General features: G+C 46.6%; 54 protein-coding genes (1 of these 54 running past the window's edge). 34 read left to right on the forward strand and 20 right to left on the reverse strand.

All coding sequences use genetic code 11. The annotated features are described in order from the left end of the window. Positions 1-43: 43 nt before the first annotated feature. Genes hemG through R7E38_RS19105 form a run of 3 tightly spaced genes read right to left on the reverse strand, consistent with a single transcriptional unit; the run spans position 44 to position 2,708 of the window. A complete protein-coding gene (gene hemG / locus R7E38_RS19095; RefSeq protein WP_170890914.1) occupies positions 44-571 on the reverse strand; it encodes a menaquinone-dependent protoporphyrinogen IX dehydrogenase in 528 nt (175 codons plus the stop codon). A 9-nt stretch (positions 572-580) separates the two neighbouring features. Beyond that, a complete protein-coding gene (locus R7E38_RS19100; RefSeq protein ID WP_005378893.1) occupies positions 581-2,038 on the reverse strand; it encodes a TrkH family potassium uptake protein in 1,458 nt (485 codons plus the stop codon). 46 nt (positions 2,039-2,084) lie between these two features. Beyond that, on the reverse strand, positions 2,085-2,708 hold the full coding sequence (locus R7E38_RS19105) for a YigZ family protein (protein ID WP_005378891.1): 624 nt from the start codon (positions 2,706-2,708) through the stop codon (positions 2,085-2,087). 261 nt (positions 2,709-2,969) lie between these two features. Between R7E38_RS19105 and fadB the strand changes: the two genes are divergently transcribed. The 3 genes from fadB (at position 2,970) to R7E38_RS19120 (ending at position 7,564) form a co-directional block, all read left to right on the forward strand. Then, complete coding sequence (gene fadB, locus R7E38_RS19110; RefSeq protein ID WP_318081982.1) at positions 2,970-5,141, forward strand: fatty acid oxidation complex subunit alpha FadB; 2,172 nt, start codon at positions 2,970-2,972, stop codon at positions 5,139-5,141. Positions 5,142-5,155: 14 nt separating this feature from the next. Then, the gene (gene fadA, locus R7E38_RS19115) at positions 5,156-6,331 is read left to right on the forward strand and encodes an acetyl-CoA C-acyltransferase FadA (protein WP_186584583.1); all 1,176 of its coding nucleotides are present in this window, start codon (positions 5,156-5,158) and stop codon (positions 6,329-6,331) included. Between the two features lie 252 nt (positions 6,332-6,583). Continuing rightward, positions 6,584-7,564, forward strand: a complete 981-nt coding sequence (locus R7E38_RS19120) for an MDR family oxidoreductase (protein WP_005378882.1) — start codon at positions 6,584-6,586, stop codon at positions 7,562-7,564. Between the two features lie 52 nt (positions 7,565-7,616). Here R7E38_RS19120 and R7E38_RS19125 read toward each other — a convergent pair whose 3' ends face one another. Together R7E38_RS19125 and R7E38_RS19130 are read right to left on the reverse strand one after the other, a co-directional pair. Further along, positions 7,617-8,561 (reverse strand): LysR family transcriptional regulator, encoded by a 945-nt coding sequence (locus tag R7E38_RS19125; RefSeq protein ID WP_005378881.1) that lies wholly within the window; start codon positions 8,559-8,561, stop codon positions 7,617-7,619. A 168-nt stretch (positions 8,562-8,729) separates the two neighbouring features. Then, complete coding sequence (locus tag R7E38_RS19130; protein WP_005378880.1) at positions 8,730-8,912, reverse strand: hypothetical protein; 183 nt, start codon at positions 8,910-8,912, stop codon at positions 8,730-8,732. Between the two features lie 133 nt (positions 8,913-9,045). On the opposite strand from R7E38_RS19130, the gene tusA reads away from it, so the two are divergent. Further along, entirely contained in the window at positions 9,046-9,294 is a 249-nt protein-coding gene (tusA, locus tag R7E38_RS19135; protein WP_226084088.1) for a sulfurtransferase TusA, read from the forward strand. A 44-nt stretch (positions 9,295-9,338) separates the two neighbouring features. Here the strand turns inward: tusA and R7E38_RS19140 are convergent, their stop codons facing one another. Continuing rightward, a complete protein-coding gene (locus R7E38_RS19140) occupies positions 9,339-9,599 on the reverse strand; it encodes a hypothetical protein (protein ID WP_005378878.1) in 261 nt (86 codons plus the stop codon). 160 nt (positions 9,600-9,759) lie between these two features. Further along, positions 9,760-10,314, reverse strand: coding sequence for a TMEM165/GDT1 family protein (locus R7E38_RS19145; protein WP_005378877.1), 555 nt, complete (start codon positions 10,312-10,314; stop codon positions 9,760-9,762). 484 nt (positions 10,315-10,798) lie between these two features. Between R7E38_RS19145 and glyQ the strand changes: the two genes are divergently transcribed. From glyQ to R7E38_RS19165, 4 genes are all read left to right on the forward strand, one after another. Further along, positions 10,799-11,716 carry a glycine--tRNA ligase subunit alpha gene (glyQ, locus tag R7E38_RS19150; RefSeq protein ID WP_005451074.1) on the forward strand — a complete coding sequence of 306 codons (918 nt, stop codon included), beginning with the start codon at positions 10,799-10,801 and terminating at the stop codon, positions 11,714-11,716. A 13-nt stretch (positions 11,717-11,729) separates the two neighbouring features. After that, positions 11,730-13,796, forward strand: coding sequence for a glycine--tRNA ligase subunit beta (glyS, locus tag R7E38_RS19155; protein WP_005378875.1), 2,067 nt, complete (start codon positions 11,730-11,732; stop codon positions 13,794-13,796). 217 nt (positions 13,797-14,013) lie between these two features. Continuing rightward, on the forward strand, positions 14,014-16,098 hold the full coding sequence (locus tag R7E38_RS19160) for an alpha-amylase (RefSeq protein ID WP_226084087.1): 2,085 nt from the start codon (positions 14,014-14,016) through the stop codon (positions 16,096-16,098). A 229-nt stretch (positions 16,099-16,327) separates the two neighbouring features. Further along, positions 16,328-17,581 carry a valine--pyruvate transaminase gene (locus R7E38_RS19165; RefSeq protein ID WP_017635592.1) on the forward strand — a complete coding sequence of 418 codons (1,254 nt, stop codon included), beginning with the start codon at positions 16,328-16,330 and terminating at the stop codon, positions 17,579-17,581. Positions 17,582-17,708: 127 nt separating this feature from the next. Here the strand turns inward: R7E38_RS19165 and R7E38_RS19170 are convergent, their stop codons facing one another. The 6 genes from R7E38_RS19170 to dnaA form a co-directional block, all read right to left on the reverse strand. Next, positions 17,709-18,146, reverse strand: coding sequence for an Hsp20 family protein (locus R7E38_RS19170; protein ID WP_005378857.1), 438 nt, complete (start codon positions 18,144-18,146; stop codon positions 17,709-17,711). A gap of 533 nt (positions 18,147-18,679) precedes the next feature. Beyond that, on the reverse strand, positions 18,680-19,096 hold the full coding sequence (locus tag R7E38_RS19175) for a GreA/GreB family elongation factor (RefSeq protein ID WP_017635594.1): 417 nt from the start codon (positions 19,094-19,096) through the stop codon (positions 18,680-18,682). A 343-nt stretch (positions 19,097-19,439) separates the two neighbouring features. After that, a complete protein-coding gene (gyrB, locus tag R7E38_RS19180) occupies positions 19,440-21,857 on the reverse strand; it encodes a DNA topoisomerase (ATP-hydrolyzing) subunit B (protein ID WP_042523897.1) in 2,418 nt (805 codons plus the stop codon). A gap of 13 nt (positions 21,858-21,870) precedes the next feature. Continuing rightward, positions 21,871-22,950 carry a DNA replication/repair protein RecF gene (gene recF / locus R7E38_RS19185; protein ID WP_005378839.1) on the reverse strand — a complete coding sequence of 360 codons (1,080 nt, stop codon included), beginning with the start codon at positions 22,948-22,950 and terminating at the stop codon, positions 21,871-21,873. 9 nt (positions 22,951-22,959) lie between these two features. Further along, positions 22,960-24,060, reverse strand: a complete 1,101-nt coding sequence (dnaN, locus tag R7E38_RS19190; protein ID WP_226084086.1) for a DNA polymerase III subunit beta — start codon at positions 24,058-24,060, stop codon at positions 22,960-22,962. Positions 24,061-24,123: 63 nt separating this feature from the next. Further along, the gene (gene dnaA / locus R7E38_RS19195; RefSeq protein ID WP_005378835.1) at positions 24,124-25,530 is read right to left on the reverse strand and encodes a chromosomal replication initiator protein DnaA; all 1,407 of its coding nucleotides are present in this window, start codon (positions 25,528-25,530) and stop codon (positions 24,124-24,126) included. 412 nt (positions 25,531-25,942) lie between these two features. Between dnaA and R7E38_RS19200 the strand changes: the two genes are divergently transcribed. The 23 genes from R7E38_RS19200 to glmU all read left to right on the forward strand — a co-directional run bounded on the left by R7E38_RS19200 (position 25,943) and on the right by glmU (position 46,192). Next, the gene (locus tag R7E38_RS19200; RefSeq protein ID WP_005378831.1) at positions 25,943-26,689 is read left to right on the forward strand and encodes an amino acid ABC transporter substrate-binding protein; all 747 of its coding nucleotides are present in this window, start codon (positions 25,943-25,945) and stop codon (positions 26,687-26,689) included. 114 nt (positions 26,690-26,803) lie between these two features. Next, positions 26,804-27,475 carry an amino acid ABC transporter permease gene (locus R7E38_RS19205; RefSeq protein WP_005378829.1) on the forward strand — a complete coding sequence of 224 codons (672 nt, stop codon included), beginning with the start codon at positions 26,804-26,806 and terminating at the stop codon, positions 27,473-27,475. Beyond that, complete coding sequence (locus R7E38_RS19210; RefSeq protein ID WP_005378827.1) at positions 27,472-28,209, forward strand: amino acid ABC transporter ATP-binding protein; 738 nt, start codon at positions 27,472-27,474, stop codon at positions 28,207-28,209. The genes R7E38_RS19205 and R7E38_RS19210 overlap by 4 nt, the downstream gene beginning before the upstream one ends. Before the next feature lie 242 nt (positions 28,210-28,451). Continuing rightward, the gene (gene rpmH, locus R7E38_RS19215; protein WP_005378825.1) at positions 28,452-28,586 is read left to right on the forward strand and encodes a 50S ribosomal protein L34; all 135 of its coding nucleotides are present in this window, start codon (positions 28,452-28,454) and stop codon (positions 28,584-28,586) included. A gap of 46 nt (positions 28,587-28,632) precedes the next feature. Further along, the gene (gene rnpA / locus R7E38_RS19220) at positions 28,633-28,956 is read left to right on the forward strand and encodes a ribonuclease P protein component (protein WP_005394102.1); all 324 of its coding nucleotides are present in this window, start codon (positions 28,633-28,635) and stop codon (positions 28,954-28,956) included. Beyond that, positions 28,923-29,180 (forward strand): membrane protein insertion efficiency factor YidD, encoded by a 258-nt coding sequence (gene yidD / locus R7E38_RS19225; protein ID WP_005378822.1) that lies wholly within the window; start codon positions 28,923-28,925, stop codon positions 29,178-29,180. The genes rnpA and yidD overlap by 34 nt, the downstream gene beginning before the upstream one ends. A 2-nt stretch (positions 29,181-29,182) precedes the next feature. Further along, complete coding sequence (gene yidC, locus R7E38_RS19230) at positions 29,183-30,805, forward strand: membrane protein insertase YidC (protein ID WP_005383834.1); 1,623 nt, start codon at positions 29,183-29,185, stop codon at positions 30,803-30,805. Positions 30,806-30,935: 130 nt separating this feature from the next. Further along, positions 30,936-32,297 (forward strand): tRNA uridine-5-carboxymethylaminomethyl(34) synthesis GTPase MnmE, encoded by a 1,362-nt coding sequence (mnmE, locus tag R7E38_RS19235; RefSeq protein ID WP_158173538.1) that lies wholly within the window; start codon positions 30,936-30,938, stop codon positions 32,295-32,297. A 100-nt stretch (positions 32,298-32,397) separates the two neighbouring features. Next, positions 32,398-32,832, forward strand: coding sequence for an FMN-binding protein MioC (mioC, locus tag R7E38_RS19240; protein ID WP_005378900.1), 435 nt, complete (start codon positions 32,398-32,400; stop codon positions 32,830-32,832). Between the two features lie 477 nt (positions 32,833-33,309). Then, the gene (gene mnmG, locus R7E38_RS19245; protein ID WP_005378901.1) at positions 33,310-35,205 is read left to right on the forward strand and encodes a tRNA uridine-5-carboxymethylaminomethyl(34) synthesis enzyme MnmG; all 1,896 of its coding nucleotides are present in this window, start codon (positions 33,310-33,312) and stop codon (positions 35,203-35,205) included. Beyond that, positions 35,205-35,840, forward strand: coding sequence for a 16S rRNA (guanine(527)-N(7))-methyltransferase RsmG (gene rsmG, locus R7E38_RS19250; RefSeq protein ID WP_005378902.1), 636 nt, complete (start codon positions 35,205-35,207; stop codon positions 35,838-35,840). Before mnmG ends, rsmG begins: the two co-directional genes overlap by 1 nt. 10 nt (positions 35,841-35,850) lie before the next feature. Further along, positions 35,851-36,624 (forward strand): ParA family protein, encoded by a 774-nt coding sequence (locus R7E38_RS19255; RefSeq protein WP_005383838.1) that lies wholly within the window; start codon positions 35,851-35,853, stop codon positions 36,622-36,624. Between the two features lie 24 nt (positions 36,625-36,648). Then, complete coding sequence (locus R7E38_RS19260; protein WP_017821562.1) at positions 36,649-37,530, forward strand: ParB/RepB/Spo0J family partition protein; 882 nt, start codon at positions 36,649-36,651, stop codon at positions 37,528-37,530. 189 nt (positions 37,531-37,719) lie between these two features. Next, positions 37,720-38,109: a F0F1 ATP synthase subunit I gene (locus tag R7E38_RS19265; RefSeq protein WP_005378921.1), complete on the forward strand. Its 390-nt coding sequence runs from the start codon at positions 37,720-37,722 to the stop codon at positions 38,107-38,109. An 8-nt stretch (positions 38,110-38,117) separates the two neighbouring features. Then, positions 38,118-38,930 (forward strand): F0F1 ATP synthase subunit A, encoded by an 813-nt coding sequence (atpB, locus tag R7E38_RS19270; protein WP_005378922.1) that lies wholly within the window; start codon positions 38,118-38,120, stop codon positions 38,928-38,930. A gap of 57 nt (positions 38,931-38,987) precedes the next feature. Next, positions 38,988-39,242, forward strand: coding sequence for a F0F1 ATP synthase subunit C (atpE, locus tag R7E38_RS19275; protein WP_002540812.1), 255 nt, complete (start codon positions 38,988-38,990; stop codon positions 39,240-39,242). 74 nt (positions 39,243-39,316) lie between these two features. Continuing rightward, a complete protein-coding gene (gene atpF, locus R7E38_RS19280) occupies positions 39,317-39,787 on the forward strand; it encodes a F0F1 ATP synthase subunit B (protein WP_005378929.1) in 471 nt (156 codons plus the stop codon). Positions 39,788-39,801: 14 nt separating this feature from the next. Continuing rightward, complete coding sequence (gene atpH, locus R7E38_RS19285) at positions 39,802-40,335, forward strand: F0F1 ATP synthase subunit delta (protein ID WP_005378930.1); 534 nt, start codon at positions 39,802-39,804, stop codon at positions 40,333-40,335. Between the two features lie 13 nt (positions 40,336-40,348). Further along, complete coding sequence (atpA, locus tag R7E38_RS19290) at positions 40,349-41,890, forward strand: F0F1 ATP synthase subunit alpha (protein ID WP_005378931.1); 1,542 nt, start codon at positions 40,349-40,351, stop codon at positions 41,888-41,890. A 44-nt stretch (positions 41,891-41,934) separates the two neighbouring features. Continuing rightward, entirely contained in the window at positions 41,935-42,801 is an 867-nt protein-coding gene (atpG, locus tag R7E38_RS19295; protein ID WP_005378932.1) for a F0F1 ATP synthase subunit gamma, read from the forward strand. 35 nt (positions 42,802-42,836) lie between these two features. Next, positions 42,837-44,240 carry a F0F1 ATP synthase subunit beta gene (gene atpD, locus R7E38_RS19300; protein WP_005383849.1) on the forward strand — a complete coding sequence of 468 codons (1,404 nt, stop codon included), beginning with the start codon at positions 42,837-42,839 and terminating at the stop codon, positions 44,238-44,240. 18 nt (positions 44,241-44,258) lie between these two features. Next, the gene (locus R7E38_RS19305) at positions 44,259-44,681 is read left to right on the forward strand and encodes a F0F1 ATP synthase subunit epsilon (RefSeq protein WP_005378937.1); all 423 of its coding nucleotides are present in this window, start codon (positions 44,259-44,261) and stop codon (positions 44,679-44,681) included. Between the two features lie 149 nt (positions 44,682-44,830). Beyond that, positions 44,831-46,192: a bifunctional UDP-N-acetylglucosamine diphosphorylase/glucosamine-1-phosphate N-acetyltransferase GlmU gene (glmU, locus tag R7E38_RS19310; protein ID WP_017821563.1), complete on the forward strand. Its 1,362-nt coding sequence runs from the start codon at positions 44,831-44,833 to the stop codon at positions 46,190-46,192. A gap of 80 nt (positions 46,193-46,272) precedes the next feature. On the opposite strand, the gene R7E38_RS19315 is transcribed toward glmU, so the two are convergent. Then, positions 46,273-47,013: an amino acid ABC transporter permease gene (locus tag R7E38_RS19315; protein WP_226084085.1), complete on the reverse strand. Its 741-nt coding sequence runs from the start codon at positions 47,011-47,013 to the stop codon at positions 46,273-46,275. A 115-nt stretch (positions 47,014-47,128) separates the two neighbouring features. On the opposite strand from R7E38_RS19315, the gene R7E38_RS19320 reads away from it, so the two are divergent. Then, positions 47,129-47,905, forward strand: coding sequence for a transporter substrate-binding domain-containing protein (locus R7E38_RS19320; RefSeq protein WP_005378944.1), 777 nt, complete (start codon positions 47,129-47,131; stop codon positions 47,903-47,905). Between the two features lie 44 nt (positions 47,906-47,949). On the opposite strand, the gene punC is transcribed toward R7E38_RS19320, so the two are convergent. Beyond that, positions 47,950-49,155: a purine nucleoside transporter PunC gene (punC, locus tag R7E38_RS19325; RefSeq protein ID WP_005378946.1), complete on the reverse strand. Its 1,206-nt coding sequence runs from the start codon at positions 49,153-49,155 to the stop codon at positions 47,950-47,952. 152 nt (positions 49,156-49,307) lie between these two features. On the opposite strand from punC, the gene punR reads away from it, so the two are divergent. Further along, on the forward strand, positions 49,308-50,210 hold the full coding sequence (gene punR / locus R7E38_RS19330; protein ID WP_005378948.1) for a DNA-binding transcriptional activator PunR: 903 nt from the start codon (positions 49,308-49,310) through the stop codon (positions 50,208-50,210). Positions 50,211-50,264: 54 nt separating this feature from the next. Here the strand turns inward: punR and ilvA are convergent, their stop codons facing one another. From ilvA to ilvG, 5 genes are read right to left on the reverse strand one after another with little or no spacing between them, the layout of a single operon-like run. Then, on the reverse strand, positions 50,265-51,812 hold the full coding sequence (ilvA, locus tag R7E38_RS19335) for a threonine ammonia-lyase, biosynthetic (RefSeq protein WP_226084084.1): 1,548 nt from the start codon (positions 51,810-51,812) through the stop codon (positions 50,265-50,267). Positions 51,813-51,814: 2 nt separating this feature from the next. Continuing rightward, positions 51,815-53,656 carry a dihydroxy-acid dehydratase gene (gene ilvD / locus R7E38_RS19340; protein ID WP_005383859.1) on the reverse strand — a complete coding sequence of 614 codons (1,842 nt, stop codon included), beginning with the start codon at positions 53,654-53,656 and terminating at the stop codon, positions 51,815-51,817. A 13-nt stretch (positions 53,657-53,669) separates the two neighbouring features. Further along, positions 53,670-54,608 carry a branched-chain-amino-acid transaminase gene (ilvE, locus tag R7E38_RS19345; protein ID WP_033906585.1) on the reverse strand — a complete coding sequence of 313 codons (939 nt, stop codon included), beginning with the start codon at positions 54,606-54,608 and terminating at the stop codon, positions 53,670-53,672. 12 nt (positions 54,609-54,620) lie between these two features. After that, positions 54,621-54,905: an acetolactate synthase 2 small subunit gene (ilvM, locus tag R7E38_RS19350; RefSeq protein WP_005378958.1), complete on the reverse strand. Its 285-nt coding sequence runs from the start codon at positions 54,903-54,905 to the stop codon at positions 54,621-54,623. An 11-nt stretch (positions 54,906-54,916) separates the two neighbouring features. Then, positions 54,917-56,563 (reverse strand): acetolactate synthase 2 catalytic subunit, encoded by a 1,647-nt coding sequence (gene ilvG / locus R7E38_RS19355; RefSeq protein WP_005378960.1) that lies wholly within the window; start codon positions 56,561-56,563, stop codon positions 54,917-54,919. Between the two features lie 465 nt (positions 56,564-57,028). Between ilvG and R7E38_RS19360 the strand changes: the two genes are divergently transcribed. Continuing rightward, positions 57,029-57,671: the beginning of a YifB family Mg chelatase-like AAA ATPase gene (locus tag R7E38_RS19360; RefSeq protein ID WP_226084083.1), read on the forward strand. 881 nt of this gene lie beyond the right edge of the window; 643 of the gene's 1,524 nt are visible here — the first part of the coding sequence; it begins with the start codon at positions 57,029-57,031; the stop codon falls past the right edge of the window.

Below are 57,671 nucleotides of genomic sequence, written 5' to 3' on the forward strand. Positions count from 1 at the left end.
CGGATAAATTTGCATCAAAAGCGGTCAAAAGAGCACGTTATTTCTACAGTTCTCTGAATTTATCTGCGAAAAGAGCCACTTTTTCCCAATTGGTGTACTCCACCTCTTTGGTCGTATCAGTTTCGCCACCCGTCATCGACATAATGAACCTAATCATAGTTCTGTCGAACCAGCTGTAACGTGGGTAATAAAGTGCACCAGCAAAAACACCTATTAGCGTTGGTTTCCAAGGCGACTTAATTAGGAACTTGTGAATGTAGGCACTACCTTCAGGTGTATCCTTTCCTTGGTCCTCTTTACGAGCGGTTAGGTTTACGCAGAAAAATGCCACTTTATTTTGCTCCAATTGATTGAGGTTTCGCTCAATAAACTGGTATAGCTTTTTATTAAGATGGCCATAGCGAATAGAGGCGCCTATCAATACTCTGTCGTATTGGCTGAAGTCAATCGTCTCGACATTATGTAAATCCACCAGATCACAATCGAAGTCTGGAAGTTGTTCATCTATATAGTGGAGAATTTTTTTAGTCTGCCCTTCGCGGGAAGAGTATAGAAATAATGCTTTTGCCACGATTTCCCCTTAGCTACGCCAAAACGTCGGCGTAAGTAGAATAAGTAAGGTAAAGATTTCCAAACGACCAAACAGCATAGAAACTATTAATACCCATTTTGCTTTGTCGTTAACATCACCAAAGTGAAGCGCCACTTCTCCCAAGCCAGGACCGAGGTTGTTCAGAGTCGCAGCCACCGCAGAGAACGCACTGAGCTCATCCATTCCTGTTGCAATCAACCCCAACATACAAACCACAAATACCAATGCGTATGCGGAGAAGAAACCCCAAACCGCATCGACAACACGTTGCGGTAGGGCACTGCCACCTACTTTGATGGTGTAAACCGCGCGTGGATGGACTAAACGTTTTAGTTCACGCGCACCTTGTAAGGTAAGAAGCAGGATACGGATCACTTTCATGCCGCCGCCTGTTGAACCAGCACAACCACCTATAAAGGAAGAGAACAATAACAGCACAGGTAAGAAGAGCGGCCAATCCGCAAAACCTGTTGTCGTAAAGCCCGCTGTTGTGGATATTGATACGGTTTGGAACAGAGCCTGATCGAAAGCATCGTATGTCGATGTGTAAGAGTGATGTTTCAGTAATAATAGAAAGCAAATGATAAATAGCAGCACTTGAATGAACAAGAAGGCACGAAACTCAGGATCTTTCCAGTAATACTTGGGATGTACGCCACCTGATGCAAATGCAGCAAAGTGCAGTGTGTAGTTACATGCAGATATAAGCAGAAAAACCACGGTAATAAGATTAATCGCGTAACTATCAAAGTATCCGATGCTGGCATCGTGGGTAGAGAAGCCACCAATGGCAATGGTTGAAAAGCTGTGACTGATGGCGTCAAATGGCGTCATACCAGCTAACCAAAAAGCCGAAGCACAGGCGATAGTCAGGCTCAAATAGATGTACCAAAGCGCCTTAGCAGTTTCTGCTATGCGCGGCGTCACTTTAGTGTCCTTGACTGGACCTGGGATCTCGGCGCGGTAAAGCTGCATACCACCAATGCCAAGTACTGGCAAAATCGCCACCGCTAATACGATGATTCCCATACCGCCGAACCACTGCAGTAACTGTCGATAGAATAGAATCGCTTTAGGTAACTCATCCAAACCAACAATAACGGTCGCCCCGGTCGTCGTGAGAGCAGAAAACGATTCAAAAAACGCATCTGTCACTGAGACGTTCGGGTTGTCAGCAATGAGAAAGGGGATCGAGCCTGCACTGCCAAGTACTGTCCAGAATAAGACGACAATAAGAAAGCCATCTCGAGCTTTAAGCTCGTGCTTATACCTGCGGTTTGGGTACCAACAAACGGCCCCACAAAACAGCAGAACAAAAAATGTCGTGACAAAAGGCACACCAGCACCATCTCGATAGATCAGCGCAACGAGTGCTGGCGCAAGCATAGTGACACTAAAGAGTGCGAGCAGTAGCCCGACGATTCGAATAATTGAACGAAATTGCATGGATAAATTGACTAGCGAAGCTGTCCCTGTTGCTTCCTGTTTTTCATTATTGTCCGTCTAGCGGAGTGACAATTGCCTTTGCCCCGCTTTTATTGATGATTGCTTGGGTAAACGCGCTCACTTCTCGAAGCTCAATTTCCACCACTAATACCACCTGATCGCTGTATTCAGCCTCGACTTCTATTGCACCAAATTGCGGCATGATTGACTGTGCGATCGGCATAAACCCATAGTCTAACGTTAGTCTGAGCTTTGTGGTTATTTTTTTCTCAATAGTTTGAAGCAGCTTGAGCGCTTGTTGAACCCCACCCCCATACGCTTTAACCAAGCCGCCTGTACCTAACTTGATTCCACCAGAGTATCGCGTGACCACAGCCGTGATCTCCCCCACCCCAGATCCAGACAGCTGCGCCAGGATTGGTTTGCCTGCTGTTCCGGACGGCTCCCCATCATCACTAAAGCCCCATTTCATTGAATCTTCCGGGCGACCAGCAACAAAGCCCCAACAGTTATGTCTGGCATCAGCGTGTTTAGCTTTGATTTGATCAACAAATGCTTTTGCAGCTTCGATACTTGGCGTGTGTGCCAAATAAGTAATGAAGACGCTCTTTTTAATTTCTTCTTCAAATTGAGCGGGCTCTGCTGGGATCAGATAAGGCTTGTCATTCATAGGATTATGGATTCATGTCTATTTGCCTGAAGTCTATCACGAGTGTGATTTACCCGTCGCATAAGATCTGCCACAGCGCACAATGTTAAACACTTGTTTAAAAAATGTATTGAAATTAGACAATCCACGATCCAAACTAACTTTACTGGTCAAACCAGAACAAAAATAAAACGACTTCCTCGATACCTATTTGCCGAGGTACACGGCGTCGTTGAAATAGGTATACAGACAATCCACGATTGTATGTCATGGAGATAGACAATGATTTACCAAGCCGAAACCCTACAGGTAAAGGAAATACAAGATGGTATTGCAGAGCTAAGCTTCTGCTCTCCAAAATCCGTCAACAAACTCGACCTAGCGACATTAGAATCGCTAGATAAAGCTCTTGATGCGCTCATTGCCCATCAAGGCCTCAAGGGGTTGTTGCTCACTTCAGATAAAGACGCATTCATTGTAGGCGCAGACATTACCGAGTTTTTAGGTCTGTTTGCTAAAACGGATGCCGAGCTCGACCAATGGCTGCAATTTGCTAATAGCATCTTTAACAAATTAGAAGACTTACCCGTTCCGACCATCTCAGTGATCAAAGGCCACGCTCTTGGTGGCGGTTGTGAATGTGTGCTAGCAACAGACATGCGTATTGGTGACAAAACCACCAGCATCGGCCTACCAGAAACGAAACTGGGAATCATGCCGGGCTTTGGTGGTTGTGTACGCTTACCTCGCGTTATTGGCGCAGACAGCGCAATGGAAATCATCACCCAAGGTAAAGCATGCCGAGCTGATGAAGCATTGAAAATTGGCTTACTCGATGCTGTTGTAGAGACTGATGCTTTATACGAATCAGCACTACAAACTCTTAACTCTGCAATTAATGAGAAACTTGACTGGCAAGCACGCCGAGCACAGAAAACATCGCCTCTAACGCTGAGTAAGCTTGAATCAATGATGAGCTTCACCATGGCGAAGGGTCTGGTGGCACAAAAAGCAGGTCCTCACTACCCTGCCCCAATGACAGCCGTTATCACGATTGAAGAAGGTGCTCGCTTTGCACGTAATGAAGCGTTAGACATTGAACGTAAGCACTTCGTGAAATTGGCTAAATCGGAAGAAGCAAAATCACTCGTTGGCCTATTCCTTAATGATCAATACATCAAAGGCATTGCGAAAAAAGCAGCGAAGTCAGCAAGTAAAGACACGCAACGTGCAGCCGTATTAGGTGCAGGTATCATGGGTGGCGGCATTGCTTACCAATCAGCGCTAAAAGGTGTGCCAGTCTTAATGAAAGACATCGCGCAAGCATCGCTCGACCTAGGCATGACTGAAGCATCTAAGCTGCTGAATAAACGCTTATCTCGCGGTCGCATTGATGGCTTTAAGATGGCGGGTATTTTAGCGTCAATCACACCGAGCTTACATTACGCAGGTATTGAAAACTCTGATGTGATTGTTGAAGCTGTCGTTGAAAACCCGAAAGTAAAAGCAGCAGTTTTGAGTGAAGTTGAGTCCCATGTCGGTGACGACACCGTTATCACCTCAAACACCTCGACGATTCCTATCAACCTATTGGCAAAATCACTAAAACGCCCAGAAAACTTCTGTGGTATGCACTTCTTCAACCCAGTGCATCGTATGCCTCTTGTTGAGATCATCCGTGGTGAGCACACCTCTGATGAAACCATCAATCGTGTTGTGGCGTATGCTGCGAAAATGGGCAAATCACCAATTGTCGTTAATGACTGCCCAGGGTTCTTCGTTAACCGCGTATTGTTCCCATACTTTGGCGGCTTCAGCATGCTACTTCGTGATGGTGCTGACTTTACGAAAATCGACAAAGTCATGGAGCATAAGTTTGGCTGGCCGATGGGACCGGCGTACTTGCTTGACGTAGTCGGCATTGATACCGCGCACCACGCACAAGCTGTGATGGCTGACGGTTTCCCTGAGCGTATGGGTAAACAAGGTCGTGATGCGATTGATGCACTGTTCGAAGCAGACAAATATGGTCAGAAAAATGGTAATGGCTTCTACAGCTACACCATAGATAAAAAAGGTAAGCCGAAGAAAACCTTCTCCGAAGCGATCTTACCGGTACTTGCTGACGTTTGTGCCGATAAGCAGGACTTTGACGATCAGACCATCATTCAACGTATGATGATTCCAATGATCAACGAAGTGGTGCTGTGCCTACAAGAAGGCATCATCGCGACTCCGCAGGAAGCAGATATGGCGTTGGTTTATGGTCTTGGTTTCCCTCCATTCCGCGGTGGCGTATTCCGCTATCTAGACAGCGTGGGTATTGCTGAATACGTTGAAATGGCAAAACAACACGCCGAGCTAGGTGCGATGTACCAAGTACCGCAAATGCTGATTGATATGGCGGCGAAAGGTGAAAGCTTTTACGGTGCACAACAGCAAGGTTCTATCTAAGGAGGGATTCTAAAATGACTAATCAAACAAGAAATGTTGTCGTAGTCGATTGTCTACGTACTCCAATGGGTCGCTCTAAAGGTGGTGCTTTCCGTCATACACGAGCAGAAGATCTATCTGCGCGCCTAATGAAAGGCATTCTTGCGCGTAACCCACAAGTGAACCCAAGCGAGATTGAAGACATCTACTGGGGCTGTGTACAGCAAACACTAGAGCAAGGCTTTAACGTTGCACGTAATGCCGCGCTACTCGCGGGCCTGCCGATTGAAATTGGCGCCGTGACGGTGAACCGCTTGTGTGGTTCATCCATGCAAGCGCTTCACGATGGTACACGTGCCATCATGACTGGCGATGCTGAAATCTGCCTAATTGGTGGTGTTGAGCACATGGGGCATGTGCCAATGAACCACGGTGTAGACTTTCACCCAGGTATGTCAAAGAACGTAGCAAAAGCTGCGGGCATGATGGGCTTAACGGCTGAAATGCTTGGTAAATTACATGGTATTAGCCGTGAGCAACAAGACGATTTTGCCGCTCGCTCTCACGCTCGTGCGCACGCAGCAACCGTAGAGGGTCGTTTTAAAAATGAAATTCTACCAATTGAAGGCCACGCAGCAGACGGCACACTGTTCACTCTGGATTACGACGAAGTGATTCGCCCTGAAACATCCGTTGAAGGTCTATCTCAACTTCGCCCAGTGTTCGACCCAGCAAACGGTACAGTAACAGCCGGTACTTCATCGGCGCTGTCCGATGGTGCATCAGCGATGTTGATCATGAGTGAAGAGAAAGCCAATGAGCTTGGTTTGAAGATTCGTGCACGTATTAAAGGCATGGCCATTGCGGGCTGCGATCCTTCTATTATGGGTTACGGTCCTGTACCTGCGACGAAAAAAGCGCTCAAGCGTGCCGGTCTTTCAATTGAAGACATGGATGTGGTTGAGCTAAACGAAGCATTTGCCGCGCAGTCTCTGCCGTGTGCTAAAGACTTAGGCCTACTTGATGTTATGGATGAGAAGGTCAACCTTAACGGTGGTGCGATAGCATTGGGTCATCCACTAGGCTGTTCTGGTTCACGTATCTCAACAACGTTGATCAACCTAATGGAAGCGAAAGACGCGAAATACGGTCTGGCCACCATGTGTATCGGTTTGGGTCAGGGCATTGCGACAGTATTTGAACGACCATAACAGTTCAAAACGTTGTTGTAGTGATCGAGCCAACAATCATAAGCAAATGAACTAGTACTAAAATTTTTAGTATTACACTTAAGGGCGACAATTGATGTCGCCCTTTTTATTTTACATCAAACATGCATGAAGAGCATACATTAAATGCTCAAGTTTCATTTTATTCATAGACAAAGAAGACATACACTTAGACCAGTTGATATCTTGCTGCATGTGACCCAGAGTCATGCTACCGCACAATCGGAGAACCTTATGTTTAATGCTCTAGTTCTAAATCAAGAAGACAAACGTACTATCGCTAACATCGAGCAAATCGATGAAACACAACTGCCTGAAGGCGACGTTCTGATTGACGTTGATTACTCATCGTTAAACTACAAAGACGGTCTTGCGATCACAGGTAAAGGTAAAATCATCCGTAACTTCCCGATGGTGCCAGGTATTGACCTAGCAGGTACGGTAGTAAGCTCAGAAGACGACCGCTACCAAGCTGGTGACAAAGTTGTCCTTACTGGCTGGGGCGTGGGTGAAAACCACTGGGGTGGTATGTCTCAGCGTGCTCGTCTAAAAGCAGATTGGCTAGTACCACTACCAAAAGGTCTAGACAGCAAGAAAGCAATGATGGTTGGTACTGCTGGTTTCACAGGCATGCTATGTGTTCAAGCACTGCTTGATGCAGGCATCAAACCTGAAAATGGTGAAATCCTTGTAACTGGCGCAAGTGGCGGTGTAGGCTCAGTCGCAGTAACGCTTCTAGCACAGCTTGGCTACAAAGTTGCTGCAGTGACAGGTCGTGTAGAAAAAAATGGCCCGCTACTTGAAAAACTAGGTGCTAGCCGCATCATCGACCGTACTGAATTTGAAGAACCAGCACGTCCACTTGAAAAGCAAGTATGGGCAGGTGCGGTTGATACTGTAGGCAGCAAAGTACTGGCTAAAGTATTGGCGCAAATGGATTACAACAGTGCAGTTGCAGCTTGTGGTCTTGCAGGTGGTTTTGATCTACCAACCACAGTGATGCCGTTCATCCTACGTAATGTTCGCCTACAAGGTGTGGACTCAGTAATGTGCCCAACAGAGAAACGTATCGCTGCATGGGAAAAGCTGGTCGAGCTACTACCAGACAGCTACTTCGAGCAAGCGTGTACTGAAGTTGCTCTTGCTGAAGCACCGAAATATGCAGAAGACATCACCAACGGTCAAGTAACGGGTCGTGTGGTTATCAAGCTATAAACACTGACTCAGTGTAAACAGACGAAGAGCCGGCATTGCTGGCTCTTTTTTGTTAGCAGTTCAGTCCCATATCTTCGATACGTTTAGCTATCAGACGGCTACACTCTTCACGCACAATCGTTCTTAACCATTCTTGAGCGGGAGAATGCTCGCAACGCGCATGCCAAATCATCGAGTATTCAAACGGCGTGAATTGGAATGGTAACGGTTTCACCACCAAGTCATAACGCTCGGCAACCAGATACGCCAAGTCCGCTGGCACTGTGATGATAATTGGCAAGGTATCCATGATCGCCAATGCGGCTTCTAAATGGTACGCCCGCAGAACCATTTTACGCTTAGGTTTCTCCATCAAAGCTTGTTCGATCAGTGCCTTAACACCATCACTGATGGCGATCATGGCATGTGGATGACTCAGATAATCATCCAAGCTCATTTCTTTATCCGCTAATGGATGCTGTTTTGAAAGCATACACAGCACCCCCACTCGCCCCAACACTTCACTGCGTAGAGGCTCCACCGGGCCTGTCGGGCGACAAATCGCTAAGTCTGCACCTTCATAAGTGAGCTGATCTGATAAACGGTCGTGTTGCAGTGGTAAGAAGTTGAAAGACACGTTTGGCGCTTCTTGGTAAATTCTCGGCAAAGCGAACGGTAAGATCGTTTGCATGGCATAGTCGGTGGTCACGATGTTGAAAGTCTGTACGCATTGCAATGGGTCAAACTCAACCGGAGATAACAACTGACGTAAAGACTCTAATGGCTCGCCCAATGAGCGATCGATCTCTAACGCTTTCTGAGTTGGGATCAAATGCTGTCCCTGACGAGTAAACAGCGGGTCTCCCAACAAGTCACGTAGACGACCAAGCACACGACTCATTGCCGATTGACTCAAGTTCAGACGTGTTGCCGCCTTACTGACACTGTTTTCTTCTATCAGTACTCGCAACGCAACCAGTAAATTTAAATCTCGGCGATAGATGTCTTCCAGTTCCACGAATTAGCCACTTATTTTGTATGTGTTTGGGTAAATTGTACTCTTTAGGCAAAAAAAATCCCGCCTTTCAGCGGGGAAGCCCAAGAAAAATGGGGATAGTGTCGGAATGAAGTGTCGGTAAAAAATAGGTGAGCGTTATTAAAAGCATTCTGATCCAAGCAAGAAGCGCTAATTTTCTTGCTCAGATGCGCCAGACCATCTGCGCATCTCGATCCAAATCCCAATAATAGTGGCAACCATGCCTACTAGAGGCGTCAAAGAGGTGTCAGCTGGCGTCCTGAGTACCAATGCACAAAACGAGATAAAACACAGCACTGAGTAAATCGTAAGTCTGTCTAACGCTGTTAACATTGCCTCTCCCTTGCCAGTTGTTACCAAATTGTTAATTTAAGGTAAAACAAAAAATTCGGTTTGCCAAGTGGTTATTGAATATTTTTTCAACGAAAGTAAAATTCAACGCTCAGTTAGTTACGAGAATCACACTATGAGCTTTAATCCTGAACTGGCAAACAAGACATTAGAGGCGGAAGGACTGCGCTGCCCAGAGCCAGTGATGATGGTCAGGAAGACAATTCGCAACATGCAAGATGGTGAGATTTTGCTGGTCAAAGCAGACGATCCATCCACAACTCGAGACATTCCGAGTTTCTGCCTCTTTATGGACCACCAATTAGTTGCGGCACAAACGGAGCAAGTTCCGTATCAGTACCTGATCAAGAAAGGATTGGAATAATCTGGTCGAACTAAAAACGGCAGCCAATATTGGCTGCCGTTTGTTTATTCATCGTATTCGAGTGTGCGAACTTCTGATTGGAGCTTGTTAAGTTGTTTCTTCATTGCCCGCATCTCTTCATGCATAGGAATGATGTGAGCGACACGAATCCACGCTTCTACTGTCAATCCAGTAAGAACGAACGATCCTGCTACAATCGGTAACCACATATCAGTTAGCACCATCGCTAGTAAACACAGCGCTAAACCAAAAGTGAATAAATAACTCTGACTCTTCGGGGACATCCCCATGTAACGTGTAAGCATAAACTTGCCCTCTCGCTATCATTCACACCATTAAACTACCATGACAAGTATGACACTTATATGTCATCCGTCACGCAACGGAACGATTTAGAGTCAGAGTTTGAACTCGCGCAGCACGCCACTAATGATTGATAACTCACATCATTTCACGTGCAAAAAATCAGAACAGTGCAGCCCCTATTGCCAGAGCAATAAACAAAAATGCGGTGATTTTACGGATCAGCCCTAAAGGCATCTTGTCGGCCGACAATTTACCAATCAGGACCACAGGAACATTCGCCAGCAGCATACCGATTGTGGTACCGATAATCACCAAACTTAACGCATCCGCGTATTGCGCCCCTAAGATGGAAGTGGCGATCTGAGTTTTATCGCCTATCTCCGCAACGAAGAACGCGATAAAGCTGGCAATAAATGGGCCTCGATTAGAAATCTGTTCGTCATCATCCAGTTTGTCCGGGATCAGAACCCAAGCCGCCATCGCGACAAAACTGACCACCAGCACCCACTTTAAAATCTCAGGTGATAGATAGTCTGCGACAACCACACCTAACCATGCAGCCAAAGCGTGGTTGGCAATAGTTGCCAAAAAGATTGCTGCAATAATTGGGATTGGTTTTCGGTAACGACTTGCGAGTAATAGAGATAGCAATTGGGTCTTATCGCCAATTTCTGCTAACGCTACAGTAGTAATTGAAATAGCTAAAACGCTCACGACATGCTCATTGGGGCAGGGATTATTATTTTTAACCGAAGACAAACCTCACGCCCCTACCCCGGTTCGTGATGATTTGTCTAAGGTCTTGCTAAACTTGAAAGGCTTCAAGTCTCGAACGCCATGGTGATTTTGCACCAATTATGTTGACGGACGAACCAGATGAAACAGAAACTTCATCAGGTAAGCTACTCCCCAAAGACAGGCGCAATTCTAGCCACCTTTGTTGCGCTTCTCAAGAGCCAAAGCAGGCAAAAACTCCCTTTTAGGAAAAATACAGCAGATAACGCGGTAAAAATTCATTAAAGGAGAAAATCGCCCACGAATTAATCAAGATTAGCTCTACTCCCATGCTCAATATCTGGTTATACTAGATTGTTAATTTATTCAACCGTAATTACTCTTTATCGCCGTTGTTAGAGTTGAAAAACTCGGCATAGATGACGAATTAACGAGTAACAAGAGAATCGCGCGAACCTGACTTATGCAAAAATACGATATCAAAACCTTCCAGGGAATGATCCTCGCGCTGCAGGATTATTGGGCTCAAAATGGTTGTACCATTGTTCAACCGCTAGATATGGAAGTGGGTGCGGGTACCTCTCACCCAATGACCTGTCTACGAGCGCTTGGCCCAGAGCCAATGTCGACAGCTTACGTACAACCTTCACGTCGTCCTACTGATGGCCGTTACGGTGAAAACCCTAACCGTCTTCAGCACTACTACCAATTCCAAGTAGCGCTAAAACCATCGCCTGACAATATTCAAGAGTTGTACCTTGGCTCCCTTGAAGTTCTTGGTATTGACCCTCTTGTACACGACATCCGTTTCGTAGAAGACAACTGGGAAAACCCAACACTAGGCGCATGGGGTCTGGGCTGGGAAGTTTGGCTAAACGGCATGGAAGTGACTCAGTTTACTTACTTCCAGCAAGTTGGTGGTCTTGAGTGTAAGCCAGTAACTGGTGAGATCACTTACGGTATCGAACGTCTAGCAATGTACATCCAAGAAGTAGACTCTGTTTACGACCTAGTTTGGAACATCGCGCCAGACGGCAGCAAAGTGACTTACGGTGACATCTTCCACCAAAACGAAGTAGAGCAATCAACTTACAACTTCGAGCACGCAGACGTTGATTTCCTATTTGGTTTCTTCGAACAGTGTGAGAAAGAGTGTAAAGAGCTGCTTGAGCTTGAAAAGCCACTGCCACTACCTGCTTACGAGCGCATTCTAAAAGCTGGTCACGCATTCAACCTACTAGACGCGCGTAAAGCGATCTCAGTAACTGAACGCCAACGTTACATCCTACGCATCCGCAACCTGACGAAAGCAGTTGCAGAAGCATACTACGCATCGCGTGAAGCTCTTGGCTTCCCAATGTGTAAGAAAGAACAAGCGTAAGGGGTAGAGTAACATGGCAAAAGAATTTCTAATCGAGCTAGGTACAGAAGAGCTACCACCAACGCAACTTCGCACTCTAGCTGAAGCATTCGCAGCAAACTTCGAAGCAGAACTAAAAGGCGCTGAGCTTGCTCACGAAGGCGTGAAATGGTTCGCGGCGCCTCGTCGTCTTGCACTTAAAGTCGCTGCACTAGCAGACAGCCAGTCTGACAAAGTTGTTGAAAAACGTGGTCCTGCGGTTTCTGCAGCATTTGACGCAGAAGGCAACCCAACAAAAGCGGCTCAAGGCTGGGCACGCGGTTGTGGCATCACGGTTGACCAAGCAGAGCGCATGGTTACAGACAAAGGTGAATGGCTACTGTTCAAACAAGAAGTGAAAGGTCAGCCAACGTCTGAGATCGTCGTTGAACTTGCAGCGAAAGCACTAGCAAACCTACCTATCGCAAAACCAATGCGCTGGGGTAACAAAACGACTCAATTTATCCGTCCAGTTAAGACGCTAACCATGCTAATGGGCAGCGACCTAATCGAAGGCGAGATCCTTGGTGTTGCTTCTGACCGCACTATCCGTGGTCACCGCTTCATGGGTGAGCAAGAGTTCACTATCGATTCTGCTGAGCAATACCCTGCGATCCTAGAAGAGCGCGGTAAAGTAATGGCAGATTACGAAGCGCGTAAAGCAATCATCCTCGCTGACGCACAAAAAGCGGCAGCAGCGGTTGGCGGTATCGCTGACCTAGAAGATGACTTAGTAGAAGAAGTAACGTCTCTGGTTGAATGGCCAGTAGTACTAACAGCGAAGTTCGAAGAAGAGTTCCTAAAAGTGCCTTCTGAAGCGTTGGTTTACACCATGAAAGGTGACCAGAAGTACTTCCCTGTTTATGACGAAAACAAGAAGCTACTACCTAACTTCATCTTCGTATCGAACATCGAATCAAAAGAGCCTCGTTACGTAATCGAAGGTAACGAGAAAGTAGTTCGCCCTCGTCTTGCTGACGCAGAGTTCTTCTTCAACACAGACCGTAAGCGTCCGCTTATCGACCGTCTGCCTGAACTAGAGCAAGCGATCTTCCAAAAGCAACTGGGTACGATCAAAGACAAAACAGACCGCATCACAGAGCTTGCTGGCTACATTGCTGAGCAAATCGGTGCTGACGTTGAGAAATCAAAGCGTGCTGGTCTACTAGCAAAATGTGACCTAATGACCTCAATGGTATTCGAATTCACGGATACTCAAGGTGTTATGGGTATGCACTATGCTCGCCACGACGGTGAAGCAGAAGAAGTTGCAGTCGCACTGAACGAGCAATACATGCCTCGTTTCGCAGGTGATGAACTGCCATCTAACGGTGTTTCAACTGCAGTTGCAATGGCAGACAAGCTAGACACTATCGTAGGTATCTTCGGTATTGGTCAAGCGCCTAAAGGCAGCGACCCATTCGCACTACGCCGCGCATCTCTAGGTGTACTACGTATCATCGTTGAATACGGCTACAACCTAGATCTTGTTGACCTAGTAGCGAAAGCGAAGTCACTGTTTGGCGATCGCCTAACCAACGACAACGTTGAGCAAGACGTTATCGAGTTCATGCTTGGTCGTTTCCGTGCTTGGTACCAAGACGAAGGCTTCAGCGTAGACATCATTCAAGCGGTTCTAGCTCGTCGTCCGACGAAACCAGCAGACTTCGACCAACGAGTTAAAGCGGTTTCTCACTTCCGTGAACTAGAAGCAGCAGAGTCTCTAGCAGCAGCGAACAAACGTGTAGGTAATATCCTAGCGAAATTCGACGGCGAACTAGCAGCAGACATCGACCTAGCACTTCTACAAGAAGACGCAGAGAAAGCACTAGCAGAAAGCGTTGAAGTAATGACTGAAGCGCTAGAGCCAGCATTTGCTACAGGTAACTACCAAGAAGCCCTAAGCAAGCTAGCTGACCTACGTGAACCAGTTGATGCGTTCTTTGATAACGTAATGGTAATGGCAGACGACGAAGCACTTAAGAAGAACCGTCTGACACTACTGAACAACCTGCGTAACCTGTTCCTACAGATCGCAGACATTTCTTTGCTTCAAAAGTAATTCATTACTCTTCGAAGTGATTAAGAAATAACTAAAAGGGAAGCTGATGCTTCCCTTTTTTGTTGCCTTCAAACCGATGAAGGTGACGCTTATTATTCATTTTGTGAACAAGACTAAAATTTGTAGGGTGAGACGCGTTTAACTTGTTGGTGTAGAGCTCGGATTGTAGAGGCACAGTTTTGCTATAACTGGACTATTTATTCGGGGGAAGGACACAATGAAAAAAACAATTCTCGCACTCTCTATCGGTCTACTGAGCGCTTGCAGCCAGATTCCAGAAAATGCCATCGTACTAAGCGTTGGTGATGACACTGTTGTTTTTGAGGAAAACTCACAAGGCTTACTTGTCGCTGAGCAAAAACTCGAAAAAGGCAGCTACACCTTTACCATTGCCGACAGTAAGCAAAGCTGTGGCAGTAGCTTTGCCCTAGCAGAAGAAGATCGCATCAAATTCAATCGTCCATTAAAAATGGATAACTGCGCCACTGACGCACAAATGCCGCTGCGCATCTTCAAAGCCAATACCTATCAATTTACGCTCAATCCAACCATCAACGAGCTGACGGTAAAAATCAAACCAAAACAGACTCAGGACATCACCTACTCTTGCCCTGTCGCAACTGACACGCCAAAAACCATCAATGTTGCTCAAACCTTTAATGATGGCACTGTCGTTCGTGATGCCTTAACCGGACAAGAAACCACTGTCGCCAATGGCAGCGTCACCATGCAACCGGGTCCTATGAGCCAAGGTCTATTGCTGCTAGAAGAAGTTGAACAGCAAGCCGACAAACCGTTCAGTTGGGACAATGCGACGGTGTACTTCGTCATGACCGACCGCTTCTACAATGGCAACCCAGACAACGACAACAGCTACGGTCGCAGCAAAGACGGAAAATATGAGATTGGTACCTTCCACGGTGGTGACTTAGCGGGTCTAACGAAAAAACTCGATTACATCGAATCACTTGGTGTGAATGCTATCTGGATAACTTCACCACTGGAACAAATCCACGGCTGGGTTGGCGGCGGCGATAAAGGCGACTTTAAGCACTACGGCTACCACGGCTATTACCACCAAGATTGGACCAAGCTTGATGCCAACATGGGTACCGAAGATGAACTCAGAACCTTCGTCGATACCGCCCACAAGAAAGGCATCCGCGTGATTTGGGATGTAGTCATGAACCACACAGGTTATGCGACATTAGCAGACATGCAGGAATTCGGCTTTGGTCAGCTTTACCTTGATGACCAAGAAGCCAAAGAAGTCCTCGGTGAAAAATGGACCGACTGGCAGCCAAAATCAGGACAAAGCTGGCACAGCTTCAACGATTACATCAAATACGGTGATAGCGAAGCGTGGGATAAATGGTGGGGCAAAGATTGGATCCGCACCGATATTGGTGACTACGATGCTCCGGGCTACAACGACATCACCATGTCTTTGAACTACCTACCGGATCTCAAAACCGAATCAACTCAAAAAACCGGACTACCAAACTTCTTCCGCAATAAAGACACCAATGCGCAAGATGAGCTGCAAACCCCGCGTGAGCATCTCATTACGTGGTTATCCGATTGGGTGCGCGACTATGGCATTGATGGCTTCCGTGTCGACACCGCTAAACACGTAGAAATGGAAGCGTGGTCAGAGTTGAAAACCAGCACCACTCAGGCGCTTGCTCAGTGGAAGCAAAACAACCCGGACAAAGCCTTGGATGACCTACCTTTCTGGATGACAGGTGAAGTGTGGGCACACAGCGTAGTGAAGAGCCCGTATTTCGATAACGGCTTCGATTCCATCATCAACTTCGAGTTCCAATCTGACGTAGCACCAAAAGCCCTGAAGTGTTTCGCTCAACTTGATAATGATTACCGCCGCTATGCAGAGCGCATCAATACCGATCCTGAGTTCAATGTGTTGAGCTATCTGTCTTCACACGATACACAGCTGTTTTGGTCGGCTCGCAGCCGCAGTTTTGATGACCAAGCTCGTGCCGCGAATGCACTGATGCTGGCTCCCGGTGCAGTACAGATCTATTACGGTGATGAGATAGCTCGTGATTTTGGCATTACTGGTTCAGACACCCACCAAGGCACACGCTCAGATATGCCATGGGATAAGATTCATGGCGAGCGAGAAGATCTACTGCAACATTGGCAAAAGTTGGGCGAATTCCGTAAACGCCACCCAGCGGTAGCTCAAGGTAAGCACATCACTCGCAACCAAGAAGGTTACTACGCGTTTGAACGCCAATACCAAGACGACAAGGTGCTGATTGTTTACACCGGTGAGTAAATCACACTCTCTCCACCAGCAAGGGAAGCATAAGCTTCCCTTTTTTATTGTTCTTTTTGCCCTTTTGTCTCGTTCCTCTGGTCTGATGACGCACTTTTTTCTTTCTCGGCTTAATTCACACTTTGCGTTAATTACACATTGAGGTAAGGTCAAGGATTACTCGATAAGCCGATAAAACATCGGCATAAACATACACAAAGCAATCACAATGAATTAGGTATAAGTCAGCATGCAGTTCTCAAAGTTTGGTGAAAAATTTAATCAGTATTCAGGTATTACGCAGTTAATGGACGATTTGAATGATGGTCTGCGCACACCAGGTGCCATCATGCTCGGTGGAGGTAATCCTGCCGCCATTCCTGCCATGCTCGATTACTTTCACCAAGCCAGTGAGGAAATGCTCGCCAGTGGGGAGCTCGTCGCCGCCCTCGCCAACTACGATGGCCCGCAGGGTAAAGACGCGTTCGTCAAAGCGCTAGCTCAGTTATTCCGTGAAACTTACGGCTGGGATATTTCCGAAAAAAACATCAGCCTAACTAACGGTAGCCAAAGTGGCTTTTTCTACTTGTTCAACTTGTTGGCAGGTAAACAGCCAGACGGTTCGCACAAGAAAGTGCTACTGCCTATCGCGCCTGAATACATCGGTTATGGTGATGCTGGCATTGATGAAGATATCTTTATCTCTTACCACCCAGAAATCGAGCTGTTAGATAACGGCCTGTTTAAATACCACGTCGATTTTGAGCAACTCGCCGTCGACGACTCTGTTGCGGCAATCTGCGCGTCTCGCCCAACTAACCCAACGGGTAATGTACTGACAGATGAAGAAGTACGTAAGCTGGACAAGCTAGCACGTGAGAACAACATCCCACTGATCATCGATAACGCCTACGGTCTACCTTTCCCGAACATCATCTTTGAAGATGTCGAACCGTTCTGGAATGAAAACACCATCCTATGCATGAGCCTATCTAAGCTTGGTTTACCGGGCGTGCGTTGTGGCATTGTGATTGCGAGTGAAGAAATCACTCAAGCGTTAACCAATATGAACGGCATCATCAGCCTAGCGCCGGGCAGTGTTGGTCCAGCGCTGGCAAACCATATAATTGGCAAAGGTGATCTGCTTAAACTGAGTTCAGAGGTGATTAAGCCGTTCTACAAGCAAAAATCACAACGAGCGGTTGAACTGCTCCAACAAGCAATTACCGATGAGCGATTCCGCATCCACAAGCCGGAAGGCGCTATCTTCTTGTGGTTATGGTTTGATGAACTGCCAATCACAACAATGGAACTGTACCAACGCTTGAAAGCGCGTGGCGTATTGATTGTCCCTGGTGAATATTTCTTTATTGGTCAGCAAGACGAGTGGGATCACGCGCACCAATGCCTGCGTATGAACTACGTTCAAGATGATGAGATGATGCAAAAAGGCATTGCGATTATCGCTGAAGAAGTGGAAAAGGCTTACCGCGAAGGTAAATAGACGGATTGAACTCAGCCGTTCTTCTCTTTGAAATTACAGCTTTGAAATAGCGGATTTGAAAACCCCCAAACTAAAAAGAGCGCCCATATGGCGCTCTTTCTCATTCTATAACCGGGTGGTTAACTGATTAGTTGTTCTCAATCAGGTTGTTGCCACCGATAGCAATCTTACGTGGTTGCATGGCTTCAGGGATTTCACGAACTAAATCGATATGAAGCAGACCGTTTTCCATTGATGCACCCACGACTTTTACGTAATCCGCTAGCTGGAATTTACGTTCAAAATCACGTTCTGCAATACCTTGGTAAACGTAGTTTTTGCCTTCTTCTGCTTTACGTTCGCCCTTCACAATCAACATGTTTTCGTTTTGAGTCAGATCGAGCTGTTCTTCAGCAAAGCCAGCAACGGCCATAGTAATACGGTAGTTGTGCTCGTCTTTTTGCTCAATGTTGTATGGAGGGTAACCGCCAGAAGTATTTTTCGCTGTATTCGCTTCCATCAGGTTTAGCAGACGATCAAAGCCAATTGCATTACGGTATAGTGGTGAGAAATCTACATTACGCATAAATCTATCCTCTTAATTAAGCAATAGTCTTAGTTCAGATGAGTTTCATCCTACTGGCGTGTTTATGCAAAAACCAACGCCGAACTAAGAGATTCTTATCATTCCACTGGCCTTGGTTTGGCTCGGAGACATGATATTGAATCTAAAGGTTTAAGTTGTGTGCTAAAACGCCATATCCTCTTCTGAGCGATCTCGTTTTAGCGATTTCAGAGGGCTGGTCTTCTAGTCTCTAGCAAGCCAGTCACCCTCTTCACAACTAGATATAAGGTCGTCAAAAATGACTTTCAAGTGAAAAAATAAAAAATTTTTAAAGCATCCACTATCCCCTTGAACAGCTTAGTTCCTCATCACTTCGCGATCAGTGATAAAAAGCCCGCCGTTCTGGGGGGCTCAATCTACACTTTACTTGCGGGAGGATTTACGCGCTTTTACAACGTCCTTTTCTGCCGCCTTTTCCTGCTTTAGTTTGCGCTTTTCTTTTAGACTCAACTGCGGTTGTTTCTTTTCTTTCTTACTCATGACTTCACCTCTATTTATTGGCACAACAGACAACCACACAGCATTTTCTGAGCTGGTGGCTGCGATTGATGAACAATTTCAGTAATCACAAAGCAGCGTCGCTGATTAAAAATTTCCACTTCGAGCGCATCATTTTTAGCTCGACCTAACAGTCGAGATCCCAAATAAGAATCGACCGCGAGCATACCTGTCATGGGTTGCCCCTTACGCGAGCTGACCAATGTCATGCGATATTGATAGGCGCGTTCAACATCCACTAAGCGAACCGTGTCCCCAACCGCAATACGAGCTCGGTTACGGCAATGGGCTTGTTGCTCGCAGATTTCAAATAGCGATAACAACCTTAGTGGTGATTGATAGGTTAAAAAGCGACTGGTTAACCACCAAGTTCGCAGCGCCAAGCAGTACGCTGAGAACCAGCGTTCAAACATGATTATTTCCTTCTTAATGCCTTGTCTTACAAATAAATTCAGTGCATTGAACCGGAAGTGCATCACTTCCGGCTTAGTTCAGGAAAGTCATCACCATTTTCTTAGTCTCCTTATTCATCAGCTCTTCAGCACTATAGCGAGCAGAAAAAAGAAAGCAAAAACGCTCAAGCGAACAAAATGGCGAGAAAAAAAGAAAACAGAAATAAAATGGCAGGCTTGATCGGGTTGTTGGCAGTTAGTACCAGAAAAACATCCGCTTTAGCAGAAAGTGGCGATTTTAGCTGGTGGTACAACAAAAAAAGCAGCGATTTCTCGCTGCTTTTTACTATCACGAACAGTGTCGTTATACGTCTAGGTTCGCTACTTTCAGTGCGTTCTCTTCGATGAAGTTACGACGAGGTTCTACTTGGTCACCCATTAGCGTAGTGAACAGTTGATCTGCGCCTACCGCATCTTCAATCGTTACCTGCATCATACGACGAGTTTCTGGGTCCATGGTGGTTTCCCAAAGTTGGTCTGGGTTCATCTCACCTAGACCTTTGTAGCGCTGACGGCTTAAGCCACGCATTGACTCTTTCACTAACCAGTCAAGCGCTTCTGCAAAGTTTGCCACTGGCATAGTACGCTCACCACGTTTGATATACGCGCCTTCTTCCAGAAGTCCATCAAGTGCTTCTGATAGATCAGCCAACTTGCGGTACTCTTTCGAGTTTAGGAAGTCGATGCTAATTGCATGTTCGTGCGTCACGCCGTGAGTACGAACCACAATCTTAGGCAAGTTTAAGCCTAGCTCTTCGTGCTGCTCAACTTCGTAGCTGTACTGGCTTGCACCCACTTCTTTCGCATTCAGCTGTTCAATAAGCTGCTTCGTCCAAGCTTCCACAACTGATGCGTCATGGCATTGCTCTGGCGTTAGGCGAGGAGTGTAAATCAACTCGTTTACCAAAGCACTTGGGTAGCGACGGCTCATACGTTCCGCCAGTTTAATACCCGCATTGTACTGTTGAACAAGCTTCTCTAGTGCTTCACCTGCCAATGCTGGTGCTTCTGCGTTTACGTGTAGCGATGCATTATCCAGAGCCAATGATACTTGGTATTGGTTCATCGCTTCTTCATCTTTGATGTACTGCTCTTGTTTGCCTTTTTTCACTTTGTATAGTGGTGGCTGAGCGATGTACACGTAACCACGCTCGATAAGCTCTGGCATTTGACGGTAGAAGAAGGTCAATAGTAGCGTACGGATGTGCGAACCATCGACATCGGCATCGGTCATGATGATGATGTTGTGGTAACGCAGCTTGTCCGGGTTGTACTCGTCACGACCGATACCACAACCAAGTGCTGTGATCAGCGTTGCTACTTCTTGCGAAGACAGCATCTTGTCGAAACGTGCTTTTTCTACGTTAAGAATCTTACCTTTTAGCGGTAGGATTGCTTGGTTCTTACGGTTACGGCCTTGTTTTGCGGAGCCGCCTGCCGAATCACCCTCCACTATGTATAGTTCAGAGAGTGCCGGATCTTTTTCCTGACAGTCTGCAAGTTTACCTGGAAGGCCAGCTAGGTCTAGTGCACCTTTACGGCGCGTCATTTCACGAGCTTTACGCGCTGCTTCACGAGCACGTGCTGCATCGATGATTTTCGAACAAACCATCTTCGCTTCTGTCGGGTTCTCAATCAAGAACTCAGACAGTTTTTCACCCATTGCAGACTCAACAGCTGATTTCACTTCAGAAGAAACCAGTTTGTCTTTTGTTTGGCTTGAGAACTTAGGATCAGGCACTTTCACCGAAACAACCGCAGTTAGACCTTCACGCGCATCGTCGCCTGAAGTCGCTGTTTTCGCTTTCTTCGAGAAACCTTCTTTATCCATAAAGCTGTTCAATGTACGTGTTAGCGCAGCACGGAAACCAGCAAGGTGAGTACCACCATCACGCTGTGGGATATTGTTGGTAAAGCAGAAGATGTTCTCTTGGAAACCATCGTTCCATTGCATCGCCACTTCAACTGAAATGCCGTCTTCACGCTCAGAGTTAAAGTGGAAGATTTTTTCGATGATTGGCGTTTTGTTGGTGTTTAGGTGATCAACGAACGCTTGAATACCACCTTCATACATGAAGTGATCATGTTTGTCCGCTTCACGTTCATCAACCAATTTGATCGACACACCAGAGTTCAGGAATGACAGTTCACGCAGGCGTTTCGCCAGAATGTCATAGTGGAACTCAGTGTTAGAGAACGTCTCGGCACTTGGCCAGAAACGAATTTGTGTACCGGTTTTATCCGTATCACCCACAACGGCTAGTGGCGCTTGAGGCTCACCATGGCGGTAGGTTTGCGTATGGATATGGCCACCACGATGAATCGTTAGCTCAACTTTCTCTGATAGTGCGTTTACTACTGAAACACCTACCCCGTGAAGACCACCCGATACTTTGTATGAGTTATCGTCGAACTTACCACCCGCGTGAAGAACCGTCATGATTACTTCTGCTGCAGAGACATTTTCCTCTGAGTGGATTTCTGTTGGAATGCCACGACCATCATCGCTAACGGAAACCGAGTTATCCTCATGAATTGTCACAACGATGTCTTTACAGTGACCTGCCAACGCTTCATCAATTGAGTTATCCACCACCTCGAAAACCATGTGGTGAAGGCCGGTGCCGTCGTCCGTATCGCCGATGTACATTCCTGGACGCTTACGTACCGCATCCAGACCCTTCAGTACCTTAATACTCGATGAATCGTAATTTTCAGACATGAGTTTCTCTCTTCTAGTTTGACTCTATCCTGCCATGTTCCACATGAAACAATTTACCGTTATCGTCCAACATATCGGCGATTTGGCTTTCAGTGATAGAGCTTACAAATACTTGTGCGCCCGTCTCTTTTAAGCAGTCAGCAAGACGCTTGCGACGTTGGCTATCTAATTCCGACGCGAAGTCATCAATTAGGTAAATGCATTGTTTACCGGCCATCTCTGTCAGGTGTTGCCCTTGCGCTACACGCAATGCACACACCATGAGTTTTAATTGACCGCGTGACAGAACATCTTCAACGGGCGTTCCGTTCACTTTAATGCGCAAATCAGCTTTGTTTGGGCCACTAAAGGTGTATCCCAATGCCTGATCACGCTCAAAATTCTTTTCTAGTATCTCGTGGTATGGAGTGTCTTTATCCCAGCCACGATAATACTTCAATTGGATCTCAAATTCTGGCAAAAATGTCTGACAGATAGTTTCTGCGACGGTTTTCATCTGCTCGATGTAACTTGCTCGCCATTGGCTGATGTTTTCAGCCAATCCTGCCATTTCCTGATCCCAATAACTGAGCTCACGATAACTATTGGCGGTTTTCAACAACGCGTTGCGCTGCTTGTTCAGGCGCTTGAACCTTCCCCATGCTTGATAAAAAGCGGGCTCGGTATGAAACACGCCCCAATCAATAAACGCACGACGATGTTTAGGGCCATCTGTCAGTAAATCAAACCCTTCTGGGTGTATCAACTGCAGAGGCAGAACTTGTGCCAACTGCGCTAATTTTTGTCCAGATTGACCGCCTATTTTAACCTCTGTTGAGCCATCACGCTGCTTATTAATGCCGATAGGTAGCTCAAATTGATCCGAGTTCAAAAAACGACCATGAACAAACAGTTCGTCACACTCATTTTGTATCACTCGTCCGGTGAGAGAGCTCTTGAATGAGCGGCCATGCCCGAGCAGATAAACCGCTTCTAAGACACTGGTTTTACCGCTGCCGTTCGGCCCGATAAGAAAGTTAAAGCCTGCTGATAACTCAATATCACAGGCTTTAATGTTTCGAAACTGCTGAATGATGAGACGAGAAAGAGGCATTCAGTTGGCTTATAGACGAATTGGCATCACCACGTACATGGCACTGTCATCGTCGGCATTTTCAATCAACGCGCTAGCGTTAGCATCCGACATCGACACACGTACATTTTCACAACGCAACGTGTTCAGAACATCAAGCACATAGCTTACGTTAAAGCCGATTTCGATGGCGTCACCTTCAAAGGTTACATCAAGCATCTCTTCCGCTTCTTCTTGTTCTGGGTTATTCGCGGTTATGCGCATTTCAGTATCAGCCAGATTCACACGCACGCCACGGAATTTTTCGTTGGAAAGAATCGCAGCACGAGAGAAGGCTTGGCGCAACTCGTCACAACTTGCTATTAGTGTCTTATTGGTGCTCTGAGGCAATACACGGCGGTAGTCAGGGAAACGACCATCAACCAACTTAGAGGTAAAAGTAAAGTTATTCACCTCAGCACGAACATTGGAGCTACCGATCTGAAGTACTACAGGCTGCTCTGGCGCATCCATCAACTTTACTAATTCTTGCACACCTTTGCGTGGCACGATGATTTGCTTCTGCGCAAAGTCCGCATCTAGCTGAGTTTGCGATACCGCCATACGGTGGCCGTCCGTCGCTACGCTGCGTAGCGTGGTGCCGTCAATTTCAAACAACATGCCGTTGAGGTAGTAACGAACGTCTTGATTCGCCATCGAGAACTGAGTTTTGTCGATCAGCGTACGTAAATCAGCTTGGCTCAGTGATACTTCCACTTCGCTTTGCCAGTCTTCAATATTAGGGAAATCGTTCGCAGGAAGCGTTGCCAACGAGAAACGGCTGCGACCAGAGCGAACTTGTACGCGATCACCTTCTAATACAAATGTGATGATCGCATCGTCCGGTAAACCACGGCAGATATCGAGAAACTTACGCGAAGGAACGGTAATGCTGCCCGCTTCAAAATCACCTTCTAGCGTCACTTTGCTTACTAACTCTACTTCAAGATCGGTTGCCGTCATCGACAATACGTTCTCTTCTACTTTAAGAAGTAGGTTACCCAGGATTGGCAGGGTTGGTCGGCCACCTAAAGCGCCCGAAACCTGCTGTAGCGGTTTGATTAAATGACTACGTTCAATGGTAAATTTCATGCTTGGCTCTTTACGCTGTCAGCTCAATAAATGATTTGCTTAGAATACCGTTATTCTAACCGATTACGAAGACAGGGTGCGAATCAAGTTAGAGTAATCTTCTTTAATGTCGTGGCTCTCTTCACGCAGCTGCTCAATCTTGCGACAAGCATGAAGTACGGTCGTATGATCGCGGCCCCCAAACGCATCGCCAATTTCAGGCAAACTGTGGTTGGTTAGCTCTTTTGCTAACGCCATAGCCAGCTGACGAGGACGCGCTACAGAACGAGAACGACGCTTAGACAGCAAGTCCGCTACTTTAATCTTGTAGTATTCCGCCACTGTCTTTTGAATGTTATCGATTGTCACAAGCTTCTCTTGTAGAGCAAGCAGATCGCGCAGCGCTTCACGAACAAAATCAATCGTAATTGGACGGCCAGTAAAGTTCGCGTTCGCAATAACACGGTTCAGTGCACCTTCTAGCTCACGAACGTTCGAACGCAGACGCTTGGCAATGAAGAATGCCACTTCATCAGCAAGGTGGATTTGGTGATCTTCAGCTTTTTTCATCAAGATCGCCACACGCGTTTCAAGCTCAGGCGGCTCGATCGCAACAGTAAGACCCCAACCAAAGCGAGATTTAAGACGATCTTCAACGCCATTAATTTCTTTAGGATAACGGTCAGACGTTAGAATGATCTGCTGATTACCTTCCAATAGTGCGTTGAAGGTATGGAAGAATTCTTCTTGTGAACGTTCTTTATTAGCAAAGAATTGGATGTCATCGATAAGGAGCGCATCCACGCTGCGGTAGTAGCGTTTGAATTCTTCAATCGCATTGTTTTGCAGTGCTTTCACCATGTCTTGCACAAAACGTTCTGAGTGCATGTAGACCACTTTTGCGTTCGGGTTGTTATCCACAATCGCGTTACCCACCGCATGCAATAAGTGGGTTTTACCCAAACCCGTGCCGCCGTATAGGAATAGTGGGTTGTAAGCTGCACCTGGGTTATCCGATACCTGACGCGCCGCAGCCAAACCCAGTTGGTTCGACTTACCTTCAACAAAGTTATCGAACTTGTGTTTTGGGTTCATGTTTGAGCGGTGATTGATAGCCGCAATCGCTTGAGCGTCGTCATCCCAGGTTTTGTGTACTGGCTTACGCGCCTGTAATTGCGCAGGTGCAGATGACTCGGCAGCCACATCTGCAGGCGTACGTGTCGGCGCTGGTTTTGGTGCAGAGACAGGTCGGCTCCCCACTTCAAAACGTAAGTTAGGAATATCGCCACCGCAGTATTCCTGCAGTAAGCGAGTAATATTGTTCAGATACTTATCACGCACCCAGTCCAACACAAAGCGGTTTGGCGCGAATAGAGTGAGAGTATTGTCATTGAGCTCCGCTTGTAGCGGACGAACCCACATGCTGAATTCTGTAGCTGGTAGCTCTTCTTGAAGCTGCTGCAAACATTGCAGCCAAAGCGAAGATGACACGGTGCCCCCACTGAGTAATTGAATTATCGGAAAAGACTGGCAATTTTACCTGTTGATAACCAAGATCGCCAGCGATTGATCGACGATCCAGTGAATAAGATCCAAGTTATTCACAATTATTTCTGCAAACTTGATGAGATCAACACACCTTGCCCCAAATTTGCCCACACAACGATCCACAATTGGGCAAAATTCACAAGATCGAGCGATTGGTGATAAGTCTGTGTATTATTTTATTCCCAATGCTGATTTTGTCGATCATTTCGCTAGGTTCAGTTCGCTTTTTCGTCACATTTAACATTCTTCTTCTATTATCTAATAACTCACAGGTCTAGGTTATTGCTCTTGGTTATTTATTTAATTGAGCTAACTAACAGTAGTATTTCCAACCATAAAATTATGGAGATGTATTATGAAAAACTGGATTAAGGTTGCCGTTGCAGCCATTGCACTGTCGGCAGCAACCGTACAAGCCGCTACTGAAGTCAAAGTTGGTATGTCAGGTCGCTACTTCCCGTTTACTTTTGTAAAGCAAGACAAGCTACAAGGCTTTGAAGTCGACATGTGGGATGAAATCGGTAAACGTAACGATTACAAAATCGAATACGTAACAGCCAACTTCTCTGGTTTATTTGGTCTTTTAGAAACTGGTCGTATCGATACGATCTCCAACCAAATCACCATGACTGATGAGCGTAAAGCTAAATACCTATTTGCTGACCCTTACGTTGTAGATGGCGCACAAATTACCGTGCGTAAAGGCAACGACAGCATCAAAGGTGTTGACGATCTTGCGGGCAAAACCGTTGCGGTGAACCTAGGCTCTAACTTTGAGCAACTGCTGCGTCAATACGACAAAGACGGCAAGATCAACATTAAAACGTACGACACAGGTATCGAACATGACGTGGCGCTCGGTCGTGCAGACGCGTTTGTAATGGATCGTCTTTCTGCGTTAGAGCTGATTAAGAAAACTGGCCTTCCTCTGGAATTGGCAGGCGAACCGTTTGAGACCATTCAAAACGCATGGCCTTTCGTTGACAACGAGAAAGGTCGTAAGCTGCAAGAAGAAGTAAACAAAGCACTGGCTGAGATGCGCGCAGATGGTACAGTAGAGAAAATTTCCGTGAAGTGGTTTGGCGCTGACATCACGAAATAAGAACTCTTTGTACTTTAGGCCGCAAAGTGGTATCACTCTCGGACTAAAATAAACTTACGTAAAGGTGGAACTTGTTTTCCACCTTTTCTTTTCTCTAGCCTTTAGGTAAGCCGTATGGGATTTGACTTTAATTACATGTTGGAACTGCTGCCGATATTGCTGAAATATCTTGGCACAACCATGGAAATGGCGACATGGGGATTGGTGTTTTCGCTGATTTTATCCGTCATTTTAGCCAATATTCGCGTATTTAAACTGCCAGTTCTGGATCAATTAAGCCAACTGTACATCAGCTTCTTCCGTGGCACCCCACTGTTGGTTCAGCTTTTCCTGCTTTATTACGGCTTACCGCAAATTTTTCCATTGATGGTCGGTATCGACGCCTTTTCAGCAGCGGTTATCGGTTTAACGCTGCACTTTGCCGCTTATATGGCGGAAAGTATTCGTGCCGCCATTATTGGCATTGATCGCAGCCAAATGGAAGCGAGCTTATCGGTCGGTATGACGACATCCCAAGCAATGCGCCGAGTGATTTTACCTCAAGCAACGCGTGTCGCACTGCCTTCATTGATGAACTATTTCATCGATATGATCAAGTCAACGTCTCTCGCTTTCACGCTTGGTGTGGCCGAAATCATGGCGAAAGCACAGATGGAAGCCTCATCAAGTTTCCGTTTCTTTGAAGCTTTCCTTGCGGTTGCTCTTATTTACTGGGGCGTGGTGGTAATTCTGACTCGCGTACAAATCTGGGCAGAAGCAAAACTGAATAAGGCGTACGTACGATGATTAAGTTAGAAAATATTCACAAACGTTTTGGTGAGACTGAAGTGCTGAAAGGCATCGACCTCGATATTAAGCAAGGTGAGATCATCGTGATTATCGGCTCAAGTGGTACGGGTAAATCAACCTTGCTGCGTACGGTGAACTTTCTAGAACAAGCAGATGAAGGTCGTATCACGATAGATGACATCTCCGTTGATACTCAAAAACACACTAAAGCCGAAGTATTAGCGCTGCGTCGTCGAACTGGCTTTGTGTTCCAAAACTATGCCCTGTTTGCCCACATGAATGCGCGCCAGAACATTGCCGAAGGTCTAGTGACCGTTCGAGGTTGGAAAAAAGCCGATGCTCTCAAACGAGCGCAACAAATTCTGGATGACATCGGCCTTGGGGATAAAGGTGATAGTTATCCAGCGGCATTGTCTGGCGGCCAACAACAACGTGTGGGTATCGGCCGAGCGATGGCGCTGCAACCAGAACTGCTGTTGTTTGACGAACCAACTTCTGCGCTGGATCCTGAATGGGTCGGTGAAGTTCTCTCATTAATGAAGAAGTTAGCTAATCAGCATCAAACCATGCTGGTGGTGACGCACGAGATGCAATTCGCGAAAGAAGTCGCTGATAGAGTGATCTTCATGGCGGAAGGCAATATCGTTGAGCAAGGTTCTCCACAGGATATCTTCGATAATCCACAAGATCCTCGTTTGAAAAAATTCCTTAACCAAGTAGGAATAGAGTAACGATCAAGCATCAGGATCGATTGATCCTTGAGATTTTACTCACACTACGTATAATCGCCCGGCCGGAATTTCGTACTCATTGAGTCATTGACACATTATGTGAGTGTGATTACAATTCCGCCTCTTTGTTGAGAGGCGTCGGTTGTCCTTCTCTATATAAAGAGCTTCTTTATATAAGAAAGCAAATACCCACGCCGGGTTTAACAAGAACCTAAAACTACTGATCAGTAAAGGTAATTATCATGAAACGCACTTTTCAACCTACAGTTCTAAAGCGCAAGCGTACTCACGGCTTCCGTGCTCGCATGGCAACTAAGAACGGTCGTAAAGTTATCAACGCACGTCGTGCAAAAGGCCGTGCGCGCCTATCAAAATAATCGCTAGTTTATTTTGAACACGTACGCGTTTAATCGGGAGTTACGTTTGTTAACTCCCGAGCATTATCAAAACGTCTTCCAGCAAGCTCATCGAGCTGGCTCGCCTCATTTCACCATCATTGCTCGCAATAACAAACTTTCTCACCCACGATTAGGTTTAGCGGTTCCCAAAAAGCAAATCAAAACGGCTGTCGGTCGTAACCGATTTAAGCGTTTGGCTCGTGAAAGCTTTCGTAACAATCAACATCAGCTTCCAAACAAAGATTTTGTTGTGATTGCGAAGAAAAGCGCGCAAGATTTAAGCAATGAGGAAATTTTTAAGTTGTTTGATAAGCTATGGCAACGCCTGTCTCGCCCTTCACGTGGATAGCCATTGGGCTCGTTTATCTGTATCGCTGGTTTATCAGCCCTTTGATTGGTCCTCGTTGCCGGTTCACACCAACCTGTTCCACTTACGCGCTAGAAGCTTTGAGAGCTCACGGTTTTGTAAAAGGATGTTGGTTATCAGGCAAACGTCTATTAAAATGCCACCCTTTGAATGAAGGGGGGTATGACCCCGTTCCACCAGTCCAAAAACAAGACAGAGATAACTAACGATGGATTCTCAACGTAATATCCTGCTCATCGGTTTGGCCCTGGTTTCTTTTTTGCTGTTTCAACAATGGCAAGTTGCAAAGAATCCAGAACCTCAAGCAGTTGAACAGGCTCAATCAAGCAGCACTCTACCTGCACCATCTTTTGCTGATGAACTTGACCCAGTTCCTGGTCAACAGCAAGCTTCTGCAAAAACTATCACAGTAACGACTGATGTTTTAACTCTGTCGATCGACACCGTTGGTGGCGATGTGGTACATGCCAACCTTAACGAATACTCTGCTGAGTTAGATTCATCAGATTCCTTTGTTCTGCTTAAAGACGCTCAAGGTCACCAATTTATCGCTCAAAGCGGTCTAGTGGGTCCTCAAGGTATCGACTTGAGCAGCACAAATCGCCCTCACTACAACGTAAGTGCAGACAGCTTCACAATGGCTGACGGTCAAGATGAACTTCGCGTTCCGATGACATTCACTGCAAACGGCATCGAATACACCAAAACTTACATCTTTAAACGCGGCAGCTACGCGCTTAATGTTGAATACGATGTAGTGAACAACTCAGGCAACAACGCAACATTTGGTATGTACGCTCACCTACGTCAAAACCTAATGGACGATGGTGGTAGCATCACAATGCCTACTTACCGTGGTGGCGCATACTCAACAGAAGATACGCGTTACAAGAAGTACAGCTTTGATGATATGCAGGATCGCAACCTGTCTCTTAACCTAGCCGATGGCCAAGGTTGGGCAGCAATGATTCAGCACTACTTTGCCGCAGCTTGGATCCCACGTAACGAACCAGGTACTAACCTATACACTCGTGTAATTGGCAACCTAGGCGACATCGGCGTTCGTATGCCAAACAAAACTATCGCAACAGGCGATCAGGCTAAGTTTGAAGCAACACTTTGGGTTGGTCCAAAACTGCAAGATGAAATGGCAGAAGTGGCACCTAACCTAGACCTAGTAGTGGACTACGGCTGGTTATGGTTCATTGCGAAGCCTCTTCATATGTTGCTTTCATTCATCCAGAGCTTTGTTGGTAACTGGGGTGTGGCAATCATCTGTCTGACCTTCATCGTTCGTGGTGCAATGTACCCACTAACAAAAGCGCAATACACGTCTATGGCGAAAATGCGCATGCTACAGCCTAAGCTGCAAGCAATGCGTGAGCGTATCGGTGATGACCGTCAGCGCATGAGCCAAGAAATGATGGAACTGTACAAGAAAGAGAAAGTGAACCCACTAGGTGGTTGTCTACCTCTTATCCTACAGATGCCTATTTTCATCGCACTATACTGGGCGCTAATGGAATCGGTAGAGCTACGTCACTCACCATTCTTCGGTTGGATTCATGACCTTTCAGCGCAGGACCCTTACTACATCCTGCCGCTATTGATGGGTGCGTCTATGTTCCTAATCCAGAAGATGAGCCCGACAACGGTAACGGATCCAATGCAGCAGAAGATCATGACCTTTATGCCGGTTATGTTTACCTTCTTCTTCTTGTTCTTCCCATCAGGTCTCGTTCTGTACTGGTTGGTGTCGAACATCGTAACGCTTATCCAGCAAACTCTGATCTACAAAGGATTAGAGAAAAAAGGCTTACACAGCAAGTAACCTTTTAGGAAATGATTGAGAAAGGCGGCCAAAAGGTCGCCTTTTTGTTTTTGGCTGATTACAATTCAGCTAATTAATTGTGATGGCTCCCTAGGTATCTTCCCTATAGCCCAGCTCAAAAGGCAAAATTATGACTACAGATACGATTGTCGCTCAAGCGACCGCGCCTGGTCGTGGCGGTGTCGGTATTATTCGAGTTTCTGGCCCTAAAGCCAACCAAGTGGCGTTAGAAGTCACTGGCAAAACACTAAAGCCCCGCTACGCAGAGTACCTGCCGTTTAAGTCAAAAGATGGCACTGTGCTTGATCAGGGCATCGCACTGTACTTCCCTAACCCACACTCATTTACCGGTGAAGACGTACTTGAGCTGCAAGGCCATGGCGGCCCTGTCGTGATGGATATGCTGATAAAACGCATTCTAGGTATAGATGGTATTCGAGCTGCTCGCCCTGGTGAGTTCTCTGAACGCGCATTTCTGAACGATAAACTCGACCTCGCTCAAGCCGAGGCGATCGCAGACCTCATTGATGCCAGTTCTGAAGAAGCAGCAAAATCGGCACTGCAATCCTTACAGGGCGCATTTTCAGGCCGCATTAATACCTTAGTTGAGTCGCTGATTCATTTGCGTATCTATGTTGAAGCAGCCATCGACTTCCCTGAAGAAGAGATCGACTTTTTGGCCGACGGTAAAGTGGCTGGTGACCTACAAGCCATCATCGACAACCTAGATGCGGTGCGCAAAGAAGCTAACCAAGGCGCTATTATGCGTGAAGGGATGAAAGTCGTGATTGCGGGTCGTCCAAACGCGGGCAAATCAAGCCTACTGAACGCACTATCGGGTAAAGAGTCTGCAATCGTAACCGACATCGCAGGAACCACGCGTGATGTACTGCGTGAGCATATCCATATTGATGGCATGCCTCTGCACATCATTGATACAGCAGGTTTGCGTGATGCTTCCGATGAAGTAGAGAAAATCGGTATCGAACGCGCGTGGGATGAAATAGCCCAAGCAGACCGCGTGTTGTTCATGGTGGATGGCACGACAACCGATGCCACCGATCCGAAAGATATCTGGCCAGATTTTGTGGATCGCCTACCAGACAACATTGGTATAACTGTGATCCGTAATAAAGCGGATCAAACGGGTGAAGATATGGGGATCTGCCACGTCAATAACCCTACCCTTATCCGTTTGTCAGCGAAGACTGGTGCAGGGGTTGAAGCTCTGCGCGATCATCTCAAGGAGTGTATGGGCTTCTCTGGCAACAGTGAAGGTGGGTTTATGGCTCGTCGTCGTCATCTCGATGCATTAGAACGTGCCGCACAGCACCTTCAAATAGGCCAGGAGCAGCTTGAAGGCTATATGGCTGGTGAAATATTGGCTGAAGAGCTACGCATCACCCAACAACATCTCAATGAGATTACCGGTGAGTTCAGTTCTGACGACTTACTGGGACGAATCTTCTCTTCATTCTGTATCGGGAAGTAAATAATCGAACGCGCGGTGCTGAGCTTAACTCACACCGCGTTTCTTTTTGTACGGCAAGCCATCCATGAGCTTTAGCCGTCGCATTCAATAAGGAAGAAGTATGATCCACATTATTACAGGCAGCACGTTAGGTGGCGCAGAATACGTAGGGGATCACCTGAGTGATCTACTCAACGAGAATGGATTTGAAACAACGATCCACAACCAGCCTTCCCTCAGTGATATCGAAAATCAAGGTACGTGGTTGGTGATCACCTCTACACATGGAGCTGGTGAGTATCCTGATAATATCCAACCTTTTATCGCAGCATTACAAAATACACCGCCAAAAATGACTGATGTAAAATTTGCGGTGATTGCGATTGGTGACTCTAGCTACGATACGTTCTGTGCCGCTGGTCAACACGCTTATGATTTATTAGAGGATATTGGTGCAACCCCTCTCGCAGATTGCTTTAAAATCGATGTACTGAGCCATGATGTGCCAGAAGACGCCGCAGAGATGTGGTTAAAAGAGAATATCGAACGTTTTTAAACTCACGACTTTCCCTTCAACAGAGTCGAAATTCGGCTCTGTTTTCTCCCATGTGAATAACTCCCACCAAATTATTTTGTTTAACCGCTCAAAAACCAACCAAACAGACTGTGGATAACTACAATAAGATCCAGTGATTTTCCTTTAGTTATCCCAATAACAACTTTGATCAATTTTATCCCCTGTGTATAACCACCACTTTTGATCCCAGGTAATCCTCGATCTGATCCAATCATGATCACAAGATATGATCCAAAGAAGATCCATGATCTTGTTGATCATTTTTAGGTTATCCACAGAAACGGTCGATCCTAATAGTAGATCTAATAAAAGATCATATATATAGATCTTATATATATTTATCTTGAAGCTTAAAACGGATAAAACGAGAAAACGTTTTTCTCTCTGGCATAAAGCAGGTAAAATACGGCTCCTTTATCTGTCCATTAAATCCCTTTGAATACCTGAGGTCAGTTCATGCTTTATCACGAAAACTTTGACGTCATTGTTGTCGGTGGCGGACACGCAGGAACGGAAGCCGCGCTCGCATCTGCACGCACAGGACAAAAAACGCTTCTCCTTACCCATAACATCGATACATTAGGCCAGATGTCTTGTAATCCGGCGATCGGTGGTATTGGTAAAGGTCACTTAGTAAAAGAAGTAGATGCTATGGGCGGTTTGATGGCTGAAGCCATCGACCATGCAGGTATTCAGTTTCGTACACTAAATGCCTCCAAAGGTCCTGCAGTACGAGCAACTCGAGCTCAAGCCGATCGCGCTCTGTACAAAGCGTACGTTCGTAATGCATTAGAAAATGCGCCTAACTTAACGTTGTTCCAGCAGTCAGTTGATGATCTGATTGTTGAACAAGATCGCGCAGTTGGTGTGGTAACTCAAATGGGACTTCGCTTTCATGCGAAAGCCGTTGTGCTAACCGTGGGTACCTTCCTTGGTGGTAAGATCCACATAGGTATGGAAAGCTCGTCTGGTGGTCGTGCCGGGGATCCACCATCGATCGCATTAGCGGATCGACTGCGTGAACTGCCGTTCCGTGTGGATCGTTTAAAAACAGGTACTCCACCGCGCATTGATGCTCGTACTGTTGATTTTTCAGTGCTAGAAGCTCAGCACGGTGATAACCCAACGCCTGTATTCTCGTTCATGGGCAAACGTGAACAGCATCCGCGTCAGATTCCATGTTTCATCACCCACACCAATGAACAAACTCACGATGTGATCCGCAGTAACTTGGATCGCAGTCCAATGTACGCAGGTGTGATTGAAGGTATTGGTCCTCGTTACTGTCCGTCTATTGAAGACAAAGTGATGCGTTTCGCTGACAAAAACAGCCACCAAATCTTCATTGAGCCAGAAGGCCTAACCACGCACGAGTTATACCCTAATGGTATCTCGACCAGCTTGCCATTTGATGTGCAAGTACAAATCGTGCGCTCAATGAAAGGGTTTGAAAATGCACACATCGTTCGCCCAGGTTATGCGATTGAATATGATTTCTTCGATCCACGTGATTTGAAGCAAACGTACGAGACGAAGTTCATCCATGGTTTGTTCTTTGCTGGCCAGATTAATGGTACGACTGGCTACGAAGAAGCCGCAGCGCAAGGCTTGATGGCGGGCCTAAACGCAAGCTTGTTTAGCCAAGACAAAGAAGGCTGGAGCCCACGTCGTGACCAAGCTTACATGGGCGTGTTGATTGATGACTTATCGACCATGGGTACCAAAGAGCCGTACCGCATGTTCACTTCTCGTGCGGAATACCGCCTGCTGCTTCGTGAAGATAACGCCGATTTACGTTTAACGGAAAAAGCGCGCGAGCTAGGCTTGATTGATGATGTTCGTTGGGCTCGCTTTAACGAGAAAATCAACAATATGGAAACGGAGCGTCAGCGTTTGAAAGCAACGTGGATGAATCCGAAATCAGAGGGGGTTGATGAGCTGAACAAGCTGCTGAAAACCCCAATGGCCCGTGAAGCGAGTGGTGAGGATCTTCTGCGTCGTCCAGAGATCACTTATTCGCAACTGACGCAACTTGAAGCGTTTGCTCCTGCACTTGAAGATCAGCAAGCGGCTGAGCAAGTTGAAATTCAAGTGAAATACGATGGTTACATCAAGCGTCAGCAGGAAGAGATCGAAAAATCACTGCGTCACGAAAATACCAAGTTACCTGCTGATTTGGATTACCGCGATGTAAAAGGTTTATCAAACGAAGTCGTTGCTAAACTGAGCGAGGCCAAACCAGAGAGCATCGGTATTGCATCACGCATTTCTGGTATTACGCCTGCTGCAATTTCTATTCTACTTGTTCACTTGAAAAAGCATGGTTTGCTGAAGAAAGGTGAGGAAGAATAATGAGCGCATTGCGAACAAAGCTGGATTCACTGATCGCGAAAACCGATTTGGAAGTGTCAGAACAGCAACGAGAGCAGTTAGTTGGTTATGTCGAACTGCTCGACAAATGGAACAAAGCGTACAATTTAACATCGGTACGTGATCCGCTTGATATGTTAGTGAAACATATTCTTGATAGTATCGTTGTAAGCGCACACCTGCCCGGTGAGCGCTTCATTGATGTTGGTACTGGTCCGGGGTTACCGGGCATCCCTTTGGCAATAATGAACCCTGAGAAAACCTTCTTTTTGCTCGACAGTCTTGGCAAACGCATTCGTTTTATCAAGCAAGTCGTGCACACATTAGGGCTGAAAAACGTGACACCAATTCAAAGTCGCGTCGAAGAATTCCAACCTGAAGAAAAATTTGATGGCGTTTTGAGTCGAGCTTTTGCTTCAATGACAGACATGGTGGAATGGTGCCACCATTTGCCGAAACAAGAGCACGGGGTGTTTCTAGCGCTGAAAGGACAGCACCCTAAAGATGAAATGGATCAGCTTCCTGAATGGTGCAGTGTGACAGAGATCATATCTTTGGCTGTTCCTGAGTTGGAAGGTGATCGTCATCTAGTAATCTTATCGCGCAAGGAAAATTAGCGAGGTAATCGTGGGTAAAATTGTAGCAATCGCCAACCAGAAAGGTGGGGTCGGCAAAACAACAACGTGCATTAACTTAGCGGCTTCGATGGCGGCAACAAAGCGCAAGGTTTTGGTGATCGATCTCGACCCGCAAGGCAATGCTACGATGGCCAGTGGCGTGGATAAGTATATGGTCGACGCCACCGCATACGATCTTTTGGTCGAAGATACACCGTTCGATCAAGTCGTTTGTACCCAAACAACAGGGAAGTATGATTTGATCGCGGCGAACGGAGACGTAACCGCGGCAGAAATCAAATTGATGGAAGTTTTCGCTCGTGAAGTGCGTCTAAAAAATGCATTGTCGTCAGTTCGCGATAACTATGATTTCATCTTTATTGATTGTCCTCCTTCTCTAAACCTTCTTACAATCAATGCGATGGCGGCAGCTGACTCTGTGCTGGTGCCGATGCAATGTGAATACTTTGCGTTAGAAGGTTTAACTGCTCTTATGGATACAATCAGCAAGTTAGCGGCTGTTGTGAATGAAAACCTCAAAATCGAAGGTTTATTGCGTACCATGTACGACCCACGCAACCGCTTATCGAATGAAGTATCCGATCAACTTAAAAAACACTTTGGGAATAAAGTTTACCGTACTGTCATTCCGCGTAATGTTCGTTTGGCTGAAGCACCAAGTCACGGTAAGCCTGCAATGTACTACGATAAGTACTCCGCAGGTGCCAAAGCGTATCTTGCTCTAGCGGGCGAAATGCTCCGCCGCGAAGAAATCCCAGTTTAACTCTAACCTAAGGAATTCAATCCCATGTCTAAGCGTGGTCTCGGAAAAGGACTGGATGCGTTATTGTCGACCAGTTCGTTTGCTCGTGAAAAACAGCATATTGCATCGCATAGCCAAGAATTATCGGCAGACGGTGAGTTAACCGATTTAGCGATTGGTCAATTGCAGCCGGGCGTATACCAACCGCGTAAAGATATGGCGCCTGAAGCGCTAGAAGAACTAGCGGCTTCGATTCAATCACAAGGCATTATTCAACCAATCGTGGTTCGCCAGGTCGAAAGTGGTCAGTTTGAGATCATCGCAGGTGAACGCCGCTGGCGTGCTGCAAGGCAGGCGGGTTTAAAACGCGTGCCGTGTTTGGTGAAAAAAGTTGAAGATCGTGCCGCCATCGCCATGGCGTTGATTGAAAACATTCAACGTGAAGACTTGAATGTGATTGAGGAAGCCCAAGCGCTTGAACGTCTACAAGATGAATTCACGCTGACACATCAGCAAGTGGCCGATGTGATTGGTAAATCAAGAACGACGGTGAGTAACCTATTACGTCTGAATCAGTTGGAAGTTGATGTAAAAGGTCTGGTTGCAGATAAAAAATTGGAAATGGGTCATGCTCGAGCTCTGTTAGCGTTAGAAGGCGAACAGCAAGTCGAAGTTGCTCAACAAGTGGCTAAGAAGCAAATGACTGTTCGCCAAACCGAACAGTTAGTAAAAAAGTGCTTAGCCCCACAAAATGAGCAAAAAGGGCAACAAGAGGATACCGAAGCCGAGCAAATGTCGCATAAATTGAGTCAGCTGCTTGATGCAAAAGTTTCTCTTACCCGTTCTGCAAACGGAAAAGCGAAATTGACGATAAGTCTTGATGAGCCTCACAAATTGGACCAACTAATTGCCAAGCTTGAGGCCTAGATGAGATAATTGATTTAGGTCAATTAATCTAATTAATCGAATTTTGTGCGAAAGTTGTCGTTTTGTAAACAAAACTGTAAGTTTTTGATGCAATCGAATTGCTTTACGTTGAACTGAACGTATAATTTTCGCCAATTTCCCAGCACAGAGAGTTAAGTGCGAAGTGGATATTACTAGAGGTACGAATACATGGTAGCTGCGTTAGCTAGACCAGGACGAGAGCTCGCAAGGCAATTGTTAATGATCCAGTCTGGCGCGGTTATTTTTGTGGCAGCAGGAATGGCGGTAGCCATAAATCCTGACTGGGGATTTTCAGCGCTGATTGGCGGAGGCATTTTTGTTGTTGCCAATGCAGTATTCGCGCTGTGTGCTTTCATGTTTAGTGGAGCTCGCGCTGCCAAGCGCATCGCTGCTTCCTTCTATACGGGTGAAGTACTGAAAATTCTCATCACGGTTGCACTGTTCTATGTTGCCTACATGTATATGCAGGTGGAACTTGTTCCCCTCAAACTAACCTATTTGCTGGTACTAGGTATTAATATCTGTGCACCAGTGCTATTCATTAACAACAAAAAATAGGATGAGTTATGGCTGCGCCAGGTGAAGCGCTAACATCGTCCGGTTACATTGCCCACCACCTTTCTAACCTATCGCTATACAAGTTGGGTTTAGTAGGGTCGGAGACAAGTTTCTGGAACGTACATATCGATAGCCTGTTTTTTTCTTGGTTTACTGGTTTAATCTTCCTCGGAATTTTTTACAAAGTAGCAAAGAGAACAACAGCGGGTGTACCGGGTAAGCTTCAGTGTGCTGTAGAAATGATCGTTGAATTTGTCGCCGATAACGTCAAAGACACGTTCCATGGACGCAACCCACTGATCGCGCCTTTAGCACTGACTATCTTTTGTTGGGTATTTTTGATGAACGTGATGGACTTAGTTCCTATCGACTTCTTACCATACCCAGCAGAGCATTGGCTAGGTATTCCTTACCTTAAGGTTGTACCGTCTGCTGATGTGAATATCACCATGGCTATGGCTCTAGGCGTTTTTGCATTGATGATTTACTACAGCATCAAAGTAAAAGGTCTAGGTGGATTCGCAAAAGAACTTGCACTACATCCATTCAATCACCCACTGATGATTCCGTTTAACCTACTAATTGAAGTGGTATCGCTATTAGCGAAACCTCTATCACTTGGTATGCGTCTATTCGGTAACATGTTCGCGGGTGAGGTTGTATTCATTCTTTGTGCGGCAATGCTACCATGGTACTTACAATGGATGGGTTCACTACCGTGGGCAATCTTCCATATCTTGGTTATTACGATTCAAGCCTTCGTATTCATGATGTTGACAATTGTTTACCTGTCAATGGCACACGAAGATCCTGATCATTAATTTTTTTAAAGCTTTTTATTTGGGCACTAAGCCAACAACTATAAATTGGAGATAGTAATGGAAACTTTACTGAGCTTTTCTGCAATCGCCGTAGGTATTATCGTCGGTCTTGCTTCTCTTGGTACAGCGATTGGTTTCGCACTGCTAGGTGGTAAATTCCTAGAAGGTGCTGCACGTCAACCAGAAATGGCTCCTATGCTACAAGTTAAGATGTTCATCATCGCGGGTCTACTTGATGCGGTTCCAATGATCGGTATCGTAATCGCGCTACTATTCACTTTCGCAAACCCATTCGTTGGTCAACTAGGTTAATCACCTTTAACTCGGGACGGGCGATTATCGCTTGTCACTGATTAACACTAAGTCCAAATAGAGGGGTAGCTGTTGTGAACATAAACGCAACTCTGCTAGGTCAAGCAATCTCGTTCGCACTATTTGTGTGGTTCTGCATGAAGTATGTATGGCCACCATTGATGCAAGCGATCGAAGAGCGTCAGAAGAAAATTGCTGATGGTCTTCAAGCAGCAGAACGTGCTGCGAAAGACTTGGATCTAGCACAAGCCAACGCTTCTGATCAATTGAAAGAAGCGAAGCGCACAGCAACTGAGATCATCGAACAAGCGAACAAGCGTAAGTCTCAAATTCTTGATGAAGCTCGCGAGGAAGCTCAGGCAGAACGCCAGAAAATCCTAGCGCAAGCAGAAGCAGAACTTGAAGCTGAACGCAATCGTGCACGCGATGAGCTGCGCAAACAAGTTGCTACTCTGGCTGTAGCTGGTGCTGAGAAAATCCTTGAGCGTTCTATCGATAAAGATGCGCAAAAAGATATTCTCGACAACATTACTGCAAAACTTTAAGTCTGGGGGCGCATATGTCTGATTTGACTACTATCGCACGCCCCTATGCTAAAGCAGCCTTCGACTTTGCTTTAGAGAAAGACCAGTTGGACCAATGGGGCCAAATGTTATCTTTTGCTGCTGAAGTGGCCAAAAACGAACAAATGAACGAACTACTAACGGGTTCGGTTTCTGCTGACAAAATGGCAGAAATTTTTGTTGCAGTTTGCGGCGAACAAGTTGATGCGCACGGTCAAAACCTTTTGAAGGTAATGGCTGAGAATGGTCGTTTAGCGGCCCTTCCTGATGTTTGTAAAGAGTTTTTTACTCTGAAAAAAGAACATGAGAAAGAAATTGATGTTGAAGTTATTTCAGCAACAGAGCTTTCTGATGAACAACTTGCAAACATTGGCAGCAAACTTGAAAAGCGTCTTGAACGCAAAGTGAAGCTGAATTGCAGTGTAGATGAGACCCTACTTGGTGGGGTTATTATTCGAGCCGGAGACCTAGTCATCGATGACTCAGCGCGTGGTCGTTTGAACCGCCTGAGCGATGCATTGCAGTCTTAATGGGGATTGGAGCATGCAACTTAATTCCACGGAAATTAGCGATCTGATCAAACAACGTATCGAATCTTTCGAAGTTGTTAGTGAAGCTCGCAACGAGGGTACTATCGTATCGGTAAGCGATGGTATCATCCGCATCCACGGCCTAGCGGACGTGATGCAAGGTGAAATGATTGAATTACCGGGTGGCCGTTATGCACTGGCACTTAACCTTGAGCGTGACTCGGTTGGTGCGGTTGTAATGGGCCCATATGCTGACCTTAAGGAAGGCATGAAAGTTACAGGTACTGGCCGCATTCTTGAAGTGCCAGTTGGTCCAGAACTACTAGGCCGCGTAGTAAATACGCTGGGTGAGCCTATCGATGGTAAAGGTCCAATCGAAGCGAAAATGACTTCGCCTGTAGAAGTGATCGCACCAGGTGTAATCGACCGTAAATCGGTAGACCAACCTGTGCAAACTGGTTATAAGTCAGTTGACTCAATGATCCCAATCGGTCGTGGTCAGCGTGAGCTTATCATCGGTGACCGTCAGATTGGTAAAACAGCACTGGCGATCGACGCGATCATCAACCAGAAAGACTCTGGTATTTTCTCTATCTACGTAGCAATCGGTCAGAAAGCATCGACTATCGCTAACGTTGTTCGCAAACTAGAAGAGCACGGCGCACTACAAAACACTATCGTTGTAGTTGCATCAGCTTCTGAATCTGCAGCGCTTCAATACCTAGCGCCTTACGCAGGTTGTGCGATGGGTGAATACTTCCGCGATCGCGGTGAAGACGCACTGATTGTTTACGATGATCTATCTAAGCAAGCGGTAGCTTACCGTCAGATCTCTCTACTACTTAAACGTCCACCAGGCCGTGAGGCATTCCCAGGTGACGTATTCTACTTACACTCGCGTCTACTAGAGCGTGCAGCTCGTGTAAACGAAGAGTACGTAGAGCGTTTCACTAACGGTGAAGTGAAAGGTAAGACTGGTTCTTTGACTGCTCTTCCTATCATCGAAACTCAAGCAGGTGACGTTTCAGCATTCGTACCGACTAACGTAATCTCGATTACCGATGGTCAGATCTTCCTACAAACTGAGCTATTCAACGCTGGTGTTCGTCCTGCTGTTGACCCAGGTATCTCAGTATCTCGTGTAGGTGGTTCAGCTCAGACGAAAATCATCAAGAAACTATCAGGTGGTATCCGTACAGCACTAGCTGCATACCGTGAACTAGCGGCATTTGCTCAGTTCTCTTCTGACCTTGATGACGCAACGAAGAAACAGCTAGACCATGGTCAAAAAGTTACAGAACTAATGAAGCAGAAGCAGTACGCTCCAATGTCTGTATTTGACCAAGCTCTAACTATCTTCGCGGCAGAGCGCGGTTACCTTGATGATGTAGAACTTAACAAAGTTCTAGATTTCGAGGCGGCTCTACTATCGTACGCTCGCGGTCAATACGCTGAACTAGCAGCTGAGATCGACAAGTCTGGCGCTTACAACGATGAAATCGAAGCTCAGTTGAAGAAACTGACTGACGACTTCAAAGCAACCCAAACTTGGTAATTAGGTCGGTGGCAGTTTCTGCCACCAACTAACGGAGAGTAACGATGGCCGGCGCAAAAGAGATACGTAATAAAATCGGTAGTGTTAAAAGCACTCAGAAAATTACGAAAGCGATGGAAATGGTAGCAGCTTCAAAAATGCGTCGTTCTCAAGATGCAATGGAAGCTTCTCGTCCATACGCTGAAACAATGCGTAAAGTGATCGGTCATGTGGCTAACGCAAACCTAGAGTACCGTCATCCGTACCTAGAAGAGCGTGAAGCTAAACGTGTTGGTTACATCATCGTTTCGACAGACCGTGGTCTGTGTGGTGGTTTGAACATTAACGTGTTCAAAAAAGCCGTTACAGACATGCAAGCATGGAGAGAGAAGGGTGCTGAGATTGAGCTAGCCGTTGTTGGCTCAAAAGCAACAGCTTTCTTTAAACATGGTGGCGCAAAAGTTGCGGCACAGGTTTCTGGTCTTGGAGATAATCCAAGCCTACAAGACCTAATCGGCTCTGTTGGCGTAATGCTGAAGAAATACGATGAAGGTGAACTGGACCGTCTATATGTAGTATTCAACAAGTTTGTAAATACTATGGTTCAGCAACCAACGATCGATCAATTGCTACCTTTGCCTAAATCGGACAGCGAAGAGATGCAGCGTGAGCATTCATGGGACTACATCTATGAGCCTGAACCAAAACCTCTACTGGATACGCTATTAGTGCGTTACGTAGAGTCTCAGGTATACCAAGGTGTGGTTGAGAACCTTGCTTGTGAGCAAGCGGCTCGAATGATTGCGATGAAGGCTGCAACGGATAACGCAACCAGTTTGATTGACGATTTGGAACTTGTGTACAACAAAGCCCGTCAGGCTGCGATTACACAAGAACTATCAGAAATCGTTGGTGGTGCAGCTGCGGTTTAAGCTTAGGTAAAACGAAATAGTTTAGAGGATTAACGATGGCTACAGGTAAGATCGTACAGATCATCGGTGCGGTAGTCGACGTAGAGTTCCCACAGAGCAATGTACCTAGTGTATATGACGCTCTAAACGTAACGGACTCAAAAGAGCGTCTAGTTCTTGAAGTTCAACAACAGCTAGGCGGTGGCGTAGTTCGTTGTATCGTAATGGGTAGCTCTGATGGTTTACGTCGTGGAGTAGAAGTGGTTAACACTGGCGCTCCAATTTCAGTACCAGTAGGTACTAAAACTCTAGGTCGTATCATGAACGTCCTAGGTGACGCGATTGACGAGCGTGGTGAAGTGGGTGCGGAAGAGGTTTACTCTATCCACCGTAGTGCACCAAGCTACGAAGAGCAATCAAACGAAATTGCACTTCTAGAAACGGGCGTTAAAGTAATCGACCTAATTTGTCCATTCGCTAAGGGTGGTAAAATCGGTCTATTCGGTGGTGCAGGTGTAGGTAAGACCGTTAACATGATGGAACTTATCAACAACATCGCACTACAGCACTCAGGTCTATCAGTATTTGCTGGTGTTGGTGAGCGTACTCGTGAAGGTAACGATTTCTACTACGAGATGCAGGAAGCGGGCGTTGTAAACGTTGAGAAGCCTGAAGAATCAAAAGTAGCGATGGTTTACGGTCAGATGAACGAGCCACCAGGTAACCGTCTACGTGTTGCACTGACTGGTCTAACAATGGCAGAGCGTTTCCGTGACGAAGGTCGTGACGTACTACTGTTCATTGATAACATCTACCGTTACACACTTGCAGGTACAGAGGTATCAGCACTACTAGGTCGTATGCCTTCTGCGGTAGGTTACCAGCCAACTCTTGCAGAAGAGATGGGTGTACTCCAGGAGCGTATCACGTCAACGAAATCAGGTTCTATCACGTCTGTACAGGCGGTATACGTACCAGCGGATGACTTGACTGACCCGTCTCCAGCAACAACGTTCGCGCACTTGGATGCAACGGTTGTACTTAACCGTAACATCGCTGCAATGGGTCTATACCCTGCGATCGACCCGCTAGATTCAACATCTCGTATGCTTGATCCACTAGTCGTTGGTCAAGATCACTACGAAGTTGCTCGTGGTGTTCAGCAGACTCTTCAGCGCTACAAAGAGCTGAAAGATATCATTGCTATCCTAGGTATGGACGAGCTATCTGAAGAAGATAAGCAAGTTGTATCTCGTGCACGTAAGATTGAGCGTTTCCTAACTCAGCCTTACCACGTAGCAGAAGTATTTACAGGTGACCCTGGTATTTACGTACCTCTAAAAGAGACTCTACGTGGCTTTAAAGGCCTACTAGCTGGTGAATACGACGACATTCCTGAGCAGGCATTTATGTACTGCGGTAGCATCGACGATGCTATTGAGAATGCGAAGAAGCTATAAGGCTAACTAGGAGGCGATATGGCAGCAATAACCTTTCACCTAGACGTAGTAAGCGCTGAGAAGAAAATCTTCTCTGGTCGTGTTGAAACGTTTCAGGTGACCGGTAGCGAAGGTGAACTTGGTATTTTCCATGGTCACACACCGCTGCTGACCGCTATCAAGCCTGGTATGGTGCGTATTGTGAAACAGCACGGCCACGAAGAAATTATTTATGTTTCTGGTGGTATGGTAGAGATTCAGCCTGGTACAGCGACTGTACTAGCTGATACAGCTATCCGTGGTGAAGAGCTAGACGCAGCGAAGGCAGAAGAAGCCAAACGCCGCGCTGAGGAGCAAATCCAGAATCAGCATGGTGACATGGACTTCGCACAAGCGGCCAGTGAACTGGCTAAAGCCATTGCTCAGCTACGAGTTATCGAGCTGACAAAAAAGCGTCGCTAAGCTCAATTAGCAACGTTGCATGAAAAAAGGCGGCCAATTGGTCGCCTTTTTGATTAATTTTAGTTGGAAATTTACATCCCACCATTAACTAATCCTTCCAAGGTGTTTAAAATAACGCCCAATTAAAATAGAACGTCAATAGGTTATTAATGAAATTCAGTGCTGTGATCCTTGCTGCGGGTAAAGGTACCCGTATGTATTCAAACATGCCTAAAGTGCTACACACTTTGGCAGGGAAGCCAATGGCAAAACATGTGATTGATACATGTACAGGTCTTGGCGCACAAAACATCCACTTAGTATATGGTCACGGTGGTGATCAAATGCAGCAAACGCTAGCAGAAGAGCCTGTAAACTGGGTACTGCAAGCGGAGCAACTAGGTACAGGTCATGCGGTTGATCAAGCGTCTCCGAAGTTTGAAGACGATGAAAAAGTACTGGTGCTTTACGGTGATGTTCCACTGATTTCAGCTGAAACGATTGAAAACCTATTAGATGCACAGCCAACAGGCGGTATTGCACTACTAACAGTGATTCTAGATAACCCGACAGGCTATGGTCGTATTATCCGTAAGAATGGTCCTGTTGTGGCGATCGTTGAGCAAAAAGATGCAACAGAAGAGCAAAAACAAATTAAAGAGATCAATACTGGCGTGATGGTTGCGACTGGTGGGGATCTTAAGCGTTGGTTGTCTGGCTTAAACAACAACAACGCACAAGGCGAATACTACCTAACTGACGTTATTGCAGCTGCACACGATGAAGGTCGTGCCGTTGAGGCAGTACACCCAGTCAATGCCATTGAGGTGGAAGGGGTCAATGACCGCGCACAGCTTGCTCGTCTAGAGCGTGCTTTCCAGTCAATGCAAGCTCAGAAGCTACTAGAGCAAGGTGTCATGCTACGCGATCCAGCACGCTTTGATTTGCGTGGTGAGTTACAGTGCGGTATGGACTGTGAAATCGACGTGAACGTTATCGTCGAAGGTAAAGTTTCACTGGGTGATAACGTGGTTATCGGTGCGGGTTGTGTACTGAAAGATTGTGAAATCGACGACAACACCATCGTTCGCCCTTACAGTGTGATTGAAGGTGCAACGGTTGGTGAAGAATGTACGGTTGGTCCATTTACTCGCCTTCGTCCTGGTGCTGAAATGCGTAACGATTCCCATGTGGGTAACTTCGTTGAAGTGAAAAATGCGCGCATCGGAGAAGGTTCAAAAGCGAACCACCTAACTTACTTAGGTGATGCAGAGATCGGCCAACGTACTAACATCGGTGCAGGTACGATCACTTGTAACTACGATGGTGCGAACAAGTTTAAAACCATCATCGGTAATGATGTTTTTGTTGGTTCTGATAGCCAGCTGGTGGCGCCTGTCACTATCGCTGATGGCGCAACCATCGGTGCAGGCACGACACTAACAAAAGATGTTGAAGAAGGTGAGTTAGTAATTACTCGCGTCAAAGAGCGCAAAATTACTGGCTGGCAGCGTCCTGTAAAACAAAAATAAGCAATACCTGCACTCTATCGCTATATTGTCAAAGCCGCTCAACAAGTGCGGCTTTGTTGTTTCTAGCTCAGGCTTCATCGTTAGTAACTAGGAATAGCAATACGTTTTTCGAGCCAACGAACGGCTTGAGATACAAATAGGATGAGTAACAAGTACTCCAAAACGAGGAAGGTATAAATCTCTAGGGGTAAGTACTCATTCACCACCAGCTCATTAGCACGGCGAGTGAGATCGCTTAAACCAATCACACTGACTAAAGAACTCATCTTGAGGATGTAGACAAATTGATTGCCCAGTGTAGGGAGGATTTGTCGAAACGCTTGGGGAAGAATTACCAAGCGCATCTTTTGCCAATAGCTTAAGCCCAAAGACTCAGCTGCTTCATGCTGGCCACGGCTGATAGCTTGTATCCCACCGCGAAACACTTCCGCCATAAACGCACTCTCAGCGATAGTCAGTGCAATAACACCCGCCCAAAAGTGATTGAGTGAGACATCCAATAGCGTAGGCATGCCGTAATACACCCAAAGTAGTAAGACTAAAACTGGCACTGAACGGATCACCTCGACATAAATACGGTTTATCCACTTCAGATAGGCAGAGTCCGACAGAGCGGGTAACGCAACGATCAGGCCCAAGCTCATCGCAAATAACATACTGAGGAGTGATACCTGAATGGTGTCATTAAACCCAGCGATTAAAAACTTTAGATTGGTGAGTCCTTGATCCGTCGAAGGGTCAAGTACATACCAGCCCCATTGATAATCTGAACAACCAGTGAGTAATAGCAGTGAAAACAGCCATAGAGTTCGAAACGTCACATTTACTCCCTGAATTAACTAAAAAACTTCCTTTGTTGCTGCTATGTTATCAGTAGAGCTCTAATAAAGGTTAATTATTAAACCGTATAAGGTCATTATTTTTAAGGGAATAAAAATGAGAAAGATTTTACTAGTGCTAGGAATGTGTTTGCTTGCTGCGACTCAAGTCGCTCACGCTGAAAGCCGTCTTCAATCCATTTTAGACAATGGCGTACTCCGAGTTGGAACGACGGGAGATTGGAATCCGATGACGATGAAAGACCCCGCGACAAACAGTTATCGTGGCTTCGATATCGATGTAACAACAGAACTTGCTAAAGATCTCGGTGTAAAAGTGGAGTATGTGCCCACGGATTGGAAGACGCTAGTTAATGGCATTACCGCCAACAAATACGATATTACTGGCAGCGCATCTCTGAACATGTCTCGCGCGAAAGTAGCTGGATATAGCCAGCCATATTTCTACCTTGCCTTTGTACCTGTGGTGCAAAAGAAAGATCTCGCCAAATTCTCTGATTGGGCGGATTTTAATAAACCAGAAGTAAAAGTCGCGGCGACGTTAGGTACGGTACAAGAAAAAATGGTGAAAGAGTTCTTCCCGTCTGCTCAGCATATTGTTATTGAAGCGCCAGCGCGCGACTTCCAAGAACTACTAGCTCGCAGGGCCGATGTATCGGTGACGTCCAATGTGGAAGCAGCGACGTTGGTGGATAAGTTTAAACAATTGGCGATAGTGCCAGTGACCGCACCGCGTAAACCAACCCCAATTGCTATGTTGTTGCCGCAAGACGATCAAGTATGGATTAATTACATCAATCACTGGGTAGAGTTGAAAAAGACTCAAGGCTTTTTTAAGCAGACTGCCAAGAAATGGGGGTTGAAAAGCTTATAAACAGAAAGAGCCGCATTGCGCGGCTCTTTTTATTATCTGAACGATTAAAGTTCGTCTTCACTCACGACTCGGGCGTTGTCAGGAGTCGTAAAGTGCTTGGATAATTCGCGATTCGACAGAATGTATCCCATCCACAGCCCACCCATACAGATGATGATTGCGATGCCAGTAACCATCTGAGCTTGGCTTGCCATTGCGGCTACCAATGCACTTGAGAAGCTACTTACACAGATTTGCAGGCTGTTTTGCAGACCTGCTGCTGTTGCAGGGCTCTGTTGTGCGCTGGCCAGTGCACGGTTTACCACTATTGGGTACAGCGCGCCGTTAGCAACGGCAATCAAACAGAATGGCGCAAGAATAGGCCAAATCGATGACAGCTCCCACTGTGAAGCAATGAAAATCATTAATGCCGCGACACTAAATAGGCCAATCAGTTGGCGCAGAACCTTTTCATCACCAAATTTTCGAACGCCTACTTTACCTAAGTAGCCACCAGCCATAAATGCGATAGTTTGTGGGATAAAGCTCAAACCAATATCTTTTGCTTCGTAGCCCAGTTGCGCCATGATTTCTGGCATCCCTGTTAGGTAAGCAAAGAATGCAGCTGAAGCCGTCGCAAACATAAACACGTTGCCAAGGTATTTTTTAGAACTCAGCAGCGCTTTGATGTCGGCAGACATACTGGTTTGTTTGATTTCTGCTTTCTCGTCTTTTTGTGCCATGGTCGCAAAGACCAAAAAGACACCAACCAGTGTTAGCGTAATAAAGATACTGTGCCAGCCGAAGTTATCTGCCAACACAACCCCTAATTGAGGTGCTAGTGCTGGTGATAGCGCGACGAGTGGCATTATTGTCGCAAAAATTTGTTGGCTACTGCTTGAGTAGCGCTTAATGACCATAGCCTGCCAGATCACGGCTGGTGCACACACACCGATAGCTTGGATAAAGCGCAGTGTGAGTAGTTGCCATACTTGATCACAGAAAGCCAAACCGAATGACGCGATAGTAAATAGCACCAACCCAGCTGCGAGTGTATTACGATGGCCAAATTTATCGGATGCCAATCCCCACATTAGTTGGCCAATCGCCATACCAACGAGGAATACCGTTAAAGAGAGCGCAATTTGCTCAGGGCCTGTTGCAAAGTCGATTTCCATCGCTTTGAATGCTGGCAGATACATATCGGTAGCAACGAAGCCAAGCATCGATAATGCTGCCAGATAAATGAGCTGTAGTTTTGAGATTTTCATGATTCAACCAGTCAAATTATTTAATCATTTTTTAATCAACATCAGTTGGCACCAACCCTGATTTATTTACCTTATTATTCTATTTTTCGATTTTGAGAAAATAAAACGCTAAAATTGTTGGTTATCAATCAAATTTTTTGAAAGGTTAAATCATGTTCTCTAAAGCGTCTTTGGAAATGTTGGATACGGTTGCCCGTTTAGGCAGTTTCACCGCTGCGGCTGAGGTATTGCATAAAGTCCCCTCAGCCATCAGCTATGGAGTAAGGCAGGTCGAGCAAGATTTAGATGTGGTGCTGTTTCGACGTTTACCAAGGAAAGTCGAGCTAACTCCAGCGGGTGAACTTTTTATGGCCGAGGCGCGCTCTTTGCTGCGTCAAATGGAAGAGGTGAAAGCACAAACGCGGCGAGCGGCTCAAGGATGGAAAAGCACGTTAAAGCTGACCTTAGATAACGTGGTGAAGTTAGAAAAACTCAAACCTTTGGTGGAAGATTTCTATCGCGAGTTTGAATTTGCTGAATTGCAGATCAATATGGAGGTCTTCAATGGTTCTTGGGAAGCCATAGCACAAGGTCGAGCCGACATTGTCGTTGGCGCGACATCTGCGGTTCCCGTTGGGGGAGATTTTGAAGTCAAAGATATGGGCGTATTAGATTGGGCATTTGTAATGTCACCCGCTCATCCTTGCGTTCGACAACAAGTGCTTACTGAAGCGTTTGTGAGTCAATTTCCGGCGATCTGTCTTGATGATACTTCGAACGTGCTGCCAAAACGCCATACTGGCCATTATCCGCAACAGCGCCGATTATTATTGCCCAATTGGTATAGTGCGATTGAATGTTTAAAAAATGGGGTGGGCGTGGGTTACATGCCACGTCATATTGCAACACCCTTAATCAATGATGGTGTGCTGGTGGAGAAGGTCATGCCGGATGATAAACCGCTCAGTCACTGCTGCTTAGTATGGCGCAAAGATGATAATCATAAATTGATCCAGTGGATGGTGGACTATCTTGGGTCGCCTAATCAGCTACATAAAGATTGGTTACAGTCATAAAAAACACCTCGCATTAGCGAGGTGTTTTCATTGATATGTTTAAAATGTGGCGTTTTATGACAAGAAAAACTTATACGATGGGTTGTCTGTCTCGTCTTTGCATTGATAGCCAAGTTCACGTAAATGTGCAGAAAACTGAGCTAAATCGCTTTCATCTAACTCGAAACCACATAAAACACGTCCGTAGTCAGCGCCGTGGTTACGGTAGTTGAACAAACTGATATTCCAGTGTGTGCCGAGTGTGCTTAAGAACTTAAGTAGCGCCCCAGGGTACTCTGGGAATTCAAAGCTGTAGAGGCGCTCTTTAAGCGGCTTAGACGGCTTACCACCAATCATGTAGCGCACGTGCAGTTTCGCCATTTCATCATCAGACAGGTCAACCACTGGGTAGCCACCATCACGTAAGTCGTGAATGATATGTTCTAGCTCTTCCTGACCGCCTTGCAAACGCACACCGACAAAGATATTTGCCAATGCGTCATCGTTGTAGCGGTAGTTAAACTCTGTCACGGCACGGCCGCCAATGAGATTACAGAACTCAAAGAAAGCACCTTGACGCTCAGGGATGGTGACGGCAAGCAGACCTTCACGTTTTTCACCAAGCTCGCAGCGTTCAGAAACATAACGCAGACCGTGGAAGTTGGTGTTTGCGCCAGACAATACCGTACCTAGGTTTTTGTCTTTCAGCTTGTTCTGTTCAGCAAACTTCTTCAAACCCGCCAGAGCAAGCGCGCCAGAAGGCTCTGCAATCGCACGGGTGTCTTCAAAGATGTCTTTTACTGCTGCGCAGATTTCATCGCTAGAGACTGCAATATGGCCATCAATGTACTTTTGGCATAGACGAAACGTCTCTTCACCAATGCGTTTTACTGCAACGCCATCGGCAAACATGCTGACCTGGTCTAATACTACTGGTTCACCTGCATCCAATGCCGCTTTGAGGCATGACGAATCTTCTGGCTCAACTGCAATCACTTTGATTTCTGGCATCAGTTGCTTCACAAGTACCGCAACACCCGCAGCCAAACCGCCGCCACCGACAGGGACGAAGATGTAATCAAGGTGACCATTTTGCTGCAGCATTTCCATGCCGATGGTGCCTTGACCTGCAATCACCAGTGGATGATCGAAGGGAGGGACAAAGGTGTACCCGTTTAACTCGGATAGACGCTCTGCCTCGGCTTTTGCCTCATCAAAGTTACTGCCGTGCAACACTACATTGCCACCAAAGCTGCGTACCGCATCGACTTTGATGTCTGGTGTGGTTTTGGGCATTACGATGGTGGTCTTGATGCCTAGCTTAGTACCAGAGAGCGCCATGCCTTGAGCGTGGTTGCCTGCCGATGCTGCAATCACCCCCGCGGCTTTTTGTGCTTCAGATAAACTCGCCACCATATTGTAGGCACCGCGCAATTTGAACGAGTGTACGGGTTGGCGATCTTCACGCTTGATCTGCACGTTATTCCCGATACGTGCAGATAAACGAGGCATTTCTTGCAGTGGCGTCACTGTTGCTACTTCATAAACAGGTGCGCGAAGGATTTGGCGCAGATAATCTGCGCCAGTTTGGTTCACTTGTTTTTCGGGTTGAGCTTCCATCATTGCTAGCCCTCTAGCTTCGACTTGTCTCGTACTGCACCCTTGTCAGCACTGGTTGCCATACTCGCGTACGCTTTGAGTGCAAAGGAAACTTCACGTTGGCGGTCAACTGGTTTCCAGCCTAGTTCGTCTTGTTTTGCACGGCGCTCAGCAAGTTCTTGTTCAGACACTTGGAGTGAAATTGAACGGTTTGGAATATCAATTGCGATCATATCGCCTTCTTTTACCAGGCCAATTGCACCGCCGTTTGCTGCTTCAGGAGAGGCGTGACCGATTGACAGACCTGATGTGCCGCCAGAGAAACGGCCGTCAGTCAGAAGTGCACACTCTTTGCCAAGGCCCATCGATTTTAGATAAGTGGTTGGGTAAAGCATTTCTTGCATGCCCGGACCACCTTTAGGGCCTTCGTAACGGATAACAACCACGTCGCCTGCTTTTACTTTGCCGCCTAAGATGCCTTCTACGGCGTCTTCTTGGCTTTCGAAAACTACGGCTGGGCCAGTGAATTTATGAATGCTCTCATCAACACCAGCAGTCTTAACGATACAACCATCTAATGCGATGTTGCCTGATAGAACGGCTAGGCCACCTTCTTGGCTAAAGGCATGATCGATAGTACGAATACAACCTTCCGCACGGTCGTCATCAAGGCGATCCCAGCGGCAATCTTGTGAGAACGCTTGAGTAGTACGAATACCCGCAGGACCTGCGCGGTAGAACTTAAGTACTTCTTCGTCTTCAGTTTGGATGATGTCGTATTTCGCCAGCTGCTCTTTCATCGAAAGGCCAAGCACGGTGCGCGCATCATTGTGTAGAAGACCTGCACGATCTAACTCACCAAGAATTGCCATGACGCCACCAGCGCGGTGTACGTCTTCCATGTGATATTTCTGCGTTGAAGGTGCCACTTTACATAGGTGTGGTACTTGGCGTGATAGGCGATCGATATCTTCCATATCGAAATCCACTTCACCTTCTTGCGCCGCGGCAAGTAGGTGCAAAATGGTGTTGGTTGAGCCACCCATTGCAATATCCAGTGCCATCGCATTTTCGAACGCATCAAACGTAGCGATGTTGCGTGGCAGTGCTGATTCGTCATCTTGCTCGTAGTAACGACGAGTCAGTTCAACGATGCGACGACCTGCATTAAGGAACAGTTGTTCACGGTCAGCGTGCGTTGCCAGCATAGAACCGTTACCTGGTTGAGAAAGACCCAGTGCTTCCGTTAGACAGTTCATTGAGTTTGCAGTGAACATGCCTGAACACGATCCACACGTTGGACATGCGCTGCGTTCGATCTGCTCGCTTTGCTCATCAGACACTTTTGGATCCGCGCCTTGGATCATCGCATCTACAAGGTCTAGTTTGATGATCTGATCAGAAAGCTTGGTTTTACCCGCTTCCATTGGACCACCGGAAACAAAGATAACCGGGATGTTGAGACGCATAGATGCCATCAACATTCCCGGAGTGATTTTGTCACAGTTAGAGATACATACCATGGCATCGGCACAGTGCGCGTTGACCATGTACTCCACAGAGTCTGCGATCAGTTCGCGTGAAGGCAGTGAGTACAGCATGCCGCCGTGACCCATTGCGATACCATCATCAACCGCGATGGTGTTGAATTCTTTCGCAATACCGCCAGCTTTTTCGATTTCGCGTGCTACAAGCTGGCCCATGTCTTTCAGGTGTACGTGACCCGGAACAAATTGAGTAAACGAGTTTACAACGGCGATGATTGGTTTACCGAAGTCTTCTTCTTTCACACCCGTTGCACGCCACAGTGCTCGTGCACCCGCCATGTTACGACCATGTGTGGTGGTGGCTGATCTATATTTTGGCATTTCCTAATCCTTCTTACTTCTGTTCTGGGTACACATAGTCTAACCAGCCCCACTTATCTTCCGTGGTGCCGTCAAATAGGCCAAAGTAGGCTGCTTGTAGTTCTTTAGTGATAGGGCCGCGCTTACCAGTGCCCACTTCAATCTTGTCGATGGTTGCCACTGGTACAATCTCAGCCGCAGTACCTGTCATGAAGACTTCATCGGCAAGGTAAAGGGCTTCACGAGCAATGTTCGCTTCACGTACTTCGTAGCCTTTATCGCGTGCAATTGTCATGATCGAGTCACGAGTGATGCCCGGTAGAATCGCGCTAGTTGCTGGTGGTGTGGTGATTACGCCATCTTTGATAACGAAGATGTTTTCACCAGCCCCTTCCGATAGGTAACCATCTACGCTTAGCGCAATACCTTCGTCGTAACCGTGACGACGCGCTTCACCACCAACCAGTAGTGAAGATAGGTAGTTACCGCCTGCTTTAGCTGCAGTTGGGATGGTGTTTGGCGCAGCGCGGTTCCAGCTTGAAATCATCGCATCGACACCTTTTTCTAGCGCTTCTTCGCCTAAGTAAGAGCCCCAAGGAAATGCTGCAATGATTAGATCCATCTCAGTGCCAACTGGTGGACATACGCCTAAGCCAACATTACCGACAAAACCCAATGGACGAATGTAAGCGCTGTCGAGTTTGTTTTGGCGCAGTGTTTCGCGGGTCGCTTCCATGATTTCTTCCACTGTGTATGGGATCGGGAAGCGGTAAATCTTGGCAGAATCTTTTAGACGTTGTGCATGCTCACGGTGACGGAAGACAATTGGGCCTTTTGGTGTGTTGTAACAGCGCACGCCTTCAAACACGGATGTACCATAGTGCATTGCGTGAGTCAGAACGTGAACGTTCGCCTCTGCCCATGGAACCATCTCACCATTAAACCAAATGAAATCTGCAGTTTTCGTTGCCATTTGTTGCCTTCCTTATGCACTTACGTGTTGTTGTAAGTTGTGATTTGGCAGTTCATCGTTGCGGATTTTTAGCACCTCAACCTTACGAACGTCCCACAACTTCTCTATTTGATTGATCAAAAACGAGATTGGTCGATCGCTGTCGACGATGATCTCGACGCTGGCTACTTTGCTTTCGTGGTTTTGCGTAGCAGCGACTTGTTTGATCACGAAGCCTCGGTGACGAATCACACGTAGAACGCGCTCCAACAGTACCGGTTTGTCATCGGCTTTGATGTCGAGTAAATATCTGTCCATGCGATTGTCTCCTATGTATTTTCCAACATATCACTGTTTGATGCGCCAGGTGGCACCAATGGCCACACGTTTTCTTCTTCATCAATCAAAACGTGAAGCATGTAAGAAGTTTCACTCGCTAGCATCTCTTTGAGAGCAGGTTCGACTTCTTCTTTCTTGGTGATGGTTTTGCCCGGGATATCGAACGCTTTTGCTAACATCACGAAATCTGGGTTGTCATCAAGAATGGTTTCACTGTGGCGACCGTCAAAGAACAATGACTGCCATTGGCGAACCATGCCAAGACGTTGGTTATTAAGAAGGACAATCTTCACTGGAATCTGACGACGCTTCAGCGTGCCCAATTCCTGAACGTTCATCATAAATGAACCGTCACCTGTAATAAGGATAGACTGATCATCAGGACGTGCGACTGCAGCACCCATCGCCGCTGGCAAGCCAAAGCCCATGGTGCCAAGGCCAGCAGAAGTGATGAAATTTTGTGGTTCGCGTGGCTGGATATGTTGCGCTGCCCACATCTGGTGCTGACCGACGTCGGTCGAGACAATTGAGCTATCTGGCATCATGTCAGACAGCTGTTTAAGCAATAGCGGTGCGTAGATTAACTCGCCCGGGTGGTCGTAACGCCACTTAAAGCCGCTGCGCAGACTTTCACTGTGATGAACCCACGGTGAGATATCTTGAGTCAGCTCTAGCTGAGGGAGAATGGTGTTGATGTCGCCACGTAATGGTGCGTTGGCGTGGCGCAGTTTATGAATCTCCGCAGCATCAATGTCGATATGAATCACTTTCGCATTTGGTGCAAACGTGTCGAGCTTACCCGTCACACGGTCATCAAAACGCGCGCCAACCACGATCAATAGATCAGCTTCTTGAACCACTAGGTTGGCGGCTTTGGTGCCATGCATACCCAACATACCAAGATAGTGGGGATCATGGCGTTCAATGGTACCGAGGCCTTTTAATGTGCTAACTGCAGGCATTGGGTTTAAGCGAAGAAATTCGCGTACTGCATCGGTTGCTTTCGCAAGTTGCACGCCACCACCAACATACAACACTGGGCGAGTAGATGCTGCCAGGACATCTTGCGCACGTTTGATATCTTCAGCGCTGACATCTTCGATTGCTGGTGCTATGTATGGAGGAAGAAGGTCTGTGGGTGCTTGAGCGAGTTGAACGTCTTTGGCGATATCGACAATGACAGGACCCGGACGACCGGTTTTTGCGACCTCAAAGGCTTCGGCAAGTGTCGGAGCTAGATCTTCAATTTCGGTCACGAGATAGCTGTGCTTAGTACAGGCTAGGGACATTCCGATCACATCCATTTCTTGGAATGCATCGGTACCGATATGAGAGCTAGCTACCTGGCCTGTGATGGCAACTAGAGGTACGGAGTCAAGGAAAGCGTCGGCAAGGCCGGTAACAAGGTTAGTGGCTCCTGGGCCGGAAGTTGCCATGCACACAGCAACGTCTTGAGTGGAACGAGCCATCCCGATAGCTGCCATAGCGGCCCCTTGCTCGTGACGGCATAGGATGTGTTCCACCCCACCGTCATACAAAGCATCATAGATTGGCATGATGGCCCCGCCGGGGTAGCCAAAAACGGTTTCGATGCCTTGCTGTCTTAAAGCGGCTACGACAAGTTGTGCACCAGTCATCGTAAACCTCCTTTGCTACGTTGTGGCTCGTAGCGATTGCCATATTTATTGCACTTCATGTGCACTCCCATTCTTCCCGTTAAACTGTCCGAGGGTTAGACAGATGACAACTTGTAGTTGTAAAAAAACCCCCGGACTTTTCAGTGCGGGGGTTTTTTGTAATTTGTGGTTACCTTTCGCCCACAATACCCCGCGCGGTGCCAATAATGACCACGATAATCAGGGCTAGCAGTGCGTTGATATGAGCGAAAAGGTTCATCTGTCTGTCGTTCTTTTTTCGTTAAAAAATGTTGTGTAATGTTCTACGAAATTGTTTGCGTCATTAGTGGTATCACACAATTCCGCTGCATGACAAGCAAAAAGTCATTCTTTTTTCACATTAACTCTCAATTGGGACGCGGTATATAACATAACCAACTAGATAAAACATTTGTTTACAGAGTGTTCAAAAAAATTGAGGAACGTATGGGGCTGGCAATCATTCATAGTCGAGCAAGCGTCGGGGTGCAAGCGCCATCGGTTAGTGTAGAAGTTCATATCAGCAACGGCATGCCAGGGTTTACTTTAGTAGGCTTGCCAGAGACAACGGTAAAAGAGTCCAAAGATCGCGTACGCAGTGCGATCATTAATTCTAACTTTCAATTTCCTGCTAAGCGGATCACCGTGAACTTGGCTCCGGCAGATCTACCCAAGGAGGGAGGGCGTTTTGATCTTCCTATTGCATTGGGAATTTTGGCCGCTTCGGAGCAAATCGCGACAGATAAGCTCAAAAACTACGAATTTGTTGGTGAGTTAGCGTTATCTGGTGGTCTGAGACCTGTAAAAGGTGTGCTGCCTGCTGCGCTGGAAGCCAGTAAGATTCAACGTCATTTGGTCGTCCCACATGTGAATGGCGATCAGGCGGCGCTGGTGGGGAAGGAACAACATAAATCGGCCCAATCATTACTGGAAGTATGTGCCGAGCTTTGTGGTCAACATCGACTGAATCTTTTTCAAACGCCTAAGCGAAAAACCATCGAAAAACATGGTCGAGACTTACAAGATATTATTGGCCAACAACAAGGTAAGCGAGCACTGGAGATTGCTGCCGCTGGAAACCACAACTTAC

The organism is Vibrio sp. Vb2131 (assembly GCF_033338535.1).
Classification (GTDB): Bacteria; Pseudomonadota; Gammaproteobacteria; order Enterobacterales; family Vibrionaceae; genus Vibrio; species Vibrio alginolyticus.

What these genes read in the sequence shown, in the direction of transcription:
- R7E38_RS19200 (WP_005378831.1), top strand. Translation starts at nt 25,943, where the DNA reads ATGAAAAACTGGATTAAGGTTGCCGTTGCAGCCATTGCACTGTCGGCA.
- R7E38_RS19140 (WP_005378878.1), bottom strand. Translation starts at nt 9,599, where the DNA reads ATGCTTACACGTTACATGGGGATGTCCCCGAAGAGTCAGAGTTATTTA.
- R7E38_RS19165 (WP_017635592.1), top strand. Translation starts at nt 16,328, where the DNA reads ATGCAGTTCTCAAAGTTTGGTGAAAAATTTAATCAGTATTCAGGTATT.
- ilvG (WP_005378960.1), bottom strand. Translation starts at nt 56,563, where the DNA reads ATGACTGGTGCACAACTTGTCGTAGCCGCTTTAAGACAGCAAGGCATC.
- ilvA (WP_226084084.1), bottom strand. Translation starts at nt 51,812, where the DNA reads ATGATGGAAGCTCAACCCGAAAAACAAGTGAACCAAACTGGCGCAGAT.
- punC (WP_005378946.1), bottom strand. Translation starts at nt 49,155, where the DNA reads ATGAAAATCTCAAAACTACAGCTCATTTATCTGGCAGCATTATCGATG.
- recF (WP_005378839.1), bottom strand. Translation starts at nt 22,950, where the DNA reads ATGCCTCTTTCTCGTCTCATCATTCAGCAGTTTCGAAACATTAAAGCC.
- R7E38_RS19105 (WP_005378891.1), bottom strand. Translation starts at nt 2,708, where the DNA reads ATGAATGACAAGCCTTATCTGATCCCAGCAGAGCCCGCTCAATTTGAA.
- fadB (WP_318081982.1), top strand. Translation starts at nt 2,970, where the DNA reads ATGATTTACCAAGCCGAAACCCTACAGGTAAAGGAAATACAAGATGGT.
- atpD (WP_005383849.1), top strand. Translation starts at nt 42,837, where the DNA reads ATGGCTACAGGTAAGATCGTACAGATCATCGGTGCGGTAGTCGACGTA.
- R7E38_RS19205 (WP_005378829.1), top strand. Translation starts at nt 26,804, where the DNA reads ATGGGATTTGACTTTAATTACATGTTGGAACTGCTGCCGATATTGCTG.
- glmU (WP_017821563.1), top strand. Translation starts at nt 44,831, where the DNA reads ATGAAATTCAGTGCTGTGATCCTTGCTGCGGGTAAAGGTACCCGTATG.
- atpH (WP_005378930.1), top strand. Translation starts at nt 39,802, where the DNA reads ATGTCTGATTTGACTACTATCGCACGCCCCTATGCTAAAGCAGCCTTC.
- R7E38_RS19265 (WP_005378921.1), top strand. Translation starts at nt 37,720, where the DNA reads ATGGTAGCTGCGTTAGCTAGACCAGGACGAGAGCTCGCAAGGCAATTG.
- glyQ (WP_005451074.1), top strand. Translation starts at nt 10,799, where the DNA reads ATGCAAAAATACGATATCAAAACCTTCCAGGGAATGATCCTCGCGCTG.
- punR (WP_005378948.1), top strand. Translation starts at nt 49,308, where the DNA reads ATGTTCTCTAAAGCGTCTTTGGAAATGTTGGATACGGTTGCCCGTTTA.
- atpB (WP_005378922.1), top strand. Translation starts at nt 38,118, where the DNA reads ATGGCTGCGCCAGGTGAAGCGCTAACATCGTCCGGTTACATTGCCCAC.
- glyS (WP_005378875.1), top strand. Translation starts at nt 11,730, where the DNA reads ATGGCAAAAGAATTTCTAATCGAGCTAGGTACAGAAGAGCTACCACCA.
- tusA (WP_226084088.1), top strand. Translation starts at nt 9,046, where the DNA reads ATGAGCTTTAATCCTGAACTGGCAAACAAGACATTAGAGGCGGAAGGA.
- mnmG (WP_005378901.1), top strand. Translation starts at nt 33,310, where the DNA reads ATGCTTTATCACGAAAACTTTGACGTCATTGTTGTCGGTGGCGGACAC.
- R7E38_RS19320 (WP_005378944.1), top strand. Translation starts at nt 47,129, where the DNA reads ATGAGAAAGATTTTACTAGTGCTAGGAATGTGTTTGCTTGCTGCGACT.
- ilvM (WP_005378958.1), bottom strand. Translation starts at nt 54,905, where the DNA reads ATGGACAGATATTTACTCGACATCAAAGCCGATGACAAACCGGTACTG.
- ilvE (WP_033906585.1), bottom strand. Translation starts at nt 54,608, where the DNA reads ATGGCAACGAAAACTGCAGATTTCATTTGGTTTAATGGTGAGATGGTT.
- ilvD (WP_005383859.1), bottom strand. Translation starts at nt 53,656, where the DNA reads ATGCCAAAATATAGATCAGCCACCACCACACATGGTCGTAACATGGCG.
- mnmE (WP_158173538.1), top strand. Translation starts at nt 30,936, where the DNA reads ATGACTACAGATACGATTGTCGCTCAAGCGACCGCGCCTGGTCGTGGC.
- R7E38_RS19260 (WP_017821562.1), top strand. Translation starts at nt 36,649, where the DNA reads ATGTCTAAGCGTGGTCTCGGAAAAGGACTGGATGCGTTATTGTCGACC.
- fadA (WP_186584583.1), top strand. Translation starts at nt 5,156, where the DNA reads ATGACTAATCAAACAAGAAATGTTGTCGTAGTCGATTGTCTACGTACT.
- yidC (WP_005383834.1), top strand. Translation starts at nt 29,183, where the DNA reads ATGGATTCTCAACGTAATATCCTGCTCATCGGTTTGGCCCTGGTTTCT.
- dnaN (WP_226084086.1), bottom strand. Translation starts at nt 24,060, where the DNA reads ATGAAATTTACCATTGAACGTAGTCATTTAATCAAACCGCTACAGCAG.
- atpG (WP_005378932.1), top strand. Translation starts at nt 41,935, where the DNA reads ATGGCCGGCGCAAAAGAGATACGTAATAAAATCGGTAGTGTTAAAAGC.
- atpA (WP_005378931.1), top strand. Translation starts at nt 40,349, where the DNA reads ATGCAACTTAATTCCACGGAAATTAGCGATCTGATCAAACAACGTATC.
- atpE (WP_002540812.1), top strand. Translation starts at nt 38,988, where the DNA reads ATGGAAACTTTACTGAGCTTTTCTGCAATCGCCGTAGGTATTATCGTC.
- R7E38_RS19130 (WP_005378880.1), bottom strand. Translation starts at nt 8,912, where the DNA reads ATGTTAACAGCGTTAGACAGACTTACGATTTACTCAGTGCTGTGTTTT.
- mioC (WP_005378900.1), top strand. Translation starts at nt 32,398, where the DNA reads ATGATCCACATTATTACAGGCAGCACGTTAGGTGGCGCAGAATACGTA.
- R7E38_RS19100 (WP_005378893.1), bottom strand. Translation starts at nt 2,038, where the DNA reads ATGCAATTTCGTTCAATTATTCGAATCGTCGGGCTACTGCTCGCACTC.
- yidD (WP_005378822.1), top strand. Translation starts at nt 28,923, where the DNA reads ATGGCAACGCCTGTCTCGCCCTTCACGTGGATAGCCATTGGGCTCGTT.
- R7E38_RS19160 (WP_226084087.1), top strand. Translation starts at nt 14,014, where the DNA reads ATGAAAAAAACAATTCTCGCACTCTCTATCGGTCTACTGAGCGCTTGC.
- rpmH (WP_005378825.1), top strand. Translation starts at nt 28,452, where the DNA reads ATGAAACGCACTTTTCAACCTACAGTTCTAAAGCGCAAGCGTACTCAC.
- rsmG (WP_005378902.1), top strand. Translation starts at nt 35,205, where the DNA reads ATGAGCGCATTGCGAACAAAGCTGGATTCACTGATCGCGAAAACCGAT.
- R7E38_RS19120 (WP_005378882.1), top strand. Translation starts at nt 6,584, where the DNA reads ATGTTTAATGCTCTAGTTCTAAATCAAGAAGACAAACGTACTATCGCT.
- R7E38_RS19210 (WP_005378827.1), top strand. Translation starts at nt 27,472, where the DNA reads ATGATTAAGTTAGAAAATATTCACAAACGTTTTGGTGAGACTGAAGTG.
- R7E38_RS19305 (WP_005378937.1), top strand. Translation starts at nt 44,259, where the DNA reads ATGGCAGCAATAACCTTTCACCTAGACGTAGTAAGCGCTGAGAAGAAA.
- gyrB (WP_042523897.1), bottom strand. Translation starts at nt 21,857, where the DNA reads ATGTCTGAAAATTACGATTCATCGAGTATTAAGGTACTGAAGGGTCTG.
- R7E38_RS19170 (WP_005378857.1), bottom strand. Translation starts at nt 18,146, where the DNA reads ATGCGTAATGTAGATTTCTCACCACTATACCGTAATGCAATTGGCTTT.
- R7E38_RS19175 (WP_017635594.1), bottom strand. Translation starts at nt 19,096, where the DNA reads ATGTTTGAACGCTGGTTCTCAGCGTACTGCTTGGCGCTGCGAACTTGG.